Source organism: Dactylosporangium sp. NPDC049525 (assembly GCF_040676755.1).
Lineage (GTDB): Bacteria > Actinomycetota > Actinomycetes > Mycobacteriales > Micromonosporaceae > Dactylosporangium.
Window position 1 is genome coordinate 57,672 of sequence record NZ_JBFAPO010000020.1, and the last position, 57,671, is coordinate 115,342.

A 57,671-nucleotide genomic window follows, 5' to 3' on the forward strand; every position below is an offset into this window, starting at 1 on the left:
GATGTAGAGGACGCTGCCCACGATGGCGGCGCCCAGGTTCAGGATGGTGTTCGGCAGCGCGTCGTCGCTCTGGACGGGCATGGCCGTCTCGTCGAAACGCCATACGACCACGGCCGCAACCGCTACGGCGACGACGAGCCAGATCGCGCTAGTCACTATCCGGGAGCGGGCCGATCCGTCGGGGCCGGCGCCGATGATCCACGATCGGGACAGCGATCGCCTCCCCAGCAACGCGGAGCCCCAACGGGTTCGGGTGGCCAGGCCGAACACCGGGCCTGCCAGGAGGAGCGACATGACAAAGCCCCCTGACGAGGGCCCGGCCAGATCTTCGATGAGGCCGATCCCGACCAGGATCACTGTGAACACCGTGCATGCCAGCCAGACCGACGGGGCCGTCTTCTCCCGCGTCTGCCAGCGCTGCTGATCGATCTTCCGTAGTGCTGCTGCGGCTTCGTCCGCCGACGGCTCCACGTTAGCCTCCCCAGAACTACTTCCTGCCAGGAAAGTATATGCGCGAAGCAAACCTGTCAACGACCTCGTCCGCGCTGGCGTGTGATGTGCGGCGGGCGAGGAGTGCGTGCGTGCTTTCATGTCGGAATGGACGACGCGGAGCAGTGGTTCCGGCGAGGCGACCGGCTTGCCGATGAGGGTGGACCGGCCGAAGCCGAAGCGCTGGCGCTGCTGAGCGCGGCGGTGGCAGCAGGCCACGGGCCGGCCCAACTGCGGCTGGCCACATTTCTGCTCCATCAGTACTCCGATGCCGACGCCGCGTCCCACGCGGAGGCATTGCGGCTGCTGGACGAGGCGGTGGCGGCCCAGGTGCCGGGTGCCCGGAACATGCTCGGCGTCACGCTCTGGGATGACGGCGCGCTGGACGACGCCGAGGACTGCCTGCGCGCCGCGGTCGCGGACGCGGATCCGGACGCCCCCGTGAACCTGGCTGGGTTGTTGCACCAGAAGGGTGCCGACGCTGCGGCGTTTGCACTGCTGAGGCAGGCGGCGGAGCGTGGCGACGGGCCGGCCTACTGGATCGTGATGAGGCTGCTGCCGCCACACAGCCGGGCCGCGCGGGAGGTGACCGTGGCCTACGAGTCGGCGACGTCCCCGGAGGACCGGCCGGTGTGCGTCCTTATCCCCGCCGACCAGTGGCAGCTCGACGCCTCGGTGCTACCGACCGACTAACTGCCGTTCCGACGCGGCCACCCGTGGGCCAAGCAGCACGGTGCAGAGGCGTGACGCGGACATCGACCCACGATTCTTCGACGTAGCGGTTGTAACGCCGGCTCATCTCTGCTCTGGGACGCACGCTGATGCCGCGGGCCCGGCGCGGCCGATCGGTAAGTGTGTGGCGCGTTGTTGCGGGGGTCGGGACACTGCGTCGGTGACCGGTTCTGCATTGCCTCAGCTGCTTCGACCTCGCGCCCTGGCACCCGGAGATCTCGTCGTTATCGCGTCGCTGTCTGGGCCGCTGCCTGCCGCTTACGAGCCCAACGTCGAGCAGACGGTGGTCGTGCTCGAGCGGATGGGATTCCGCGTGCGTCGGGCGCCGCTCCTCGAAGTGGGCCGGAGCCATTGGTGGAGTGCGGCTACGCCGGCGGAGATCGCCGGGGAACTCAACGGTCTGCTGCGTGATCCTGAGGTCCGCGCGATCATCGCGAATGACGGCGGCCAGACGGCGCTCGGCTACCTCGACCTGATCGACGTCGAGGCGATCAGGGCCGACCCCAAGCCGATCCTCGGCTACAGCGACATCTCGCTGCTGCATCTGGTGCTCTATCAACGCACGGGCCTGATCGGATTCCATGCCGACATGGCGACCCCTGGCTTCGGCGGACACTGGCAGGCTGCGCCGGCGACGCGCCAGGCGGAACTCGAGCAGCTCTACTCCAGGTTGCTGACCGGCACCGAGGCGATCGGTGCGCTGCCGGCCAGCGCGTCGTGGGAATGCTGGCGTGCCGGGCGTGCCGAAGGCCGGCTGATCGGTGGGGTGATCAATCGCATCACGCTGCTCCAGGCGACGCGCTACGCGCTGCCGCTCGAATGGTTCGACGGCGCGGTGCTGTTCTGGGAGGAGATGGGCGGCCTGGCCTCGTACGTCTGGAGCTATCTGCACGTGCTGCGACACGCCGGCATCCTCGATCGGATCTCCGGCATGGTCGTGGGCATTCCGCGCGAGATCGGCGGACTCGATGCGCCCGACGCCTCCCCGACCCTGCCCGAGATCGTTCTCGACGTCCTCGGCGACCGTGACATCCCGGTCCTGGGCAACGTCGAGTTCGGACACGCCGGCCCGAATCTGCCGATGCCGGTCGGCATCCGCGTCGCCCTCGATGCGCAGCAGCGGACGTTGTCGCTGCTCGAACCGGCGGTACGGCCACACGCGACGGCGGGGACCGGCCGGCTGAGCACCGCGGATCAGTGAGCCGACGGCCTCGGCGGCCACGTCACAACGCTGTTCGCCGGCGCCACCAAGGCAGGTACGCGGGTGTGAAGGGATCGTGGACCGTCGCGGCGCGGTAGCGGGCGTCCAGGGTCGCCAGTATTGACCAGAGCTGGCGGCGCGCCGGCCTGTGCAGTCCTGCAAGCAGGCCCTCCAGCAGTGCGCGGTCGTCGGCGAAGGGTGGACTGAACGACCATCCGTAACGCCAGCGGTCCGCTCGCCGGCATCGGGACCAGCCTGCCCACCGGCGCAGCGCTACGGCGACGTGGCCGGGGTCAAGGCCGTGGCGGCGTTCGAAGCTGCGTATCTGGTGGTTGGTCGAGGCGGACAGTTTGGCGGGCAACGGTGTGCGTGGTGCAGGGACCAGGCACCAGCGTGGGCGGCGCGCCGAGCTCGCCCTGACCTGTCTCGCTGATCGGCGAGGCATGAACACTTCCAACGTCCGTGTCGCCCTCGATCATGCCACGACGGTCACCAACCGCTCTCCCCTATCGCCGAGATGGACCTTTGCGCAGGTCGTGACACATGCGTTCGTCGCACCAGGTCTCGCGAACTCCTATCTAGCCGATAAGTTTTACAGGATTCGAACACGCCGTTCAACCAATCACCTGGTCCATCGGTCATCGTGGATGGCATGCGTAGATCCTTGGCCGTTCTGGCCACCGCCGCTCTCGCCGCCGCAGCCGGTCTCGTCGCCTCCGCCGGCGCGATGCCAGCCTCCGCCGGCGCGGCGCCGGCCTCCGCCGTGGCCGCCGCCACCCCGCCGAACATCGTGTTCGTCCTGGTCGACGATCTGGCGTGGAACCTGGTGCAGCACATGCCGAACGTGCAGCGTCTGCAGGCCGACGGCACGACGTTCACCAACTACACCGTCACCGACTCGCTGTGCTGCCCGTCCCGCTCGTCGATCTTCACCGGGAAGTTCCCGCACGACACTGGGGTCTTCACCAACGAGGGGCCCGACGGCGGCTTCGCGGTGTTCCGCAACCGTGGCAACGAGTCGCGTACCTTCGCCACGGCACTGCAGGCACAGGGGTACACCACGGCATTCATGGGCAAGTATCTCAACGGGTACCTTCCCAAGGATCTGTACACCCCGCCGGGCTGGAGCGAGTGGTACGGCGCCGGCAACGCCTACGGCGAGTACAACTACAACCTGAACGAGAACGGCACCCTCGTGCACTACGGCAACACCGACGCCGACTATCTCACCGACGTCGTGGGCGCCAAGGGCACGTCGTTCATTCAGCGCGCGGCCGCGGCGCACAAGCCGTTCCTGCTGGAGATCTCCACGTTCGCGCCGCATGGCCCGTTCACCCCGGCCCGCCAGGACCTCGACAAGTTCCCCGGCCTGACCGCCCCGCACACGCCCGCCTGGAACACGTTGCCGACGAACGCGCCGGCATGGCTGGCCGGCAACGGCCCGCTCACCGCCGCCGAGATCGAGAAGATCAACACCGACTACCGGAAGCGGGCCCAGGCCGTCCAGGCCGTCGACCGCATGATCGCCGGGCTGCGCCGGCAGCTCACCGACTCGGGGGTCGCCGGCAACACCTACGTCGTGTTCAGCTCCGACAACGGCTTCCACATGGGCGACCACCGCCTGGTCGTAGGCAAGCAGACGGCGTTCGACCATGACGTGGTGGTGCCGCTGGTGATCGCCGGCCCTGACGTGCCCAGCGGCGTCAACCGCCCACAGGTCGTGCAGAACATCGACCTGGCACCCACGTTCCAGCGCATCGGCGGCGCTCCGGTCGCCGGCGACGTCGACGGCCGCTCCCTGGTCACGCTGCTCACCGGCGGGCAGACCGCCCCGTGGCGCACCGGCTCACTCATTGAGCACCACGGCCCGGGCGCCAGTGCCGACGACCCAGACGTCCAGGACGCCCGCAACGGCATGCCGACCACCTACGAGGCGCTGCGCACGGCGACATACACCTACGTGGAGTACGACAGCGGCGAATTCGAGTACTACGACCGCGCCACCGACCAGTACCAGCTGCACAACACCTACGTGAGCCTCTCCGCCGCCCGTAAGGCGACCCTGCACGCGGACCTGGACGCGCTGAAGAACTGCCACACGAACGCGTCCTGCTGGACCGCGGGGCACGTCAGCTGATCCAACCGGCCTCAGGTTTGCCGGCTGGGTGCTGCCGAGCGGGTCATGACGGCAAGACCGATCACGGCGAGCAGCGCGGCCGCGGCGGGGATGAAGAACACCGCGGGCAGCCCGATGGCGGCGGCGCCGAGACCTCCGGCGGCGCCGCCCAGGGCGGAGCTGACCGCGGTGGAACTGAGGAAGATGGCCGATGCGGTGGCCACGGCGGTCGGGAGCAGGCCTTGGGCGACGATGATGCCGAGGGCGGCGAAGATGCCCCACACGCCGCCCATGAGGACCTGCCCGGCGAACAGCCCGACCGGCGAGCCCGTCGTGGCGAAGCAGATGTTGGCGGCGACGCCGAAGGCCGCGCCGAGCACCATCAGGCGCATCATGCCGATTCTGCGGGCCGCGAGCACGGCAAGTGGCATCAGGACCAGTTCGACCAGCGGCTGGATGCCGATGACGGCGCCGCTGAGCGCGGCGGGGTAGTGGAGCTGGTCGTTCATGTAGATCGGCAGGTACGCATACTTGATCGACTCGCCGGCGTAGACGAGCACGTACAGGGCCGTGAAAGCCAGCAACGGCAGCATGACCCGCAGGCCGGGACGGCCGCGTACACCCGGTTCCGAGGATGCGCCCGCCGCCGGGGATGTCCTGAGTGTGCCGAGCGGGATGATCTGGGCGGCGGTGGCGATCGCCGTCGCGAGCAGCATGGTGCGCAGCGAGGTGTGCGCGGCCAGGAAGGCTCCGGTGACCGGGCCGACGACCCAGCCGGCGGTCAGGGCCATCCGCACGATGGAAACCACACCGTCGTTGTTCGGGTTCGGGTGCGCGCTCGTCTCGTCGTGGATCGCGGCGAACAGCTGCGAGGTCGCGGCGCCGCCGAACGCGCCGATGACGGCGCTGAGCACGAAGGGCATCCACAGCTGGGTCGAGAACGCGATGGCGGCCCAGCTCGCGAACCCGGCGGCGGCGCAGATGCGGAACAGGCCCAGGCGTCCGCCGGTACGGTCCGACCGCGCACCGACCAGGTAGCCGGCCACCGGTGCCGTCAGGTTGGTGAGGTAGAACAGCCCCGCGGCGGTCAGCGAGCCGCCGAGGTCATTGACCAGGAAGCGGGCGATCTGCGGGGCCGCCGCCGAGAATCCGAGCCCGGACAGGAACATCGCGATGGTTGCCCCGCGGTAGACCGGTGAGGCGAGCGTCAGCCGGATCGCCGACCTGTGCGCCGCAGGCTCGGCGAACGGCACATCCACAGGGGGTGCCGCTTCGGGGAGTGTCATGGCTGTGCCCTTCCGGATGGCCGCCGGTGCCGTGACGGCGTTCCGGCACGATGCGTACCGGCTCGCACGGTAGGGGCGAGAGCGCTCTCATGACCAGCGCCGGACGAACCATGCGGTCAGGGCCGTGACGGTCAAGGCCGTGACGGTCAGGGTCGTGCGGCGGCCGTGCTCTCCCGCACGATCAGCTCGACCGGGAATCGTTGCCGATAGCCAGCTGGCACCGGGCCGTCCAGCAGCAGCCGCGCCGCGGCGGAGGCCATGTCCTCGACCGGCATCCGCATCGTGCTCAACGGTGGGTTCGAGCACACCGCGGCGATGCTGTCGTCGAACCCCACGACGCTGACGTCCTGCGGGATTCGCCGGCCCGTCGCGGTGATCGCCTGGACGGCGCCGGCGGCCGTCAGATCGCACGCCACGAACATCGCGTCGATGTCCGGGTGCCGCTCGAGCAGCTCCCGCGCGGCGCTGAGGCCGACCTCGCGCTGGAACGCACCGCCGGTGCTCAGGTCCTCCAGCCCGAGCTCGGCGACGGCCCGCAGGTAGCCGGACCGGCGGCTGATCCCGCAGGTGTCGTCGGCCCCGTGGATCGCGGCGATACGCCGCCTGCCGAGCTGGTGAAGGTACCGCACGGCGGCATACGCACCGTCGGCGTTGTCCGCCTCGACGGCCGGCACGGACCGGGCGGTCGCCACCAGCGACACCACCCGCCTGCACTGCTGGTGCAGGCGGGCCGCGACGGCAGGCGAACCGTCGGCCAGCACCACACCGACCGACACCCGCCGCGCGATCGCGTCGACGACCTCGACATCGTCCGGATCCGTCACGGCGTGGATGCGCAGCTGCACCTCCCGGCCGTCGAGCACCGTCATGATCCCGGCCAGCACCCGGCTGTAGTACGGGTGCGAGCTGATCCATCCCACCGCGGACACGGGGGCGGCCACCACGACGTCGACGGCCGGTTGCTGCCGGGAGGCGAGGGCCCGCGCCGTCTGGTCAGGCACGTAACCCAGCTCGGCGATGACGTTCTTGACGTGCCGCCGGACCGACTCGGTGGCACCGGGCACGTTGTTCATGACCCGCGACACGGTCGAACGCGACACGCCGGCCGCGCGCGCGACGTCTTCGATCGTCAGCTTGGACCCAACCATGTTCCGTACCTTTCACGGACAAATCCCGACCAGCCCTCGACCGGCGTCAGGCGTCTGCACCACCGTACGCGCCTTGTGTACGCCTGTACATATCGCTTGCGCCGGCGGTCACATCCCGACGGCTGACGACATCACCCTGCGTACATCGTCGGGAGCCGCAGGCCGGGTGTGGCGGCGTCGGTCCCGGTCGACGTGCGGTCGATAGCGGCCCTGATCGTGCGCAGGAGGGTGGCCGCCTCGGCGGGTTTGGTGACGATCGGGATGTCGTCGGGCAGGTTGCGGCTGTTGTGGTGCTCGGCGGGATAGCCGGACATGAAGACGATCGGGGTGGCCGGGCGCTGCGCGCGGAGCTGCTCGATGAACTCGGGGGCGGGCATGCCGGGCATGACGATGTCGGAGAGGCAGAGGTCGACCTGCTGGTGCTCGTCGCGGATGACCTCGAGCGCGTCGTCGCGGGTCGGTACGTCGGTGACCTGGTAGCGGTGGCCCTGCAGGAGACGCCGGGTGGTCTCGCGGACCCGCGGGTCGTCCTCGATGAGCAGGATGTGTTCGTCCTCGCCGTCGCTGGTGGCGGTGGCGACGGGAACATAGGGCAGCACGGTGACGGGCTGGTCCGTGGCGGGCAGGTCGATGGTGAAGCGGGTGCCTCGTCCCGGTTCGGAGAACAGGGTGATGGTGCCGGCCGCCTCGCGGACGACGCCGTAGACGGTGGCGAGGCCCAGGCCGCTGCCGTTGCCGGCGCCCTTGGTGGTGAAGAAGGGTTCGAAGGCGCGGCGTTGCACCTCGGGGGTCATGCCGCAGCCGGTGTCGGTGACGGTCACCCGGACGAAGCGGCCGTCCACCGCGGCGGTGCTGATGGTGAGCTCGCCGCCGCTGGGCATGGCTGCGCGGGCGTTGACGACGAGGTTCATGATGAGCTGCTCGAGCCGGCTGGGGTCGATGGTGACGCAGCTGATCGTCGGGTCGGGTCTGATGACGAAGTCGATGTCCTCGCCGATGGTCCGGCGAAGCAGCCGTTCGACGTCGGCGATCACCGCGTTGATGTTGACCAGCTGCGGGTGGGACGGTTGCAGCCGGGTGAAGATGAGCAGTTGCCGGGTCAGTGCGGCGCCGCGGCGGGCGGCGTCGGCGATGGCATCGGCGTCGCGGGAGCACGGGTGCTCCGGGCCGAGTTCGTCGAGGATGAAGTCGGCGTATCCGCTGATGACGTGGAGCAGGTTGTTGAAGTCGTGGGCGATGCCGCCGGCGAGCTGGCCGAGGGAGTCGAGCCGTTCAGCCTGATGGAGCTGGCGGGCCAGTTCCTCGCGTTCGTGTGCGGCCTCGATCTGGGTGGTGACGTCGCGGAGGATCCCTTCGACCGCGACGGGCGCGCCGTCGCCGGGGTGCACCGCGACGAGCCGGTGCTCGATCCACGCCTCGGTGCCGTTGGGTCGCCGCCAGCGGGTGAGGAACGGCTGCGGTGGTGGCGCCAGCCAGGCCCGGCGCTCCTGCTCGAGGTCGTCTGGGTGCACCGCGTCGAAGATGAGCTCCGGCCGGGCGTAGAGGACACCCGGGTGGTGGCCGTTGAGCTCGACGATGCCGGGGCTGACGTACTCCACCCTCGGGACGGGCGTGAGCCGGTATTTGACGACGACGTCGCTGAGGTGTTCGGCGATGAGCCGGAACCGTTCCTCGGCGGTGTGCAGGGCCGCCTGCGCTTGGCGGCGTTCGTGCCGTTCCCGGGCGTCGCGCAGCTCGCGGTGCGCGGCGGGCGCGAGGCGGGACAGGCTGTCCTTGAGGACGAAGTCCTGGGCGCCGGCGCGCATGAGCGCCGCCGCCGACTCCTCGCCGATCTGGCCGGACACCACAATGAACGGGATGTCCAGGCCGGTCTGCCGCAGCAGCGCCAGCGCGGCCTCGGCGTTGAACCGGGGCATGCTGTTGTCGGAGATCACCAGGTCGGGCGGGCTGCGGTCGAGCTCGGCGGCCATCGCCTCCGGGGTCTCCACCCGGCGGTAGTCGATGGTCAGGCCGGCGCGGCGCAGCCGCTTGACGACCAGGATCGCGTCATCCTCGCTGTCCTCGACGAGCAGCAGCTGCATGGCGTCCATGACGGTCAGGTGTTGTTGCGGGTCAGCGCCGGCTGGTTCACCAGCAGCCAGTACAGGCCGAGCACCCGGACCGCTTCCAGAAACTCGGCGAAGACGACGGGCTTGCGCACGAAGCTGTTCGCGCCGAGGTCGTAGGTCTGGACGATGTCGAGCTCCTCGGTGGAGGTGGTGAGCACGATGATCGGCAGGTACCGGGTGCGCGGGTTGGCGCGGACGGCGCGCAGCACGTCCAGCCCGCTGACCTTGGGCAGGTTGAGGTCGAGCAGGACGATGGCCGGCAGCGGGTTCTCCGCGCCGCCGTCCTCGGGCACCAGGTAGCGCAGGGCCTCCTCCCCGTCCGCGGCGATGTCGACGCGGTTGGTCATGTTGTTCTTCTTCAGCGCCCGCAGCGTCAACGCCACGTCGTCGGGGCTGTCGTCGACCAGGAGGATGGTGTTGGTGTTGTTCATGCGATCGTCCCCTCGAGGGCGGCCGGCGCCGGGTGGGGTGTGTCGTCCCGCGCGGTGCTGGTCAGGTTGAAGGTGAAGGTCGCGCCGTTGCCGATCTCGGCGTGGGCGGAGATGGTGCCGCCGTGCCGGCGGATCACCCTGGCGACGATGGCCAGGCCGATGCCCGTGCCTTCGAACTCGGCGACCGGGTGCAGCCGCTGGAAGGCGTTGAACAGCTTGCCGGCGTACTGCATGTCGAATCCGGCGCCGTTGTCGCGGACGAAGTACAGCTCCTCCGTGCCGTGGGTGACGCGGCCGACCTCGATGACGGGGTCGGCGCGTTTGCTGCTGAACTTCCAGGCGTTGGCGAGCAGGTTGTGCAGGGCCATGCGGATCAGCTGCGGGTCGCCGTAGGCCCGCAGATCGTCGGCGATGCGGGTGGTGACGGTGCGTCCCGGGTCGGCGGCGGCGAGTTCGGCGAGGACCTCGCCGGCGATGCCGCTCAGGTCGACGGTCTCGCGGACGATCTCCGCGCGGGTGGCCCGGGACAGGTTGAGCAGGTCGTCGATCATGCGTCCCATCCGCTGCACGTTGTGCTGGATTCGCCGCAGGTAGTCCCGGCCCTCCTCGTCCAGGACGTCGATGTAGTCCTCCAGCAGCGCGTCGCTGAAGCCGTGCAACGAGCGCAGCGGGGCGCGCAGGTCGTGGGAGACCGAGTAGGCGAACGCGTCGAGCTCCCGGGTGGACGCCTCCAGCTCCGCGGTGCGTTCCCGGACGCGGGTCTCCAGGTGGGCGTTGAGCTGGCGCACCTCCTCTTCGGCCTGCTTGCGTTCGGTGATGTCCGTCGAAATGCCGCACACCGCGTACGGCTGCCCGGCGCTGTCCTTGACCGGGAACTTGACCGAGATGTAGGTGCGGATCTCCGCGTCGACTTCGGCGGTCTCCTCGTACTGCACGGTCCCGCCGGCCTTCGCCACGCCGAGGTCGTTCGCACGCAGCTGCTCGGCGAGGGCGGGTGGGAACACCTCCTGGTCGGTGAGGCTGATCACCCGGCCGCGGTCGACCCCGAAGAGCCGTTCCCATTCGCCGTTCACCAACACGTACTGGCCGTTGTCGATGCGCTTCATGTAGATGACGGCGGACGTGTTGTCGATCAGGTCCTGCAACTGGTTGTGGCTCGCCGCAGCCTCCTGCTCGGCGTCGCGGCGCGCGCCGGCCTGCCGGACCGCGACCCGGTGGGCCAGCACGGCCAGGCCGGCGAGGATCGGCAGGAATGCGCTGGCGGTGACGGCCACCGCCCGATGGCCGGCCGGAACCGATACCGCCGGCACCGCCAGCGTGGCCAGCAGCGCCGCCGCGAACGCGCGGTGCAGCACCGTCAGGCCGTCGACGCGGGCCGACCAGCGCGTCAACCACCGGCCACCGGGCCGCGGCGACGCGGCGGTGCCGTGCGTTTCGCCAAGGGGCGCGGCGCCCGGCGGTGACGCGCCGGCGGGCGGCGCGGATTCCTGGCCCGTGCCCGCGGTCGGCACCGTCGACATCGCGACCCCCAGCGCCCCGCAGTCGGTCGACTACTCTGTGTAGTTGACCGTAGCATCTACGATGCCGGTGCGCTGCCGGACCGGGGCGGCGCCGGCGGCGACGTATTCGATGCGCAGCGTCCGGTTGACGCGGTCGACAAGGTCGAGCACGTCGCGGTGGTCGCGGCCCGACCCGTGGACGATGCCGAGGTAGGTGAGCGTCCCGTCCCGCCAGTCCAGCGCGTCACCGACCTGCTTGAACGTCTCAACGGTGACGCCGTGGTGCCGGTCGAGCTCCTCGACGCCATCGAACCGGCGCACCGCGGCCGCCTCCATCGGGGGCGTGAGGAAGTACTGGAACGTGTGCCGGCGATACGCGCCCGCCGGTTGGTCGTCGTCGCGGTCGAGCGCCACGAGGAGCGCGGCGCGGATCAGGTCGAAGCCGCGGGCGCGGCGGATCAGGTCGGCGACGTAACCCCCGACGCGGCCGTTGACCTCGATCACCCGCGGTCCGGCCGGGGTCAGCTTGACCTCGACGTGGGTGGCGCCGTCGCGCACGCCGAGGGCGGCCAGCGCCGCGGAGGTCAGGTCCAGCACGCGCCGGCGATCCGATTCCGACAGGGTGCTCGGCACGACGTACCCGGTCTCGCGGAAGGGGGCGGCGAGGGGAAACTTGCCGGTGATCTCGACGTGCCGGGTCACGCCGCGGTGCGTGATCGACTCGACCGAGACGTAGTCGCCCCAGCCGGGTCCGGCGGCCGACGGGTCGCCGGCGAGGATCTCCTCGACGACGAACTCGCGACCGGACATGCCGGGGCCGGACAGGAAGTCACGCAGGCGTGCGGCCGCGTCCGCGTGGCTGGTGACCCGGCAGGTCCGTGCGCCGGCGGCGCCGCTGCGCGGCTTGAGCACCGCGGGCAGGCCGACCTCGGCCAGCGCGGCGGCGAGGTCGGCGACCTGCCGGACGGCGCGGCAGCGGGTAGCCTGCACGCCCGCCTCGGCGAGCAGCCGACGTTGCAGGTACTTGTCGGTGGCCGCGCGCGCCGCCTCCGGGGTCAGGAACGCCCAGCCGCGGCCGTGGGCCAGCGCCGCGGTCCGGTTGAGCTGGCTCTCGCTGAACGTCGTGATCCCGGCCAGGCCGGCCCGGTCCACGACGTCCTCGAGCTCCTGCGCCGTGCGGCCGGTGATGTCGTAGGTCGCCGCGAGGACGCTGAGCTCGTCGAACCGCGACGCGACGTAGCTCAGACTCCGGTCGCACAGGAACACCACGTCGGCGAGGCCACGAGCGGCGGCCAGAATGCTCAGCGGGCTCGCCGCGCCGAAGTCCAGCAGGACCGCCAGTCGCGGCAGTTCCGCGCCGCCCCCACGGCCCGCCGTGGCCACGGTCATCGCAGCGGCCGAGGCCGCGGTGCCGGTACTGCCGGTACCGCTGCCGCCGTGGTCTGGCCGGGAGGGGGCGGGAAGAACGCCACCCGCTGGAAGAACCGGATGTAGCGGTCGAGGAGGTCGGCGTCCACCGGGGGCATGCGCCGGTCCAGGTCGGCCAGGGCGCGATCCGCGTGCTCGGAGCCGAACCGGGGAAAGCGGGAGGTGAGGTACATCTGCTTGACCACCAGGCCGCTCAGCGGACTGCGATCGACCCACAGCGGCACGAACGGCGTGAACGGGTGCTCCGGATGGTCGCAGGCGTGGCGGACGGCGCGGCGGACCCAGTCCGGGTACGCCGCCGTCCGGATCGGGTAGCCGTGCTCGCGCAGCCGTTCGACCATGTCGGCGAGGCGTGCCGGCCGCGGGTTGGTCAGATGGTAGGTGCGCGTGTCCGCGGTCCTGGTCAGCGCGATGTGGACGATCTGCGCGGCCAGCACGTCGACCGGCACCAGATCGAGCGGAAGGTCGATGTCGGGCGCCACCCCCACGTCCACGATGAGCCGCAGCAGGGCGCAGGTGGCGTTCTCCAGGTTCCACGCCCCGTCGGTGAGGTCACCGGACACCTCGTACGGCCGGTAGATCGACACCGGCAGCCCGGCCGCGGCGGCGCCGCGCAGCAGTTCCTCCGCCACCCACTTGGTCTCCGTGTAGCCCATGTACAGGTGCTCCGGGAAGTCCAACGGGGTGTCCTCCGTGACCGCGGGCACGCCGGCCGCGCCGAACCCGGCAAGCACCGCGAGGCTGGACACCGCGTGCACCGGTATCCCCCGCCGGTGCCCGGCGAGCCGGATCAGCTCCTTCACCCCGTGCACCGTCACCTTGGCCAGGTCCGCGTACGGATACGTGAAGTTGACGTACGCGGCCGAGTGGATGATCAGCCCGAGCGTCCCGGCGTAGTGTTCGAAGTCCTCCGGCGGCAGCCCGAGCAGCGGCTGGGCGAGGTCACCGACGACCGGAACGACCCGCGCGGGCGGCACCTCGCCGAGCCCGTACCGGGTCTGTGCCGCCTGGATGCGGTGCGCGGCCTGCCCGGGGTCCAGCGCCCGGACCAGGCAGTGGATCCGGGCATCGGTCAGCCGCAACAGCTCCCGCAGCAGGTAGCTGCCGACGAAGCCGCTCGCACCGGTGAGCAGGATGTCCTGGCCCGCCTCTCCGGCCGCCCGCGCGGGTCCCGTGACGGGGATCGGCACGTCCAGCGTGGCCTCCCGCCGGAAGTCGATGGCCGGACCCTCCGGGGCCCGGCCGAGGGTGCCCGAGCGCGCCTCGGCCACCGCCGCCGCGCACGCCTCCAGCGACGGGTCCGCCAGCAGCCGCGCGGTCAGGAACCGGCTCTGCGCGGCGTCGATCCCGAAGGTGGTCTGCAGCCGGGTGAACACCCGGGCGGCGGTCAGCGAGTTGCCGCCCAGCGCGAAGAAGTCGTCGTCCAGGCCGATGTCGTCGACGTCGAGCGCTTCGGACCACAGCCGCGCCAGCCCGACCTGTAGCGCCGTCTGCGGCGTGCGCCCGCGCGGTTGCGCGGAGCTGTCCTGCTGGAGTGCCACCCGCGCCAGCGTCGCGGCGAGCGCCGCCCCGTCGACCTTGCCCGTGCCGGTCAGCGGCAACCGCTCCACTGCCACCAGCGTGGCCGGGACCATGAACTGCGGCAGCCAGTCGGCGAGGAACTCCCGGACCCGCGCCGCGGTCGCGGCGTCGCCGGCATCAGCGTCGAGCACATAGAACGCCGCGATCGAGCGCACCCGGGCGCCGTCACCGACCGGCACCACCGCGGCCTCACCGACACCGGGGCACCGCGACAGCACGCCCTGGATCTCGTCGAGGTCGACCCGGAAGTCCCGGAATTTCACCATCCGGTCGAGCCGGCCGATGAACTCGATCGTGCCGTCCGGCAACCACCGGGCCAGGTCCCCGGTCCGGAACAGCCGCGCGTCCGGCCGCCGCCCGGCCGGATCGGCGACGAAGCGACGCGCGGTGAGGTCCGGGCTGTTGAGGTACCCGACCGCCACACCGTCACCGCCGACCCAGAGCTCCCCCGGCTCGCCGACCGGCGCGGGCTCTCCCTCGGCGGTCACGATCCGGCACGTCGAGTTGGCGACCGGCCGGCCGATCGGGATGCCGGCCAGACCGGGCGGCACCGCCTCGATCCGGTAGGTGGTCGAGAACGTCGTGTTCTCCGTCGGTCCGTAGGCGTTGAGCAGGGACTCCGGCGGACCCGCGGCCAGCACCCGCCGCACCAGCTCCGGATTGAGCACGTCACCGCCGGAGATCAGGCACCGCAGGCCACGGAACATCGCCGGCCTGGACCGCGCGCAGTGATGGAACACCCCCGCCGACAGCCACGCGACCGTGACCCTGGCCGAGTCGAACACCGCCTGCAGCCGCGCCGGATCGACCAGGCTCTCCGCGTCGACCACGACGACCCGCGCGCCGTTGAGCAACGCCCCCCAGATCTCGAACACCGACGCGTCGAACGCGAGGTGCCCGGTGTTGGCGACCCGATCCTGCCGCCCGAGCTCGATGTAGTTGGTGTTGATCACCAGCCGCGCCACCGCCCGGTGCGGCACCGCGACCGCCTTCGGCGGGCCCGTCGACCCGGACGTGAACATCACGTACGCGACGTCGCCGCCGCCGCGGTGGACCGGCGACCAGGCCACGTCAGCGCCGTCGCGGAACGCGGCGACCTCCAGCCCGGGAATCCGGTCCAGCAGCCCGACCGCACCCGGCAGCCACACCATCCGCCGGATCGACAGCTCGTCGGCCAGCGCCCGGAGCCGACCCACCGGATCGGAGCGATCCAGCGGCACGTACACGGCCCCGGCCTTGAGCACGGCCAGGATCGCCGCCGGCGCCTCCAGGCTCCGCTCGCCGAGCACGCCGACCGGCTCACCCGCCCGCACCCCGAAGTCCACCAGCCGCGCCGCCAGCCGGTCGGACCACCGGTCCAGCTCGCCGTAGGAGACGCTCCGCCGGCCGTCCACCACGGCCACCGCGTCCGGCGCACGCGTGACGGCGTCGGCGAACAGCGCCGCGATCGACCGGTCGTCCGGGTAGGCACCGTGCGGCCCCTGGCCCATCGCACCGGCGTGGGCACCCGCCACCGTCTCAGACATGGTCCGCACCTCCGTCCACGCCGACGCAGCGGCGCACAACGGATCTCAGACCGATGCCGGCCACCTCATGTACACACACGAAGGTCACGACTGTCGATAGACGAGACCTTGATCGTCCCGCAATCGGCGCCGATTCACCCGATCGAGCAACCAGGGTCAGGCGTACGCCTCCTCCTCGGTCAGCCTGCCGAGCGCCCGTGCCCGCTCCACCGACATGGCCCTTGCCGCCATGATGGCGTTCAGGTCGCGGTGTTCCCCGCCGACCACACCCAGGCCGGATCGTTCGAACTCTTCATACTGCGCCTTGATCGCATCGACGACGCGGCGGCGGTCGAGGGTCGCGAGATCGGATGAGACCATCGCGGCGGCGACGGCCGCCATCAGGAACGTCCGTGCCTTCTTACGGTTGGCGGGCACCTCGCTGAGTGCCGTGAACGCGGCATCCAGCGGCTCCTGGATGTCCCTGAGCCGCCAGTCGTCGCGGTCCCGCCGTCCTTCGACCCGCAACAGCATGTAGTCGTAGCCGAGCAGGTGCTCGGGTGTGGTGCCGCCCGGTTTCTGGTGGTACAGCTGGCCGTTCTGCACGGACAGTCGCTCCACGGCGATCTTCTCCGCCGAGGCGAGGATGACCGCGAAGTACCCCGGCCGCAGGGTGGCGGCGGTCTGGCCGCCCGCCGCGCTGATCCATTCCTGGTGGAACCCGAGGTGGACGTCGCCGCCGGTCGCCTCGAGCAGGTCGCGGGTGCCTGCGGTGAGGGTCGAGGCCAGCCCGATCACCTGGCCGAGCGGCGGAGCGACCAGGCCGGAGAACTGTTTGAGCACACCGATCGCGGTGCCGAGGTAGTCCTTGCCCTTCAACGCCAGCAGCGCGGCGTCGACCTCGACCACGCCGCCGTTGTACGGCAGGAGCTCGGTGAGGCGGTAGTTGAGGCGGACGCCCTGGGACAGCCGGTCCGTCGGCGGCTGGGCGACCTTGCTGAACGAGACCTGCTGATTGCCGAACTGCAGCCGCACCTCGGCGTGCACGGCTGGGTGGACCTCACGGACCCAGTTGACGCGGTCGGTGAGGAACATCTCGCTCAACCAGAGCCGGAAGTAGCTGGCGTACGGTTCGAGATCCACCTGGTCCGGGCCGAGATCTGTCCGCTCGACCGGGATCGGCGCGTACACGCAGTGGGTCGCGGCGCGCTGGAGCCACTTCATGACGGCATCCCGCAAGGCTTCTCCTAGGTGTTGTCGAGTGGTCGATGGAAGATGCACACTTCGCCGGCGATCTCCGGGCTGTTCTCCGGCCAGTTGGGTGCGGTGCCGTTGCGGATCTGCCCGGCCGCCTCGAGCAGCGCCCTGAGTTCGACGCCGTGCCGTCGTTCGATGTCGGTGACTCCTCGCAGTCCGGCGACGAGCCGGTCGGCGGCGGCGTTGGCCCCGCGCGGCGGCAGCGACGGCACCACCACGACTGTGCTCACCCGGTCGGCACAGGTCTCCACCGCGAACGTCCGCAGATCCGCGGTCGCCTGGCGGGCGGCCTCGGGTGACACCTCCGCGCTCGTGGGCAGGTCCTGGATGATCACGATGGGGGCGCCGACCGCGCAGATGTCGCGGGGCTCGATCAGGTCGAGCATGGCGCTCTGGCTGATCTGCAGGCCGATCGTCCCGCCGGTCCGCACGGCACGGCCGATGACGTGCAGCACGGTTGGCGCGGCGACCGGTCCGCCGGCAGCCGCGGCGTCCGGGGCGGCCAGGATGGGAAACTTGCCGTCCCAGGCGAGCTCAGCGAAGAGCTGCACGCCGGAGTCGGCGAGGATGCGCACGCCCCGTTTGGCCCGAGGCGCCGGTTCCGCGCCCTCGTGCTCCGCGACCGGAAACGAAGGGTGGCACTGCCGCCAGAACCTGACCTGGGCGGCCGACGACGACCCTGCGAGCAGCAGGTTCTCCCACGGCAAGTGGTGCAGGTCGGGCGCGATGTCCAGGCGTACCGTCGGCGTCGCCATCTCGGCGGTTTCCTCGAACATCGCCCTGATCTGGGCCGGGATGCCGGTCGCGGCCTCCGCGTACGGTCCGAGGTGCGGGAGCGGCACGGTGTACTCGCTCGGCCGGGACCACCCGTAGCCCAGAAAGTGCAGGAAGCCGTTCGAGCGTTGCAGGACCTCCAGGTGCAGCCGCTTCTGTCCGCCGACGGTCGCGCTGTCGTGCTGCACGTGTACCACGGTGTCGCCGCCCGACCAGCGCCACCGCTCCAGGTCGCGGCGAAACGCCGTGTTCTGGTACCAGTGTCCGGTGACGACTCCGATCAGCACCGCCACGCAGGCAAGTACCACGGCGCCGGCGGCGACGGTGAGGAACAGCGCCAGGTAGACACCGAAGACGGGCTCGAGTGTTCGGTCGGCGCGATACAGCGCCCAGAAGAGGAGCGCGGCGGCCACCAAGCCGGAGACGGTGAACACGGTGACGCGCTGTTCTGCGGTCAGGACCCGTTCACCGCGCAGGGTCCACGGGCTGCCGACCGGCATGGGCAGTTTCAGCTCCGCCGGCGTGCGGGCGGTCAGGCGGAACGCACCCCCGGAGGCCACGGTGGCCAGCCACTGCCGGGCGGTGTCCAGCCGCGACCGCCAGCCGGTGCCCGCCAGCACGTCGAGGTCGCCGGCGTGCTCGCGCTGCCGGGCGTCCGGACCCGGCACCACGGCTGCGACGGACCTCTCGCGGTCGGCCAGTTCACCGAGCAGCCTCGCGGCAACGTCAGGCTTGACGCGTCCACCGCGCACGGCGGTCAGGGCGAACCGGGTGCAGGCGAACAGCCCGCCGATCGGATCGCCGGCCGCGTCGTACCAGGCGATCGCAAGCTGCAGCAGGATCGTGGCCTCGGTCGGAAGCCGGAGGCCGAGCAATTCACCTTCGTCGGCTGCCAGGTCGGCCATTCGGCGCCGGCCGAGGCGGGGTGCCCACCGCTCCAGAAACTCACCGGCCGGCCCGGGACTGCTGACGTCGTCGGCGTCCGGTGGCAGCACCGACCACCCGGGGCCGAGGGCGGCGATCCGCAACAGCAGCCGGAACTGCTCCGATGCCGTGGCATGCGGATCGTGCGCCAGCCGCCGCAGGTCAAGGACACGATCATCGGCGGATGGCGGGCTGCCCACCAACCGGTTGCGCTCCAACCGGTCGAGTGCCAGGTGCAGGTCGTCGAGGCGGAGCGGCGACAGTGCCAGGACGTCCTGTTCCTGTCGCAGCAGCTCGAGCACGGTCGCCGGCACCACCGAACGGGTCCAGCGACGGTGGCAACGCCACCATGCGTGGACGTCCGCGCGTTGCATGCCTTCCGCGGGCATCGGCAACGGCACGGCGGCCGGTTCACACAGTGCGGTCAGCGCCCAGCCGGCAAGGCGGCCGGCCGGCAGCGCGAGGACGGCAGACTGTCCGAGCGAACCTGCCGGCCGGCGCAGCCGACGACGGATCACCAGTTCGGCGATGGCGGCGGCCCGGGCCGTGTGCTGGTCGCCGTGTGTCAGCGCGACCCGGCGTCCCGCCGCGAGCAGTGTCAGCGCCCCGGCGAAATCACCGATGTCGGCCGTCACGTGCGCAAGGGTGACGAACAGCGGCGGCACGGTGCGGTGGCAGTGGCGCTGCGGCATCGGCGGCCGGGTCGGCGCGTTGGCGTGCCAGGCGGCGACCAGATCCCGCACCTGGTCGCGCAGGTCCGACCGGCCGTGCAGGAAGGCGACTACGGCGGATGCGAGCCGGTCGGCGTCGACGTCCGGCAGGTTCCCCATCGCGTCGAGGAACCACTCGTCCAGCGCGTCCGGGTCGAGGACCTGCGGTGTTGCCAGGGTCCGTTCCTCCACCGCCCAGCGCACCAGTTCGAGGCGGATGCGGGGGCGCAGGTGCACGGGCGCGGGCCAGTCCGCCCAGTGTGAGCCGGCCGGCAGCGGGCCGTCCAGCACCCCGGTCGAACACAGCGCCGTGGCCACGCGTGCGGCCTCGTCATGCCTGCCCAGGACCACCAGAGCGCGCAGGTGCAGGCTGTCCGCGAACGCCGCCAGCTCGGCCATGTTCGCCGTTCGCAGGCATTCGATCCAGCCGGCAACGGCATCGGCATACTGCGCCGGCAGCGGATCGCCGCGTTCCTCGGCCGACTCGACCGTCGCCTCGACGGCGGCGCAGTACGAGCCTGCCAACTGGTCGACGAGATCCCGCGCCATCCGGCCCAACCGGGCCGGGAAGGTGCTCAGCAGATCCCGCAGTGCCCGCCATGCGTCGTCCGGCGCCATGCCGCCGCCGGCGATCTGTCCGGCGGTCGCGCGGTCGGCGAGCCAGGCCCGCATCACCGGATCGGGATGCTGTCCGGCGCGCTCGGCGACTTCCTGCCACTCGGCGCTCAGATCGAGGCCGCTGCGGGTGTGACAAACGGCGGCGATCCATGCGGCGCGGACCGCCGCACGAGCCGGATGGTCCAGGCCGGCGACGGCGCCGTCCTCGCCGAGCAGGCGGGCGGTGCGCTGCTCGGCCCACGTCCAGTTCGACGCGAGGCGGGTACGCCGGGCGACGTCGTCCCACAACGCGGATGCCTCGGCGGGCGGCAGCAGCCTGAGCGCGGCGTCGAGCAGGTCGACGCCGATGTCGTCGGGGTCCCGGCGGCGGACGAGGTCGGCCAGCCCCGCGGCCAGCAGCGACTGGGACGCATCGCGCTCGGCGCGGTGCTCCGGTGCCGCGCAGTACTCCCGCAACCGTGCCAGCAGGTTGCGGTTGACCTGAAGGAAGGCGCTCTCGCCGCGCTGGAACTCGATCCACTCCTGCTGTGCGAGCTCCAGGAACGCCTCACCGAACGACTCGTCGTCACCGACGTGCGCGGGACGCAGCATGGCCCGATCGAACCGGCCGAGCAGCGCGACCGCCGGGAGCAGCCGCTGCACGTCGTGGCGGCGCAGCCGCCGCACGATCCGGACCGTCACGTACGGGTCGGAGGTCTCGGCGTCCAGCGCGGCGGCGGTCAGCCCCGGTTCGTCGCGCAGCCAGGTCCGGTACAGGTTGAGGTCGAACGGGTTGTACCTGGCGGACCGGTCGCCGGGCCGGGGCGGCGTCCACGTCACCCGTTCCTCGACCGCGGCCTCGGTGCTGCGGCGCAGGATCGCCGCGGTCAGGTCCTCGTCCAGGGTGCGCCCGGGCATCGCCGCCGGGCTCAGGAAGCGGCGGGCTTCGTCGTCGTCGAAGCCGCGGACCTCGTACAGCCGCAGGTAGTCCTTGTGCGGCGCGAGCCGGTCCGACGGTTCCGGTGCCTGCCATCCGGCGCCGGAGCGGGCCAGGAACCGCCGTCCGGCGAAGACGACCCGCAACGTCGGCAGCACCGCGTGGAGCTGTTCGATGATCGCGAACGTGGCGTCGACCGGGGCTACCCGCGCGCCGGCGCTGTGGACCTTCGCGAGTTCCTCGCACGTGTCGAGGATCAGCACCACCGGTTGGTGCAGCGAGCCGAGGAAGCTGGCGAACGCACGCAGCGCCTCCTGGAACGTCTCCTCCCGCCGGCCGGCGAGCGGGTCGGCCGGCGTGGGCTCGCCACCGAACTCGTGCAGCCGCGCGACCGCGGCACGCAGCCGGCTCGCCTGCAACGCGTACCGGTCGCTGACCGCGAACGGCTGCAGCTCGTCCATGAGATCCAGGAACAGCTGGCCCGGTTTGCGGATCGGGTAGTCGGGGTTGATGTGGTCGAAGTCGATCCGGGCCGTCGGCACGGACAGGTCTGAGGCCACCACCGCGGTCAGGTGCCGCAGCAGCATGGTCTTGCCGGCACCGCCGACGCCCAGGTAGTGCAGCGCCCAGTGCGCGCTGTCGTCCAGCAGCGCGTGGAACTGCTCGACCTGCCCGTCCCGGCGCAGGAACGTGCGCAGCTGACGACGGTCGAGCGTCTGGCGGTGGAGCAGCTCGACCCTGCGGGTGCCGAGGGTGACGACGGACTCGAGTTGCGCGCCGAACACCGGCACGAGCAGGCGGGCCGTGTCGAGCCAGGCGAGGGCCTGCTCGCTGGCTCGCCGACCGACCAGCGTATGGATGTAGATGTCGAGCGAAACGGCGGTCGCGTTCGCCTCGGCCGTTGCGCTGGTGCCGGTGGCGGCCAGCTTGCGCCACCGCTCCAACGCCTGGTTGAGCGGTGTTGCGGCACTGACGTCGGTGAGCCGCTGGGCGATGGCTGCGGTGACCTCGTACAGGAACCGCTGGCCGGGCCCGCCGGCGATGCGTTGCAGGATGTCGAGCCGGGTGGCTTCGGGAACCCAGAAGGAGACGTCTTGCGCGCCGTGGGCGACCTGGGCGCGCGCCTCAGCGACCACCCGGTCACGCAAGGAGTCCGGAAGGTATTCCACGAGGTCCACCAGCGCATCGATCCGGTCCCCCAGATCGGCGATCGACCGTGCGGAGTGCACGGCGACGTCCGCCGTGATCTGGCGCATGTCGGCGCTCAACGGTGCCGCCAGCAGCTTGCGGCACAGGGCGACCCGTTCGGCCGGGTCCTCGACGTCGGCGAGGTGCTTCAGGGCCTCAGTGGCAAGCTCGTCGGCCTTCGGACCGCTGGTCATGGCGGCCGCTACGACCGTCCCGGCGGACCGGACCGGGCCGGCTCCGGCCGTCGTGTCGCGTGCCACGGGCGCCCGCGCGGCGAGGAAGACCGCGAGCTCGGGCTGGCGCCGCGCCGCGTGGTCGATCGCAACCAGCAGGCGCTCGCTCGCCGTCGCGCCGGCCGGCTCCAGCACGGCGAGCGTGCGCACCAGGGTCCGCAACGCCGCATCGGTGTCCTCGTCCCACGCCTGCGCGGCGGCGGCCGCGAGTTCCCGGTCGAGGACCGCCAGCGCGGCGTCGAGCGGCAGGCGGCCGGCGAGGGCGGCCAGTGGCCGGGCCCGGCAATCCGGTGCGCTGATCGCGGTGGCGGTGACGACCGCCTCGGGCACCAGACTGTCGGGCAGGTACGGCGCGACCCGGGTCAACACCCGGCTCCGCTCGGCCTCGTGCGTCAGCATCGCGGCCAGGCGGAGGATCGCGTGGGCGGCCGCCGTCATCTCCAGGTGCGCCATCAGCGGCGCCACCAGCAGCAGCGCCTCGACCTGGCCGCCTGGGTCCTCGACCTCGGCAGCGGCGTCGTGTGCCTGCTGCAACGCGGCGGTGGCCGCCCCTGCCGGCAGATGGGGTACGAGCGCCGTCAAGGCCCGCGCCCGGTCCGATGGGTCGGGCACCGCCGCCGCCAGGTCGCGGAGGTTGGTCAACAGCGCCGGGGAGACGTACGGGACGAGCAGGGTCAGGAGCCGGACCCGGGTCGGCACGTCGTCAACCGCGGCGACCCTTGTCGCGATCTGGTGGTGTTCGGCCGGCGGCAGGAACGCTGCGAGCCGCACGTCGATCTCCACGGCATACCACTCGGGCCGGTGCAGTTTCGGCGCTGCGGCCCGTTGGCAGATGCGCAGTTCCTCGAGCTCACTGAGCAGTGCGTCATGCCAGCCGGGAAGGCCCGCGGCGGCGGCCAGCCGGACGGTCCACAGTGGAGGGAGCGCGAGCCAGGCGAGCGTCGCGTCGTCGAACCGGTTCAGCCGGGCCGCCCGGTCCGCGGCCTGGAAGGCCTGCAACTGCGTGTACAGCTCCTCGGCGGTCGGCATCAGCGCTCGACCCGGTCCAGCCGGACCAGGGCGAGCGCTTGCTCCTCGGCCTCGATCGTGGTCAACGCGCGCACGAATCCGGTCTTGCGGAGCAAGGCGGTCATGCTTTCCAGGTCGAAGGCGTCCGCGAACCGGCCCGGGACGCCGCCGAACGTCATTGCCAGGAACTCGCGGTTCGTGTCGCTCTGCTCAGGCCGCACCCGGTCGTCGAGGATGTGGCGTACCTGCCGGTGGCCGTGCGGGTTCAGCACGATCTGGTTGTACGCGTACAGGTCCTCGTCGGCGGCGACGTTGAACGGCCGCAAGGTCAGCGCATGGGCCCACTTCCATCTCGCCACCTGCTCCACCAGGTCGTGGACCATCTGTTTGGCGTCCGGGTTCTTGGCGACCGTGAGCACGACCGGCACCGGTTCGTCGGCGTCGCCGAACCCGAACGAGTTGAGCATCTTCTTGGAGAACACGCTGTTGAACAGGTCCGGGGCGTACTGGTCGACGGAGTCGAGGAGGACGACCACGTGTCCGCCGCCCGCCCGCACCGACTCGTGGGCGCTGCGGGCGTCCTTCGCCAATCGGGCGAGGTCGTGCCGCAAGGCCAGCAGCAGCGCCCTCGGCGTCGTGGTCCGGTAGTCCTGCAGTTCGAAGCGGATGGCGGGGTCGAGCTCCCGCAGCCGGGCATCGTCGGGATCGTCGGCCGCGAACGCGGCACCGGCGCCGGGCGCGTCGGCCATCCGCAGCAGCCGCAACTGGTCGACCTGCGGATGGCTGAGTCCGAGGATCGAACGGACCTGGACGATCTCCTTCTGGAACTCGATGCCGAGCAGCCTCGGTGACTGGGGCGCCGCTTGGTCGCCGTCGTCGAAGTTCAGCAGCACCGGGATGTTGCCGTCCCGAAACGCCTGCGCGGCCAGCTCCTGCAGCAGACGGGTCTTGCCCACCTGCCAGAACCCGCGGGCGCGCGCCGTGGCCGGGTTTCTGCCGCTGGGCGCGTCGGGTTCGCCAAACACCACCATGACCCGCTTGCCGCCGGGGCGGAAGGCATCGCGATGCGCTTCCAGAAACTCGCTGCGGCCGCAGAAGGCCGGCGACACGTTCAGACCATAGCCGTCGATCCATTCCTCGGCGGGGTGACGCTCAAGCTCCGAAGGCTTGACCGGGTGGTAGTCCGACGGCACGGTCCCGGCCAGGAACAGCGCCGGAAACGCCCAGTCGACGCTCTCCACCGCCGACTGGCCGTCCGCCACGACGGCCTGCCGGGCCTCCGCGGCCGCGGTCAGCAGGTTCTCCCCGTTGACGAGTGCGGCGTTGAACCGGCGCGTGAACATGCGGCAGGCGGTGTCCGACACCCGGCCGGCCATGCCGAGCACCATCGGAATCCCCCGCGCGACGAGCTCCGCGGCCAGCGGCACCAGCGGGTGCGCCGCCGGCTGACCGCCGGCGGTGTCCGCGGTCGAGCCGCTGCGGCAGGCGCTGAGCACCACGATCGGCGGCAGCCCGTGATCCAGCGTGCCCAGCGCGCCCACGAGCTGATCGGCGTAGCGCCGCCGGTCCTCCCCCGGCCGCTCGGGGGTGAGTTCGAGGTAGCCGCGACCGGTGTCCCGGTCCCAGTCGCCGTGGCAGGCGAAGTGCACGAGGTCGGGTCGAAACTCCCGTACCGCGGAACGCAACGAGGTCGTCGTCGCCTGGTCCACCGTCCGGGTCAGCACCCGGCGGCCGCTGTCGCGCAGTTCGCGGGCGAACCCGACGAACTCCGCCGCCGGGCGGATGCTCGGGTCGGTGAGCGACGTGCCGACGACGAACAACACCCGTGGCGGCGCCTCGATCAAACGTGGCTGCCACGCGTCGCCGTCCGTGTCCGGTACCAGGCGGGTGATGACCACGGCGATGCCCGGCAGGCCGGCGGCCAGGAAGCCCGTGCCGTCGTGCATCATCTCCCAGCTGAGCCGTTCCAGGCCGGCGACCCTGTCCCGTCCGTCCTGGGCCGGGAAGGACAGGGCGAGCTCGATGCACCGTGCCTGCAGTTCCTCGGCGGTCTCCTTGATCCAGGTCCACAGTGCCCTGCCGAGCAGCGCGTGGAACAGGTAGGCGCCGAAGCGGTGCGCCCCGCTGGTCCCGTCGACGCGCCGCTCCTCGACCCGCAGCCGCTCGCGGGCCAACGCATCGCCGGTCGCGCTCAGACACAGCCGCCCACACACCGGCTCGCCGAGGCCCGGCGGCTGGCACGGCTCGTTGTCCGGCGGGAGCGGGAACGTGCCATGGGTCGGGTCTGCCAGCCAGCGCAGCGTCCGTTCGGGGGCGCTCTTGCCGGACCGGGGACAGGTGACGCTGACCCTTCCGTCGGCGTCGACGGCAACCACGAACCGCAGGAACGCCGTCACGCCGCCACCTGCCGATCGACGGTGGCACCGGACCCGGCGCGCAGCAGCAGGTCGGTGAGCTCGGTCTGTACGACCGCCGGCGCCGACGCCCCTGCCATGCGGGCGGACCGGGTGCCCTCCTCGCGGCTGCGTGGCACCTCGGCCAGGTAGCGTCCCGCCAGGTCCCGGCGCAGTGCCTCCCGCCGACCCGGGTCGGCGATCGAGGCGACCTGCCGCCACGCGGTCGCCGCCGCGGCGGTCAGCAGGCGCGCGGACCGAAGCCGTGGCCGGACCGCCAGCGGCGCCTTCCCGAGCAGTCCCTCGCTCATGTTCCAGAGCAGGCCGCGATCGGCGTACACCGCGGGCTCCCAGTCGTAGTACCTGCTCAACGGTCCGTGTCCACCGAGTGGTGCGGCCAGCGCAGCGGCGGCCACCGCGCGGGCGACGTCGACTTCGGCGGTGACGGCCGGGACGCGGCCCGGATCGACCGGTCCGGCGGCGGCGCCCGCGTCGACGCCGAGCTGCCGTGCCACCTCGATCAGCAGACCCGTCCGCACCAGCGGCGGCGGATGGTGCGCCCGCTGGCTGTCGAGCATGCGCTGCTCGTCGTCCAGCTCCAGTTGCGCCACGGCATGGACGGCCGCCGGCCCCATGCTCAGCACCGAGCAGACATCGGCGAAGATCTCCCGGCTCCAGCTGCGCCACCGGTCCGGTCTGGCCGCGCCCGCACGCAGCGACGCCGCCTCGACCTCCTCGGCGAACGCGGCCAGCACCGTCAGGTCGCCGGTGAGGTCGTATTCAAGGTGATGGCCGACCTCATGACCGACGCACACGAGCCACCAGGGGTCGTCCAGGCACAGCGCCGGCAGGGCCAGCAGCGGCAGCGGCAGCAGCGCCAGCGACCGTTGCAACACGTCATCGTCGGCCGGTGTCTCCAGATCGGACGACGGGGCCAGCCGTGGGATGGCGGCGGCCGCGTATCCGGGTTCGAGGTAGGGCAGCGGCGCCGCCGCGATCGGGAGGTCCGGCCGATCCCGGCCGGCGTTGCGGAACGGTTCCGCCCAGCAGCTCCACACGATCTCGTCCGCCGCTCGCAGCACGTCGCCGGCGGCCGGCGTGTCCCGCTGGTCGAAGCGGGTCCGGTAGTGCTCGAACAGCTTGCGGACCAGCTCCACCCGCTGGTCGTTGTCCCGGCAGAGCCCGAACACGCCCGGCGCGGGTTGGCCGCCCGGCACGGCATCCACGACGGCGCGCAGGTCGGCCAGGCAACCGCCGAGCACCGCACCGAGCGTGGCGAGCTGGGTCTGATACTGCTGGAGCGCGTCGGCGGCCTGACGCCGGGCCACCCAGTCCGCGATGGTCTCCCGGAGGCGGTCGATGCGACGGCAGGATTGTTCGACCCGCACCCGACCCGACCACGAGCCGTCCAGACCAGCCACCCCCAGCCATCACCGCAGCACTGTGAACACATCACGCTCAGCGACGAGTCTGTGATAGACGGTGATGCCATGCCATCGACTAACGGCCAGAGACGGCGACCGAATCGTCCGTCCCAACGGAAGATCGGCGACTGTCGACCATCCCCCAGGCATGCGTTCGACGCGTGCGGCGACCGGCAGTTTGGCACGCCCGGGCTTGGGCATTCGCTGCCGGTTGGACGTGACGAGGCCAAGGCGGGTGCGATGCGTGGTGTGGCGGTGGTCGGCTCGGGTGGCGACCGCGTTGGTGACGGTCCTGGTGGTCTGCGGTATTGGCTGGGTCAACCGCGCTGAGCTGCCCGTTGCGGCCGCCGCGTTGCGTGGCGCGGACGCGCGGTGGCTGCTGGCAGGCTCCGGGATGCTGGGGCTGTGGTGGGCGTCGTGGGTGTTGCTGTACGCGTCCTGCCGGCGCCTGCTCGGGGTGGACGGCTACCGGCAGTGCGGGCAGTTGGTGGCGGTGGTGCTGGGGTCGGTTGCGGTGAACCTGGTGGTGAAGTCGTCCGGGCTGGCCGGCCTGACGCTGTTCCTGCGCGACGCGCGGCAGCGGAACCTGCCGGTCGCGCGGGTGAGCGTCGGCTACGTGCTGGCGGCATGCATGGCCGAGGGGGCGTTCGCGGTGACGTTGGCGGCCGGCACCGGGTTGGTACTGGCCTCCGGGGCAATGGACCGGGTCGAGCTCGTGGCGGTCGCGGCCTTCGTGGGGTTGCTCGGCGTCCGCGCCGGTCTGGCGGGGGCGTTGCTGCGCAGTCGCGCGGCGTTCGTCGGCGTGTGCAGCGCGCCGGCGCGGTGGCGGGACCGGCTGCTGCGCCGACCGGCCAGGGCGTACGGCGTGGGCGCCGGCGAGCTGTATGACGCGGTGCTGCTGCTGCGCCGGCAGCCGGCCGGGGCGCTGGCACCGTTCGGGTTTGCGCTGTGTGTCGACGTGTTCGGTGTGGCGTTGTTGTGTGCGGCGTTGGCGGCGGTCGGCGGCGGCGTGCGGCCCGGGGTGGCGCTGGTGGCGTACGCGATCTCCGCGGTGTTCGGCACGGTCGGGTTCATGCCGGGCGGGCTGGGGTTCGTGGAGGTGAGTTCCGCCGCGCTGCTGGCCTCGTCCGGGGTTCCGCTGGGGGTCGCCGCCGCCGCGGTCGTCGTCTTCCGGGCCTGGGACTTCTGGCTTCCTCTAGCGGTCGGCGCCGCGGCGGTCTGGTGGCTGCACCAGGACCTCCCGGTCGGTCAGGCGGCGGTCCGTCGGATGCCGGGTGAATGACCCACTGGGTCGCTCCGGCCGGTGGGCGCGGGCGGTGTGCGCGCTCGCCGGGCTGGCCCTGGCCATCATCAACCTTTCATCGGCGACGGTGTTCGTGTCGCACCCGCACACCGCCCCGTCCGGCGTCGGGTCTGCGGTCGCGGCACTGGTCGGCGCGCACTACCTCCTGCTGACCGCCGGGGTGTGCCTGGCCGTGACCGTCCCCGCGCTGCGGCGCGGGAAACGCGCCGCGTGGTGGGCGGCGGTCGCCGGCGCGGTGGCGTCGCTGACCGCCGAGCACGTGCGATCTGGGCAGTGGCCGCGGCTGTTGGCGCCGGCCGGCGTCCTGCTGTTGTTGCTGGCCTGCCGGGCCGCCTTCGTGACCCGCTCCGATCCGGTGCTGCTGCGTCGAGGGCTGGCGGTGCTGTGCATCGGCGAGGCCGCGGTGTTCGCCTACGCGGTCCTGGGCCTGTGGCGGATGGACCCGGACTTCACCCGGACGATGACGATCGGGCCCGCGGTACGTGCCGCCCTGGGCCTGTTGTTCCTGCTGCCGGTCGGCGTCGAGCCGATCACCCGGCACGGGCAATGGTTCGTCGAGTCGGTGCGCACCGGCGCGCTCAGTGTGGCGGTGCTGGGGCTGTGCTGGCTGGTGGCCGGCGTGGTCGGCCGCCCCGGTCACCTCCGGGACCGCCGGCGGGTCCGGGAGTTGCTGTCCCGGTACGCGACCACCGGCGTGGCCCACTTCCACCTCCTCGACGACAAGAGCTGGATGATCACCGCCGACGGCCGCGCGTTCGTCGGGTACAAGGTCGTCGGTGCCACCGCGGTGGCACTCGGTGAGCCGATCGGTCACCCCGGCTCGATCCGCGCCGCGGCCGACGAGTTCGCCCGGTTGTGCGCGCTCAACGGCTGGGACCCGGTCTTCTACCAGGTCACCGAGCAGGGCCGGGCCGACCTCGTCGCCGCCGGCTGGAAGACCCTGAGGATCGGCGAGGAGGCGATCATCGACCTGGCGGCGTTCGACCTGGCCCGCCCCGAGTGCAAGGCGGTCCGATCCGCGGTACGCCGCTGCGAACGTGCCGGGTACCGCGTCGTCGAGCTGGCCCATCCGGTCCACGGCGCCAGACTCGCCGAGCTGCGGGAGGTCTCCGATGTGTGGCTGGCGGCCGGGAACCACCGCGAACGCACGTTCACGCTCGGACGTTTCGACCCCGCGTACCTGCGCACCACCCCGATCGTGGCGGTCCTCGACGCACGCAGCCGGGTGCAGGCGTTCGTCAACCTGCTGCCGTCCTATCAGTCCTGTGACGCCACCTTCGACCTCATGCGCCGCCGGCCGGACGCGGTCAACGGCGTCATCGACCAGTTGTTCGTGGCGCTCATCGAACGGTTCTCCGCCGACGGCTACACGGGCCTCAACCTCGGGCTGGCACCGCTGACCGGCGCCGGCCAGAGCCGCTCGGACCGGATCATCCGGCTGCTGTACGCCCACGCCGGCGCCGTGTTCAACTTCAGCGGTCTGCGGGCCTTCAAAGACAAGTGGCATCCCCGCTGGGAACCTCGCTACCTGGCCTACCGGTTCGACACCCGGCTGCTGGGCAGCGCGGCCGCGGTCGCCCGCGCCGGCGAGCTCCCCGACCCCCGTTCACCCCTCGGCCGGCTCACCGCCCTGCTGCGCCGCTTCCCGGTCACCGTCGCCTTCTTCCTGTTGCAGGCATGGATCATGACAGCGACGGCGGCCGGCCCGGTGCTGCACGCGCAGCTGATCCGCCACTTCGGCCTCGCCTGGCCGGACCTGGTCCACGGCCAGTTCTGGCGGCTGGTGTCGGCGCCGCTGATCCAGACCGGCCCTGGCTGGGTGTGGTCGAACATCATGCTGATCATCGCGTTCGTGCCGGCGGCCGAATGGCGACTCGGCTCCCGCCGCGCCCTGATCACCTTCTTCTGCGGCGACCTCGCCGCCACGGTGAGTGTCCTGCTGACCCTCCGCCTGACCGCGGCGGCCGGCTCCACGGCGGCGGCGCAGGCCATCCTCGCTCGTGACGCGGGGTCCTCCGCCGGCTGCTGGGCGCTGGCCGCCGCGCTGGCCTGGAGCCTGCCCGGCCAGGCCCGAACTGTTGCCGTCACCGCCGTCCTCGTCGTGCTCGGCGCCGAAACCGTCGCCCATCAGCGGCTGTTCGACTTCCAGCACCTGGCCGCCGCCGTGTTCACGGTGCTCGCATACGCCGCGGCGGCGCGGTGGGGTGCCCGCTGGCGAGGCTGACCGCGCCATGCGCGCCGGGGCTTCGCTATCCGACGTGCACGTGCGGCCGGTGGCTCCGGTCGGGCTCCTGGCGGCGCAGTACCTCGCGGGTGACCGGCGCGACCTCACCCTGGCCGAAGATCAGGAACCGCAGGAAGTTGGCGGCCGGGTTGCCTTCGGTCCACTCGAAGTAGATGTGCGGGCGCCGGCCGGTGCGGTCCCGGATGCCGAGCAGCAGCGCCGCGATGGCGCCCGCGACGGCCGGGTTCTGCAGGACCAGGACCCGGTAGCGGCCGTGCACGACCTCGCCGCGGACGACGACGGCGGACGCGAAGTCGGAGGCGTCGGTGATGGCCACCTCGACGAAGATCACGTCGGCCTCGTCGGGGATGTCGTTGTCCGCCCGGATCTGCCGCAACTTGTGCTGGTAGTCCTCGACGGTGCGGTGCGCGGGCTCCTTGGCGACGAGCCGGATCGTGCGCCGGGCACAGTCATGGATGAAGGTGCTGGCGGTCGGATCGAACTGCAGATCGGTGACCCGCAGCTCGAACGACCGGTTGATCCGGGACAGCACCGACACCAGCACGATGCCGGCGATGAAGCACCCGGCGATCTTCACGCCGTCCGGACGTTCGGCGATGTTGGCGATCGTGGTGTACGTGAGGACGGCGGCGATGACCGCGAACGTGCCGCACGCGCGGTGCTGGCGGTGCCGGCGGGCGGACAGGGCGGCGGCGACGGCGGCGGAGGTGATCAGGACGAGGACGCCGGTGGCGTAGGCGCCGCCCTGAGCGGTGACGTCGGCGTCGAAGATGACGGTGATGACGACGGCGACGGCGAGGAACACCAGGACCAGCGGCCGGACCGCGCCGGCCCAGTCCGGTGCCATCCCGTAGCGGGGCAGGTACCGCGGGACCAGGTTCAGCAGGCCGGCCATCGCGGACGCGCCGGCGAACCAGAGGATCGCGATGGTGGACAGGTCGTACACGGTGCCGAAGACCGCGCCGAGGTGCTCGTGCGCCAGGTACGCCAACGCCCTGCCGTTGGCCGCTCCCCCGGCGTGGAAGGCGGCGGGCGGGATCAGGACCGTGGTGATGACGCTGGTGGTGAGCAGGAACCCGCACATGATCAGCGCCGCCGTGGTGAGCAGTTTCCTGGTGTCGCGGATCCGGCCGGTCGGATGTTCTTCGCTGTCGGCCGGGTCGCCGCGGACGTGTGGCATCACGGCCACGCCGGTCTCGAACCCGGACAGGCCCAGCGCCAGCTTCGGGAACACGATCAGGGCGATCGCCACGACCAGCAGCGGATTGCCGTGCCGCGCCGTCAACGCCGCCGACCAGCCGGTGACCATCGACGGGTGGGTCGCGATCTGCCACAGGCCGTCCAGGACGACGATCACGTTCAGCGTCAGGTAGACCCCGACGATCCCGACCGCGATCCCGACCGCCTCGGTGAACCCGACGAGGAACACCGCGCCGAGGAGCCCCAGCAGCACCAGCGTCACCACGACCTCGTGGTCGTGCAGCGCCGCCGGCCAGAACGGGTTCTCGTCCAGGTGCGCGGTCGCGTCGGCCGCGGACAGCGTCATCGTGATGATGAAGTCGGTGGCCGCGAACCCGAGCAGGACCAGCACGAACAGCTTGCCCTGCCAGAACGGCAGCAGCCGCACCAGCATCGCGATCGAGCCTTCCCCGTGCGGGCTCTCCTCGGCGACCCTCCGGTACACCGGCAGCGCGCCGAGCAGCGTGACCAGGACCAGGACCACGGTCGCCACCGGTGACAGCAGCCCGGCGGCGAGCGCGGCGATCCCCGGCTGGTAACCCAGCGTCGAGAAGTAGTCCACACCGGTCAGGCACATCACCTTCCACCACGGGTGGCGGCGGTCCGCGGCCGGTTTGGCGCCGGGTCCCGCGTGCTGCAGCGACCGGTCGTTGATGCCTGACAGCAGCCAGGCGCGGATGCCGGTCATCGCGGCTCCGCCCCGCCGGGGTCGCTGACGGTGGCGCGGACACCGCCGGGGCCGTTGATGCGCCGCCCACCCCACGGGGTGAGACGGCGGGCGTCGCGGTCGTCGGCCATGCCAACGGCGGCCTGCCGGACCGGCTCACCGCGCCGGCCATGCGAAGCGTCGGGTATGCCCTGCACCGCTGGCCTCTACCCGACGGACCGGCATGTAGCAACGGACGGCGGATGACCGCCCGGCGCACGACGTCAGCGCGTCGGCTTGCCGGCGGCGGCGTCCGGGGCGAGCGGGATGGTGAACCACAGGGTGGTGCCGTGTCCGGGTGGGCTGGCGAGCCGGCTGCTGCCGCCTAGGGCGGTCACCCGGTCGCCGATCCCGCGGATGCCGGAGCCGCCCGGGTCGGCGCCCCCGACGCCGTCGTCCTTGACGCGTAGCCGCAGAGCGCCGTCCTCGGCGGTGGCGTCGACGCGCACATTCGTGGCGTGCGCGTGCTTGGCGGCGTTTGTGAGCGCCTCGGAGATGACATGGTATGCACTTGTCTCGATGTTCGGCGGAAGCCGGAACGGCAGGTCGATGTGCAGTTCGGTCGGCACCGGTGAACGGCGGGTCAGGGTCTTCAGGGCCGATTCGAGGCCGCGCTCGGTCAGCATCACCGGGTGGATGCCGTGCGAGAATTCCCGCAGATCGTTGATGGCGTCGGCCAGGTCTTCGGTGATCGCGGCCAGGTCTTCGGTCAGCTCCGGTGACGCGCTCGGTGCCGGCGCCTGGATCCGGCGCAGGTCCAGCAGGAGGGCCAGGAGCCGTTGCTGGGTGCCGTCGTGCAGATCGCGTTCGAGCTTGCGGCGGGCCTGGTCGCTGGCCTCGACGATACGGACGCTCGCGGCGCTCAGATCGGCGCGGGCCTGCAGGTTCGCGACGGCCACGCCGACGAGGTCGGTGAAGTCGGCCGTGCGGGCGGCATCCTCCGGACGCAGTTGCTCCTCGCTCGCCCCCATCACGATCAACGCCCCCCACAGGTTGCCCTGCATCACGATGGGCGCACCCACAGACACCCTGATCCCGTATTGGATCAGGAACGGGTCGGGCACGGACGTACCGTCGCCGACGCGGGTCCACCAGGGCTCCTGCTCGGTGTAGACGTGCATGGCGGCACCGTCCGGCGGCAACGCCGTGCGGGTGCCGATCACGAGGGGAACGGCCCGTTCGCTCCACCCCGCGACGACGATCGCCTCCTTGTCCGGTTCGTACCGCAGCAGCAGGGTCAGGTCGGCGCGCAGGAGTTGCCCGACCTCCTCGGTGACCGCGCCGAACACCGCGCCCGGCGGCGACCCACGGGCCACGAGCGTCGCGATCCGCCGCAGTGCGCTCTGCTCGGCGACGAGGCGGTTGAGGTCGTCACGTTGCATCTGCAACGACGTGGCCATGGCGTTGAACGAACGCTGCAGAATGCCGATCTCGTGCGGCCCGTTCTCAGGCATCCGGGTGGACAGGGCACCGCCGGCCAGCTGATCAGCCATCCCGGCCGCCGCCGCGACCGGCCGGACGATCCCCCGGTTCACGAACGTCGCGAACACCAGCACGACCAGCACGGACCCGGCGAGCGCGACGCCCGCGGTGGCCCACGCCCAGGTGGTGCCGGCATCGGCGCTGGCCGCCTGCCTGGTCGCATCGCTCAACTCGGTCGTGGTGAACTGTGCGAACTCCGCGTCGATCGCATCGACACGCCGCTGGCTGTCGAGCAGTTGGGCGGCGTCGGGTGGCGCGACGCGACCACCGGTCGACGTCGACGTCGACACCTCGGCCATGTACGTCGCGATCTCGTCATTGAGATGCCGGACGCGTGCCTGCTGCTGCGCGTCCTCGGCGACGAGCCCTTCGAGCTGCACCGACTGCGGTGGTATCGCCGCACGGGCCTGCTGCCACGACACCAGGAACCGTGGGTCGTGGGTGATGACGAAACCGCGTTCGGCGCTCTCCATCGACAGCACGGAGGTCTGCAACTGCCCGGCACTGATCAGCGCGGCCTGCGAGCTGCGCGCCGACCGTACCTCCCGGTCCAGCGTTGCCACGGCTCCCAGCATCGTCACCAGCGCCCCGCCCAGGGCCACGGCGCACACCAGGCACAGCACCATCACCCGGCGAGTCAACCCGGCGCCGAAGAACACCGACAGCGACGGACAGTGCCCGAAGCTCGGAATGTGCGCCTTCACACTGATCTCCATTCAGCGCACTACCGCCAACGGGTAGCAGGACATACGCCTGCTGGAGAAGGCGGTAACACGCTGATTGCTTGCATCTATCGGCTCAAATCCAGCCTACTACCGCAAAGGCCGCAATGTTCCGCTCCGTATCGGGACGCGACATTGCGACGGGCCGGGTGCGAGACCTCGGCAGTGCCCTACTGAGCCGGTCGGGTGTGCAGCGTCGGCGCGTGCGTTTGCAGCAGGCCCTCGACGCCCTGCAGGAAGGTTTCGCAGACCAGCGTCGGGTCGAACAGGCAGCCGGCCGCCATCGCGCCGTCGCGCAGCATGACGTAGTGCCGGGCGGCGGACTCGGCCGGCGCTTGCGGGATGCGCCCCAGGACGCGGGTGACGGTGTCCAGGAACCACTGCCGGTGAGCGAGGACGGCCTGGTGGACGGGGTGCGCGGGGTCGGGGTACTCCGCCGCGGCGTTGATGAAGGCGCAGCCGCGGAACCCGTCGGACTGGATCGCGCCGGCGATGCCGCTGCTGATGGCCCGGAGCGTGTCGGCCGCCGGTAGGTCGGCGGCGACGGCCCGGTCGACCTGGTCGCGGATGGCCTGGTCGGCGGCGGCCAGGTGGGCGAGGACGAGGTCCTCCTTGCCGGGGAAGTGCCGGTACAACGTGGCGCGGGTCACCTGCGCCTCCGCGACGATCCGGTCGATGCCGACGGCGTGGATGCCTTCCGCGTAGAAGATCCGGCTCGCCGTGCTGAGCAGCCGGGCCCGCGCTTCGGACGGCCGGCCGTCGGTGTCGCTGCGCCTCATGCGGCCATCTTAGTGGGTAGAACGTTCGGTCTTGACAGACTCGGGCCCGCCTGTCAGGGTCAGGTCAAGACAGAACGTTCGTTCTACCTCGGGACGCCGACCGCCTCCCGCTCAACCGAAGGAACTCTCGTGACCACTGTTGCCGCCTCCCCCGCGACGAACATCGCCTCGGCCCTGCGCCGGCTCTACTTCGTACGCTTCGGATTCGCCGCCATCTGGGCCGTCCTGCTCTTCACGACGGCGTCGGACATCGGGCCGGTCAGCGCGACCCTGCTCGTGCTCTATCCACTGTTCGACGCGGCCGCCGCCATCATCGACGCCCGGTCGTCCCGGGCCACCCGGTCGACCGCCGGCCTGTATGCGAACGTCGTCATCAGCCTGCTCACCGCCGCCGGCCTGGCCGTCGCGTGCTCGTCCGGCATCCCGGCGGTGCTGCGCGTCTGGGGCGTCTGGGCCGTCGTCGCGGGACTCGCCCAGCTCATCGTCGGCCTGATCCGGCGCCCGATGGGCGGGCAGTGGCCGATGATCGTCAGCGGAGGCATCTCCGTGCTCGCCGGTACGTCGTTCTTCATCCAAGCCGGCGCGTCCGATGCCACGCTGAGCAACCTGGCCGGGTACGCCTTTCTCGGCGGCATCTTCTTCCTCGTCTCGGCCCTGCGCCTCGGCCGCGCAGCCAACGGACGCTGACAGCCCTCCCCGTCGGCAAGCGTGCGCGGCGGGCCCGGTCTGACCACCGCCCACTGCGGGAACTGCGCGGCGACCAGCCTGCTCACCAGTTCCGCATCGATGCTGCCGTTGTCGCGGCGCGGTTCCTGCGTGGACACTCAGCCGGCGTTGACCGACGTTCCGCCCCACTCCTCCGGGGCGACGTCAGCGAGGGTCTCGGAGAACGTCCACTGATGCCCCGCCAGGTCCTCGGCCTTGTACTGCCGTTCGCCGTACTCGAAGTCCGTGGGCTCCATGAGGATGCCTGCGCCGTGCGCCCGGGCCTGTTCGCAGTGCGCCCGCGCGTCGTCCACACGCACCATCACCGCGTGCGTGACCTCCCCAGGGCGGGGCAGGTGACGATCTCCCCGCATGTCCGCGATGATCACAGCGCCGTCGCCGAATCGCAGCTGAGCGCGGTGGTTCTCGCCGATCCGCACCTGCTCGACGAACCCGAAAGCCGCAGACAGCCAGGCGACCGCCGCCCGCACGTCGGGATAGGTCAGGACGGGGATCACCGTTGCGGCCGGGATGGAGCGGTTGGCCCTCATGCAATGCCATTGAACACCACACACGCGCGCGCCTCGGACGAATTGCAACCCTCGCTGCGGTTCCCGGCGAACGCTCGAGCCCGCGGCGGTCGGCGTCCGATCATGGACCTGGGACAGCGTGGGAACGTACCGTGCGAGCATGTTCGAAAAGATGCTGGTGGCCAACCGCGGCGAGATCGCGATCCGGGCGTTCCGTGCCGCGTACGAGCTGGGGATCTCCACCGTCGCGGTCTACCCGCACGAGGACCGCAACTCGTTGCACCGCGCCAAGGCCGACGAGGCGTACCGCATCGGTGAGCTCGGCCATCCGGTGCGGGCCTACCTCGACGTCGACGAGATCATCCGGGCGGCCAAGCAGGCCGGCGCGGACGCCGTCTACCCCGGCTACGGGTTCCTGTCGGAGAATCCTGACCTTGCCGCGGCCTGCGTCGAGCACGGGATCACGTTCGTCGGCCCGCCCGCGGCGGTGCTGCACCTGACGGGCAACAAGTCCCGCGCGGTCGCCGCGGCGCGGGAGGCCGGCGTACCGGTGCTCAGCTCCTCGGCGCCGTCCACCGACGTCGACGAGCTCGTCGCGGCCGCGGCGGCGATCGGGTTTCCGGTGTTCGTCAAGGCCGTCGCCGGTGGCGGTGGCCGGGGCATGCGGCGGGTCACCGAGCCGGCGGACCTGCGGGAGTCGATCGAGGCCGCGTCGCGGGAGGCGCAGTCCGCCTTCGGCGACGGCACCGTGTTCCTGGAGCGGGCGGTCGTCAACCCGCGCCACATCGAGGTGCAGATCCTCGCCGACGCCCACGGCAACGTCTCGCACCTGTACGAGCGGGACTGCTCGGTCCAGCGGCGCCACCAGAAGGTCGTGGAGATCGCGCCCGCGCCGAACCTGGACCCGCAGCTGCGCGACCGCATCTGCGCCGACGCGGTGGCGTTCGCCCGGCACATCGGCTACGTCAACGCGGGCACGGTCGAGTTCCTGCTCGACGAGCAGGGCCGGCACGTCTTCATCGAGATGAACCCGCGGATCCAGGTGGAGCACACAGTCACCGAGCAGGTCACCGACCGCGACCTGGTCATCGCGCAGCTGCGGATCGCGGCCGGGATGTCGCTGACCGAGCTGCGCCTCACCCAGGACCAGGTGAAGCTGTCCGGTGCGGCGTTGCAGTGCCGGATCACCACCGAGGATCCGGGCAACGGTTTCCGGCCCGACACGGGCACGATCTCGGCGTACCGCTCACCGGGCGGCCCCGGCGTCAGGCTGGACGGCGGCACCATCCACACCGGCGCGGAGGTCAGTGCCCACTTCGACTCGATGCTGGTCAAACTCACGTGCTACGGCCACGACTTCCCCAACGCGGTGCGCCGGGCACGGCGGGCGATCGCGGAGTTCCGCATCCGCGGCGTGGCGTCCAACCTGCCGTTCCTCGCCGCGGTCCTGGACGATCCCGACTTCCAGCAGGGCCGGATCACGACCGGGTTCATCGAGGAGCGGCCGCAGCTGCTGCGCACGCGCCCGTCCGCCGACCGCGGCACCCGCCTGATGACCTACCTGGCCGAGACCACGGTGAACAAGCCGCACGGCAACCGCCCGGCGGGCGCCGAGCCGGTCGAGAAGCTCCCGCCCGTCGACCTCGCCGCGCCGGTCGCCGCCGGCTCCCGGCAACTGCTGCAGCAGCTGGGCCCGGAGCGTTTCGCCGCGCGGCTGCGTGCCCAGACCGCGGTGGCCGTCACCGACACGACGTTCCGCGACGCGCACCAGTCGCTCCTCGCCACCCGGGTGCGGACCCTGGACCTGCTCACCATCGCACCGTACGTGGCGCGGACCGTGCCGCAGCTGCTGTCGCTGGAGTGCTGGGGCGGCGCCACCTACGACGTTGCACTGCGCTTCCTCGCCGAGGACCCGTGGGAACGGCTGGCGGCGCTGCGGGAAGCCGTGCCGAACGTGTGCACGCAGATGCTGCTGCGCGGGCGCAACACCGTCGGCTACACCCCGTACCCGGTCGAGGTCACGGACGCCTTCGTGCAGGAGGCCGCGGCGACCGGGATGGACGTCTTCCGCATCTTCGACGCCCTCAACGACGTCGCCCAGATGCGCCCGGCCATCGACGCGGTGCGCGCCACCGGCACAGCGGTCGCGGAGGTCGCGCTCTGCTACACCGGCGACCTGTCCGACCCGAAGGAGTCGCTCTACACCCTGGACTACTACCTGCGGCTGGCCGAGCAGATCGTCGCGGCCGGCGCCCACGTGCTGGCGATCAAGGACATGGCGGGGCTGCTGCGCCCGCCGGCGGCCCGTACCCTCGTCGCCGCGCTGCGACAGCGGTTCGACCTGCCGGTCCACCTGCACACGCACGACACCGCCGGCGGGCAGCTGGCCACCCTGATCGCCGCCATCGACGCCGGGGTCGACGCGGTCGACGCCGCGGTCGCCTCCATGGCCGGCACCACGTCGCAGCCCGCACTGTCGGCGCTCGTCGCGGCGACCGACCACACCGACCGGGCCACCGGACTGTCGCTGCGGGCGGTCAACGACCTGGAGCCGTACTGGGGCGCCGTCCGCAAGCTCTACGCCCCCTTCGAGTCCGGCCTCGGCTCCCCCACCGGGCGGGTCTATCACCACGAGATTCCCGGCGGGCAGCTGTCGAACCTGCGCCAGCAGGCCATCGCGCTCGGACTGGGCGACCGGTTCGAGCTGATCGAGGACTGCTACGCCGCCGCCGACCGCATGCTCGGCCGCCTGGTCAAGGTGACCCCGTCCTCGAAGGTCGTCGGTGACCTCGCCCTGCACCTCGTCGGTGCCGGGGTCCGGCCCGAGGACTTCGAGGCCGACCCGGCTCACTTCGACATCCCGGACTCGGTCGTGGGCTTCCTGCGCGGCGAGCTCGGCGAGCCTCCCGGCGGCTGGCCCGAACCGTTCCGTACGCGTGCGCTGGCCGGCCGGTCGCCGCAGAAGCCGGTCATGGCGCTGACCGACGAGGACAACGAAGGGCTGCGCACCGCCCGCCGGTCCACGCTGAACCGGCTGCTCTTCCCCGCGCCGACCCGTGAGTTCCTGGCCCACCGCGACTCCTACGGCGACACGTCCGTGCTGTCCAGCAGCGACTTCTTCTACGGCCTCGAAACCGGCGTCGAACACACCGCCACCCTCGATCCGGGTGTCACCCTGCTCATCCACCTCGAAGCAATCAGCGAACCCGACACCCGCGGTTACCGCACTGTTCTCGCCACCCTCAACGGCCAGCTGCGGACCTTCACCGTGCGGGACACCTCCATCCAGACGGACTTCAAGCCCGCGGAGAAGGCCGACCGCACCAACCCCGGGCACCTCGGCGCCCCGTTCGCCGGCGTGGTCACCCTGCAGGTCCGCGAAGGCGACACCGTGGCCGAAGGTCAGACCGTCGCCACCATCGAGGCGATGAAGATGGAGGCCGCCATCACCGCCCAGCACGCCGGCACCGTCCGGCGCGTCGCCATCGGCAAGGTCCAGCAGGTGGAAGGCGGCGACCTCATCCTCGACATCGGCTGAGCCACAACGCTGGCGCTGGCCGTTTCGAGTGGCCGTGAGCGCCGGTGGGTCAGCCGGCGCTCGGTTCGTGGCCGTCAGTCTCGCCATCAACTCCGCGATGACGCGGTAGCTGACCGCGGCCCGGAGCTCGACCCGCGCGAACCGCTGGGCACCGGGTGGTACCGGCTCCAGCCCTGATCGAGGATCCGAAATCCCGCGTCGAGCATCGGGTCGGATTCACTCGTCACGAGCAGCTGGATCTGGAGCGCGAAGCGGGCGTAGATGCGGATCTCGTCGCTCGGCTGCGGCAGGCCGAACTCCTCGGTAATGGTCGCAGCGAGTGCGTCCTCGTGGCGAAGCCACATCCGAGAGGCGTAGTCCTGGAGCGCGGGGGTCGCCTCCATGAGCGACATGACGCGGCGGCGGAGGGCTCCGTCTTCGCCGGACCACATGGAGACGAACTCAGCGCGGTAGTAGGTCTTCAGCGCTTCGGAGATCGAAAGGCCGTCCGGTCGCTGGCGCACGGCGGCGACGAGTCTCTGGCGCTGCGCGTCTTCCTCGTAGAAGAGCAGTGCCTCCTTCTGGGGGAAGTGCGCGAAGACGGTGGTCGGGGAGACGTCTTTCTCGTCGCCGAGTTCGTCGCTGCCGCAGCATGGACGGATCCCCCGTACAGCTACACCTATCACTACATCAGCGACCTCGGAGTCCATGGCCCACTGGAAGCGCTGGACCAGTACATGTACTCGCCACTCGCATGGGTCATGAACACCGGCTTCTTCCTCTTCGGGATCACGGTGTTCGTCGGTGTCGCCATGCTCAACGGCCTGCGAGGTTGGCGCCGCTGGGCAGTGCTCATCATCGGAACCCTGGTGGGTGTCGGCGGCGTCGTGCTGGCGTTCTTCCCCGGAGACGGCGAGGCCGACAGACAAGGCACCGTCGACTATCACGGTCTGGGCGCCATGGCAGCCATCGTCGGTGGCAACGTTCTGATCATCGTCTTGGGACGCATGCACCGGCACCTCGGCGTCGCTCGGAAAGCCGGGAAATCCATGGTCATGCTCGGCGCGTTCGGGCTCGTCTCGATGGTGGGCTTCCTCGCCGTCGCCGGCTCAGGTGCCAACGTCCTGGTCGGTCTCGTCGAACGCTGCGCCGTCTGTCCGGTCCTCTTCGGCCTCATCTGTGCGGGGGCGTCGATCTGGAACCGCAGCCCCTGGACACGCCGGCGACGCTCCCCGCTGACACCAGGTGAGGGCCATCACGCTGTTGGCGTGAGCGCGGTGAGGTCGACCGAACGGCGCAGTTTCTCCGGGCAGGAATCGAGCAACGGGCGCATCACTTCGAGCGCGACGAGGATCTCCCTGCCGACCTGCGCGGCGGTGCGCGTCACGTCGACGGTCAGCAGGATGCCGCGGAAGGCGTACCAGGCGAGGATCGGCTCCGTCACCCGGTGGTAGAGGTCCAGCCGGTGTTGGATGACTGGCTCGGTGTCGTCGGAGCGGTGTTCGACGGCGGATCGGGCCAGCATCCGCCGCCTGACTGTTTCGTCGTCGGCCTTCAAATGCAGCGCCACGTCCGTGGTCATGCCCAGTTCCGAAGCGACCTTGTATATCGCCCGGGCCTGGTTCATGGTGCGTGGCATTCCGTCGAGGACGTAACCGCCGCCGGTCGCTATGGCATCGGTGAACGCCTCACGGAGCGTGTCGCACACGATCTCATCCGGCACCAGTTCTCCGCGGTCGAGATAGCTCCGCACGGCACGACCGACATCGGTGCCTCGAGCGACGTGATCGCGCAGCATGTCACCCGTGCCGATGTACGGGACATCGAAATGGGCGGCGATCAGCGCGGCCTGCGTTCCCTTGCCGGCGCCTGGCGGCCCAATGATCCCAATTCGCATGATCTTCTTCCTGTTCCTCCTGTGCGGGGGTTGAGCGACGTCGCAAACGCTAGGAACGGCCCGAACCACCGGGCATCGGCATAACTGCCCGAGACGCCACGATCGGTGGTCCAGGCAATTCTGCCTACCCGCCATCCCGCTCAGGCAGGAATGCCGACCACGGCGGCTACTCTTGCTGGAGGCGCGTTGCACACCATGGACCGCATGTGCCGGATCGCCTTGTGCTGGATCGCCCTCGTGCTGGATCACCTCGTGCTGGATCACTCCGTGCCGAATCACCCCGTGCTGGATCGTGAGGCTCACCCGCCACGGTCCCCGGCGCCGCCTGACTTCGACGGCCTCCTGCGGACCAAACTGTTGCCTCCGCGGCTGTGGCCCGGATGCTTGGAACGTCCAGAGCTGACCAGGCTGTTGTCGGCCCGCGCCGGTCCGGGCCGGCTCACCTTCATCGAAGCGCCCGCCGGTTCGGGAAAGTCGACCACGCTCGCATTGTGGCTGCGCGCCACCGCACCCGGACCGTTCGCGTGGTACTCGGTCGACGAGTCCGACAACGACATCAGTCGGTTCTGGGCCTACGTGCTCGCGGGCCTGGCGCAAGACGCCGACCGGACGGACGCATACGACGGAACACCGGCAGTCGACGCGGTGGGCGGCCGGTCCGGCCGGCTCCTCGCCGCCCCCGGCACGAGCGTGCTGGAGGATGTCGTCCCGGCCCTGATCAACGAGCTCAGCCTGCTCAGTGCTCCGCTGACGCTGGTCCTCGACGACTACCACCTCATCACCGACCCACAGATCCATGCCACCCTCGGCTTCCTCATCGAACACCTGCCGCCGGCACTGAGCCTGATGATCAGCAGCCGCCGCGCACCACCGGCCGCATGGCCGGCCAGCCGGCTCCGCGGACAGAACATCCTCCTGGAGATCGGTGCCAAGGACCTTCGCCTGACCCGCGCCGAGGCCGCCCAGCTGCTCACCGAGGACATCGGCACCTCGCTGGCCGCCGCCGACATCGACCTGCTGTACGACCGGACCGAAGGCTGGTGCGCCGGACTCCACCTCGCCGCACTCTCCCTGCGCGGACGCCCCAACCCCCACGGCCGCATCACGGAGTTCTCCGGCACCGACCGGCACATCACCGACTACCTCATGGCCGAGGTCCTCGACCGCCAACCTCCACCGATGCGGACCTTCCTGCGGCGCACGTCGATCCTCGACCGGTTGTGCGCATCGCTCGGCGACCGCGTGACCGACAGCAACGACGCCGCGGAGCACCTGCACCAGGCGGAGCACGAGCAGCTGTTCCTGATCGCGCTGGACAACCAGCGGCTGTGGTACCGGTACCACCCTCTCCTCAGGGACGTGCTCATCCGTGGGCTGGAACAAACGGAGCCCGAGCTCATCCCGGTCCTGCATCGACGCGCAGCGGCCTGGCATCAGGATCACGGCCTGCCGATCGACGCCGTCCGGCACGCCCTTGCCGCCGGAGACGCCGGGACCATCAGCGACCTCATCACCGCCAATTACGGCCATGTGGCCAACCACGGCCAGTTGGCCACCGTGCTCGGCTGGTTCGACGCCGTCGGAGACTCGGCCGTGCGCGCTGACACCAGGCTCCTGGTGGCACGCGCCATGACCGCCATCCTTGCCGGTGATCCGAGCGACGCGGCAACCTGGATCGAGCAGGTCGACCGCACCGCAGGCGCCGACACCGACGCGCCATCGCACGCAGACCTCGACGCGAAAACTGCCCTGATCCGACAGGTCCACAGCTACTCCTGCGGCGATATCGGCCAGGCGCTGCACTGGTCGCGGCAGGCCCTCCACACGATCCGGCAGGACCAGGCCTTCTACGGCATGAGCCTCTCCACTGCGGCCGCCGTTGATTCGCGCCTCGACAACTTCGACGTAGCGATCGACGGCTATCGTCGAAGTCTCGCGCGGGCCGACGCGACCGGCCACCACCTGCTCGCCGTAAGAGCAATCGGCGGTCTGTGCAAGCTGTTCCTTCGCCGCGGCGAACCCGACGCGGCGCGCGACTGGCTCGACCGCGCGGACAACGACATCCGCTGGCGCATCCTGGACGAACACCACCTCACCCACGTCCGCCACTTCGCCCACGGCTGGCTCGATCTCGCCGAGGGCCGACCAGACATCGCCGAACCCGAACTCAGCCGCGCCTACCAACTGGTTCGCCGGGCATCGTTCCGACTCGAATACATCGAAGTGCTCACCGCGCTGGCCCGAGCCCGCGAACAGGTCGGCCGACGAAGCAACGCCGCCGAGCTACGCGCCGCCGCCAATCACATCCTGCGTACATGCCCAGATCCGGGACACCTGGTCGGCCCGCCCGCCCAGAACACGACGGTCGCCACGCAGCCAGACGTCGCCAACCCGCACCACCTCACCCAGCGAGAACTGACTGTGCTCACCAATCTGGCCGAAGGCCTCACCAACGCGCAGATCGCACAGCGGCTGCACCTCAGCGAACGCACCGTCGCAGGACACCTCCGCTCCATCTACCACAAGATCGGAGCACACAGCCGCAGCGCGGCGACCCGATACGCACTCGACAACGACCTCGCCTGACGCTCGACTCCGGCACGCGATCAACCACTGCCGCCGGACCTGCTCGCTGACATGTCCGGCCCGCTGACGGAATTCCTGCTGACGGCCAAGGACCTTGACGATTTCGTCCTCCGGTCCCAGGACATCTCAACGTGGCAGCCGCGCTCGGGAAGCCTGACCCAGCAAAACTCGGGCTCCCGGTGAGATGGGACGCTACGTTCGCGATGCTTCCTGACCCGTGCGCTCGGCGTGGATGAGCGCGTCACTGCGAATGGGCCAGGCGGTGATCCAGTCGATGAGGCCGGGATGTTCGAGGCTGGACAGCAGCCAGTCGCCGGGGAGGCCGGGCTGGCCGAGGGTCGGCACGCTGACGAGCCGCAGCCCGGCAGCGACGGCGGCGCGCATGCCGGTCAGCGAGTCCTCGAACGCCAGCCCGCGGGCCGGCGCGATCCCGAGCCGCGTGCAGGCTTGCAGGTAAAGGTCCGGCCGGGGCTTCGGGTGTTCGACCTCGTCAGCGGCGATGCTGACGCTGAACGTGTCGGCGAAGCCGCCCCGGTACAGGGCGAGGTCGAGCAGCCGGCGGGAGGAGTTGCTCGCAACGGCGACCGGCACTCTACCGGCGGCCAGCTCTACCACTGCGCGGGCGCCCGGCATGGGCTGTGCCTGGTCGGCGATCACCTCGGCGACGAGCGCTTCGAGCTCCGCACCGAGCGCCGCTGCCTGTCCGGGCTCACCGAACACCTCCTCCAGCACCGCGCCCGCCGCGGTGAGCGACTTGCCGATCAGGAGCCGTTTCTGTTCGACGCCGAACGGTAGGCCGCGGCGGGCGAACAGTGCGGTCTCCGCGACGCTCCAGCAGGGTTCGGTGTCGACGAGCAGTCCGTCGCAGTCGAACACCACCCCGTCCGGTGCCCAGGCGTCGAACACCGGGGCGTCGAGCGTGCGTGGCTCGGTCACGGGCGGCCGATCAGCAGGCGGAGCGAGCCGGCGAACTCCGGCTGGGTGCGCAGGTGGCCGTGGCGTTCGTCCCAGGCCCCGCTGTCGAGGTCGCGGCGCAGGTGTTCGACCGCGCGGGCCTCGTCGGCGTCGTCGACGAACGTCCACGCCGACTGCGACCGGCGCACCGCGGCGTCCAGGAACCGTTCGGGCCGGGCGTAGAACGCTTCGGTGAACCCGTCGACGCAGTCGATCGGCACCGCGACCTGCTGGATCTCGCAGGTCGCGCCGATGTGCGAGGCGATCAGGTCCAGCGCCGGATACCGGCGGCGTTCCGCCGCGATGAGCTCCGGTGCATACTCGGCGAGCCACAGCAGATCCAGGGCGTCGCCGTCGAAGGTGAGCACGACGACCGGCCCTCGGGCGACCCGCCGCAGCTCGCGCAGTCCGGCGACGGTGTCCGACCACTGGTGCACGGTCACGGAGGCGAGGGCGGCGTCGAAGCTGTCGTCGTCGAACGGCAGCTGTTCCGCGGTCGCGTTCAGCGCCGGTACCCGCCCGGCCGGGCGTTGCGCACGCATCGCCGCGGACGGCTCGACTGCGACGACGTACCGGCCGGAGGGTTCGTAGGAGCCGGCTCCGGCGCCGACGTTGATGATGGTGCGGGCGTCGCCGAGGGCCGCGTGGACCTGCGCCTCGATGCGCGGGTCGGTGCGGCGCTGGTTGGCGTATCCCTGGCCGTGGCGGTGGTAGTCGACGTCTCCGGCGAGCATGTGCGGGGCCTCCCGTGATAGGTCAGGGCTGCAGGCGCTGCGACCTCCAGCCGATGGGTTGGCGGTCGTACCGCAGGCGGCGGTGCAGACGGTCGACGCTGCCGTGCCAGAACTCGATGCCGGTCGGCGTGAGCCGGTATCCGGCCCAGCCGTCCGGCCGGGCGATCGGGCCGCCGGTGCTGAGCAGATCCGCTGCGCGTTGCCGCAGCGCCGCCTCATCATCGAGCGGTGCGCTCTGCCGGGACGCGGCGGTCGTGGCCTGAGCGGCGGCCGGCCGCTCGGCGAACAGCGCGTCGGACGCGGCGGCCGGCAGCTGCTGCACGGGGCCGGTGACGTGGATCTGCTGGAGCGTTTCGCGCCAGTAGAACGTCGCCGAGGCGTACGGCCGGGCAGCGAGCTCGGCGCCTTTGCGGCTACCCGTATGGGTGGTGAACACCAGGCCCTGCGGGTCGAAGTCCTTGAGCAGCACGACCCGGCTGGACGGCATGCCTGCGCTGTCGGCGGTGGCCAGCAGGATCGAATACGGCTCGCGAACCCCACGGTCGACGGCGGTGTCGAGCCAGGCGCCGAGCAGGGCGATCGGATCCGCGGGCGGGTCGTCGAACTCGGGCAGCACCAGCGAGGTGTCACCGGTCAGCGTCTCGATCGTCACACCGAACCCCCGTCCGATCATCGTCAGCCGCTCCGACCGTAACGACGACGACGGCACGGGCGCGACCCCGTTTCGCCGTACGCTCCGTCACATCGGCAACGAGCACAGCGCGGCGACGATGCCCGCGGTGGTGGTGTGCAGGGCGCCGAGCCGGCCCGCTTCCTGCAGGTGCCGGTCGTCGACGCCGGAGATGGCGTCGGCGGCGATGACGATGCGGAAGTCGCGTTCGCTGGCCTCGATGACCGCGGCGCGCGGGCAGTTGGGGAAGTTGCAGCCGGCGACCACGACGGTCGACACGTCCAGCTGCCGCAGGAAGCGCTCGAGGTCGGTGCGGTAGAACGCGCCCCACCGCGGTTTCCACATCGCCCACTCCCCCGGGCCGAGCTGCTGGAGCCCGCCGTCGAGCAGGGCGGCCGGGTCCAGGTCAGGCGCGGCCGGCGGCAGCAGCTGGGGCACGACCTGCGAGCCGGGGGTTCCCGGGCGCACGATCGGCGCGCCACCGTCGAGCAGGGTGCGCCGGGCGAGGTCGACGTCATCACCTTGGTACAGGCGCACGACGTGCACGATGGGACGGCCAGCCGCCCGGAATGCCGCCGCGATGCTTGCCACGGCGGGCACGACGGCGGCGGTACCGGGGATCGGGCTGGCGCCGCCTTCGACGAAGTCGACCTGGGTGTCGATGGTCAGCAGCGCCGCCTTGTCCCACTGCGGCCGTAGCCACGGGTCGGCGGCTGCGAGGTCCTCGCTCATGCGGCGGCGCTCACGTAGACCCAGGCCCGCACGCCGGACGCGAGGGACACCAGAATGCGGTGGTAGTCGTCGACCTCGTATCCGTCGGCGGCGACGAGCTCGTCGTCGGTCACGTCGAACACCACACCCGGGACCTGGTCGGTGTCCTCGCCGGTGGCGACGACGATCGGGTGGTGCGTCTCGCCGCTGACGGCGAGCACGTGCGGGTCGGTGATCTCCAGCAGCTGGGTCGCGTACCCGGGCAGGGCGTCGTCGCGGCCGTCGAGCTCACGGCCGAAGTTGGCCCGCTGCACCGCCGGGTCCCGCAGCGTGCCATACGAGAAGAGCAGAGGCATGACGGTGATCATCGCATCCGCCGGGACGCCACCGTGCCGAGGACGGCCGAGACGCCGCAGTCGTCAGACCTCAACGGGCCGCCGGGCGGGCGGTGCTGCGGCCGCCGCCGTTGTAGACGATGACGTCGTCGCGGGCGCCGTAGTCGCGGAACGTGGCGAGGGCCTCGGCGCGCAGGACGTCGGTGTGGACCTCGACGCCGCGGGCGTTGAGCTGTTCCTTCCAGTCGGGGCGCATCGGGCCCTCGTCGAAGCCGGTGAGGTGCTCCACCTCGTCGCCCTCGCCGGCGATGACGAGGCGGGCGACGCCGGACCACAGCACCGCGCCGTAGCACATGGCGCACGGGCGCCAGTTGACGGCGAGTTCGACGGGTCCGCGGTCGGCGCCGCCGAGGTTCCAGGTGCCGAGGTGCGCCTGGGCGAGGGACAGCGCGACGACTTCCGCGTGCATGCCGGACAGGTTGCTCGCCAGGACCAGGTTGACGCCGACGGCGATGATTTCGCCGGTACCGGCATCGGTGACCACTGCGGCGAACGGCCCGCCGGTGCCCTCACGATGATTGCGGCCGGCGAGGCGGTGCGCGACCCGCATCCGCTCCTCGACGCCCGGCAGCACCGCATCCACGGCGGCGAGTTCGTCGGCGACCCAGTCGGGCAGCTGCGCGCCGAACCTGGTGGTGGTGATCTGCATGGCAGGGCCCCGTTCTACGCGGTGAAGAAGTGGCTGAGGCCGAGGCCGCGCAGGCCGCGCCGAAACGCGACGGAGCTGCGGTCGGCGGGGATGTTGACCTCGATGCGCGGGTCGAGGGGCAGGTTCTCCGGCTGCTGCACCTCGACGATGCGCCGGTCCTCCTCGAAGATGCGCAGGTTGAAGTCGAAGATCTCCTGCGCGGGCTGGCCGGTGTTGAAGTCCTTCGCGATCGGCGCGAACATCCGCGTGCGGCGCGCCGAGACCGGCGACGCGGCGTTCATGATGCACAGCCGACCGCCGTCGGGGAAGTGCACGACCAGGGTCGCGGTGAACGGCAGGTGCAGCGCGAACCGGCGCAGCCACTGGAACCCGGGCGGCGCCGAGTTCGGCACGCCGTGCGGGACGTTGGGCACGGTGGACCAGTAGTCGACGGTGAACCCGTCGGCGGTGGTGACCGGGTTGTACGCGGGGACCTCGACGTTGTCCGGGTCGCCGAACGTGTCGAGGTGCACGAACCCGAAGTGCGCCACGTCCAGGAAGCCTTCGACCTGCCGGCCGGCGAACGCGGCCACGTCGAACGGCGGGCAGGTCACCCGCTGGAAGCCGGGCTCGTCCCAGCCGGGCATCGGCGGCACACCGTCGCCGGAGCCGGCCAGGCTCGTCCAGATCAGGCCATAGCGTTCGACGACCGGATACGTGCGCAGGGTCAGCCTGGCCGGGATCTTCGCCGCCGGGTGCGCCGGGACCGCGACGCACGCACCACCGGACCCGAAGCGAAGCCCGTGATAGGCGCAGGCGATGCCGGTACCGTCGCCGACGCCGAACGACAACGGCACCCCTCGGTGCGGGCAGAGATCATCGGCCACGACCACGGTGTCACCGGCGCGGTAGACGACAAGTTGCGCGTCGAGCAGCGTCGCCGCGACCGGAGCGTCGCCGACGTCGGCGCAGCGGGCGACGGGATACCAGCCACGGGCGAGGATGGCCCAGTCCGCGGGCTCGAAGGTGCAGTTGCGGGGCAGCACACCGGCGGCAGGGCGCGCCGGGACGGCGTCGACGACGGTCATGGCAAGAGCTCCAGCAGGGTACGGAGGGCAGGGTGGACCGCGGTTCAGTGCTGCGGTTGCCAGCCGTGCGCGACCCGGCCACGGGTCCACGCGCTCTGGTGGGTGCGGCGGCGCACATCGGTCACCCGCACGCACCTCCTCGACACCTCGTCCCAGCCCATGCTCCGCGCGCAGCGTTTCACCGACGTTTCCACGGTGTTGGATCCTGTACGCAGGCGCCGGCGCTCACAGCGGCCGCATCCGGTTCGGGAGGTCTTGGTTGCACAGGCGAACCCGGAACGGCACACCGCGGACACCCCGTTGCGGTGCGGTACACGCATGTCCGCCACAGGAGTGCAGGTGATCACGCCGATGGCGGACCCGCGCCGGCACGCGAGCATGCCCTGGGCGCAGGCGTACGCCACGGCGTGGCAGGTCGCGCTGCCGCTCGCGCCGGTGTCGCTGCCGGTCGGCGACGCGGTGCGGCACCTGCTCGCGGCCTCGGTCGAGGCGCGAACGGCGGCGCCGGCCTTCGACGCCGCAGCGATGGACGGCTACGCCGTCGCCGGGACCGGACCGTGGCGGGTCGTCGGCCGGACGCTCGCCGGTGATCCGGGGCCGGTGCCACCGCTCGGTCGCGAGGACGCGGTCGAGATCGCCACCGGCGCCCGGGTCCCGGCCGGCGCCGAGGCGGTCCTGCCGTACGAGGACTGTCACCGGTGCGGCGACACCGTCTCCGGAACGCGGACCACCCGAACCCACATCCGCCGAGCCGGTGAGGACACCGCACCCGGCGATCTCCTGGTGCGCGCCGGGCGGGTGTTCACGGCGACGGCTGCGGCAGCGGCCGCTCAGGTCGGCGTCGAGCGGGTCCTGGTGCATCCCCGGCCCGGCGTCGACGTGCTCGTCACCGGCGACGAGGTGGTCCTGCGCGGCGAGCCCGGACCGGGGCAGGTCCGGGACGTGTTCGCGCCGCTCGTCACGGCGATCACCGAACGTGCGGGCGGACGGCTGCGCACGTACCGCCGCATCGACGACGACCCGACCGCGTTGCGGACGGCGATCGACGCCGCGGAGGCTCCGGTACTGGTCGTCACCGGCTCGTCGTCCGTCGGCGTCGCCGACCACCTCCACGACGTCCTCGGCGAACGGTCGGCGACCTGGCACGTCGACGGGGTGGCGTGCCGGCCGGGCCATCCGCAGGCCCTTGCCCGCACGGCCGACGGGCGGTGGATCGTGGGCCTGCCCGGCAACCCGTTCGCCGGGCTGGTCGCCGCGCTCACTCTGCTCGAGCCGCTGTTGGACGCGCTCGCCGGCCACCGCCGCCGCCCGCTGCCGGTCACCCCGGTCACCGGCACGGCCAAGCTGTTCCCCGGCGGATGCCGGATAGTGCCGGTCGAAACGTTCGACGACGGTGCCCGCATCGTGCCCGGCGCCCGGTCGGGCAGCCTGCGCGCCGCCGCCTCAGCCGACGCGCTCGCCGTGCTCGACGCCGGCTGGACCACCGACACGGCGGCGCCGTTGCTGCGCCTCCCGTAGTCCGCCGACACGTTCGGACTGAGAGGACCCGGTCGAACTTCACCCCCTGAGCCGGTCTTCGCATCGTCTCTCTATCAGTGCTAGAGTCCCTCTATCACTGGTAGAGAGAGGGAGTCGACGATGACCAACAAGCACTCGTTCCGCGGCCTGCTGCACCGGGCGACACACCGTGTTCCCGGAGTCCCTGCACATGCCGAGCGGCCGGCCGGACACCAGGGCACGGCGGTCCACGGCCACGCGCAGCGGCGCCGCGGCGGCCCTCACCCTTCGCTGAACCACTCGTCGGCCCGCCCTCCCCGGTTCATGCCGGCCTGGCAGCGGCGGATCGCGGCGCTCTTCGGCCGGGAACAGTGATGCAGGCGGCGGTGCCGCACGGGCAGGTCGTGGTGCCGTGACCGCCGGCGCCGGCCGGGGCCCGGCTGTCTCGTTGCGCTCCGTGCGGAAGGTCTTCGGCAGCGGGTCCGGCGAGATCGAGGCGCTGCGCTCGGTGGACGCCGACTTCGGCCGTGGCACGTTCACCGCCGTGATGGGGCCGTCCGGCTCCGGCAAGTCGACGCTGCTGCAGGTCGCAGCCGGCCTCGACCGGCCCACCGCCGGGGAGGTACTGCTCGCCGGGCACGACCTGGCCAAGCTCAGCGAGACGAAGCTGACCCTGCTGCGCCGCGACCGCATCGGCTTCGTCTTCCAGTCCTTCAACCTGCTGCCGTCGCTGACCGCCGAGCTCAACGTCGGCCTGCCGCTGCGGCTTGCTGGGCGCAAGCCGCAGCGGGCGGCGGTCCTCGACGCGCTCGGCGCGGTCGGGCTGGCGGACCGCGCCGGGCACCGCCCCGCGCAGCTCTCCGGCGGCCAGCAGCAGCGGGTCGCCATCGCCCGGGCCCTCATCGCCCGGCCCGAGGTGGTCTTCGCCGACGAGCCCACCGGCGCGCTCGACTCGGCTGCGGGCCGGCAGGTGCTCGGCATCCTGCGCGACCTCGTCGACCGGGAGCGGCTCACCGTCGTCATGGTCACCCACGACCCGCTCGCCGCGTCCTTCTCCGACCGCGTGCTGTTCCTCGCCGACGGTCAGGTCACCGGCGACCTCACCGAGCCCACCGCCGAGGCGGTCGCCGCCCGCATGACCGGCCTGGAGCGCAGCGGAGGGACCGGGCATCAGGGGCTCAGCCCTATGGGCATGCGCCCGGAACGAAGTGAGGACGCATGACCGGTCTGGAGCGCAGCGGAGGGACCGGGCATCAAGGGGTCAGCCCTATGGGCATGCGCCCGGAACGAAGTGAGGACGCATGACCGGCCTGGAGCGCAGCGGAGGGACCGGGCATCAGGGGCTCAGCCCTAAGGTCATGCGCCCGGAACGAAGTGAGGACGCATGACCGGCCTGGAGGCGCCGTCGTGATCACCATTGCCTGGCAGACCGTCCGGGCGCGGACGGGCAGTTTCGTCGGCAGCTTCGTCACGCTCGCGTTCGGCGTCGCACTGCTGACCGCGTCGGCGCTGTCCGCGCTCAGCGCGCTCGGCACCGGCGACGGCCGTGCCGCCTGGCTCGCCCGGGCCGACGTGGTCGTCGCCGGCGCCGCCTCGGCCACCCTCACCGCCGACGACGCCGGCGAGCCGCACGGCGTCGGCACCGGGCCGCCCGGCGTCGCGGACACCGTCGAGTCCCGGGCGCTGCCGGCTGACCTGCCCCGGCGGCTGTCCACCGTGGACGGTGATCTCGTCGTCGACCACGCCGGCTACGCCACCGTCACGGGCGAGACCGGCGACCGGATCCACCCCTGGTCGATCGCGGCCCTGCACCGCTCCACCTGGGCCGCCGACGGACCCCCGGCCGGGCCGGACAGCATCGTGCTCACCTCACCCGCCGCCCACCGGGTCGGTGACCGGATCACCGCGCAGACCGCGGCCGGCCCCCGCGACTTCGTGGTCAGCGGCGTGCTCGACACGACCGCGCCGGCCGCCTTCTACACCACCGACGCCGTCGCCGCCGAGCTCGCCGGCGACCGGATCGCCGCGATCGCGCTCACCGCCCACCCGGGCACCACCGCGGCCGCGCTGGCCGCGCAGGTACGCGCCGCCGCCGGCGGGGACGTGCGCGTGCTCAGCGGCGCGGACCGGGTCGAGGCGGCCCCGGACCCCGACTATCAGCTGCGCGCGGCCGCGCTCATCGTGCTGGGCAACAGCGCCGGCATCGGCCTGGTCGTCGCCGCGTTCATCGTCGCGTCGACGTTCGCCTACGCCGTCGCCACCCGGCGGCGCGAGTTCGGGCTGCTGCGCTCGGCCGGGGCCACACCCCGCCAGGTCCGCCGGCTCGTGCTCGGCGAGGCGATGACCGTGGCCGTCGTCGCCTGCCTGGCCGGCGCCGCCCTCGGCTACGCCGTCGCCGCGCCGTTCGCCCGTTGGCTCGGCACCGTCGGCCTCGCCCCGCCCGGGTACACCGCCCGGTTCATCTGGTGGGCGGTGGCCGCGGCGATCGGCGTGGGCATGCTGGTCGCACTCGTCGCCGCGTGGCTGTCGGCCCGGCGGGCGGGGCGGATCAGGCCGATTGAGGCGCTGCGGGAGGCCGCCGTCGACCAGCGCGCGATGACGGCCGGCCGGTGGATCGCCGGCCTGCTCGCCGTCGGTGGCGCCGTGCCGCTGGCCGTCGCCTTCTCCACATCGGACACTGCCACCCTCACGGGGTACTTCTTCCTCGTGGTGCTGCTGCTCATCACCGGCTGCGCCATCCTCTCCCCGGTGCTGCTGCGGCCGCTCGTCTGGCTGCTGACTGCCCCCGCCGGCGGCGTGACCGGGACCCTGGTGCGGCACAGCACGCTGACCGCGATGCGGCGTACCGCGGCCACCGTCGCGCCGATCGTCGTCACCATCGGCCTGGCGGCCGGGGCCCTCGCGGGCGAGTCCACCATCATCGAGACCGGACGGGCCGCCGCGGAGCACCGCATCGTCGCCCCGGCCCTCGTCACCGGGCCGGTCTCCGAACGGACCGTGGCCGCGGTGGCTCGGGCGCCGGGGATCCGGGCCGGCGTCGCCGTCACCGACCGGCCCGTGTACGTGTACGGACCCAATCCCCCGTACGACTGGACCGGCCGCTACGTCGACGGCCCGGCCCTGTCCCGGGTCGTGCACCTGCCGGTCGTCGCCGGCAGCCTCGACGACCTCACCGGCACCGACACGGTCGCGGTGCCCGCCGGCCGCTGGCGGCTCGGCGACACGCTGCGCATCGCGCTGGCCGACTCCACCGCGGTGTCGCTCCGCGTGGTGGCGATCGTCGACGACCAGATCGACCTGGCCCGGATGCTGCTGCTGCCGGCCGCCCTGCTCACCGGCCACACCGGCGCGCCGCTCGCCGACCTCGTCTACCTCGACCTCGAGCCGGGTGCCGACACCGGCCCGGCGGCGGCCGCAGCCACGGCGGGCGGCGGGACGCTGGTGCCGACCGCGCAGTTCCACGCGGTCCTCGACGACGAGGGCGACCGGCTCAACACCCTGGCCACCGTCGCACTGCTCGGGATGGCCCTGCTGTACACCGCCATCGGCATCGCCAACACACTGCTCATGGCGACCAGCGGCCGGGCGCGTGACGTGGCGGTGTTGCGGCTGTCGGGGGCGACGCCCGGCCAGGTGCTGCGCATGATCTGCGCGGAGGCCGTGCTCGTCACCGCGCTCGGGGCGGTGTTGGCCGTGGTCGCGGTGGTGCCCGCGGTCGCCGGGCTGGTGCTCGCGCTGCGCGGCAGGAATCCGGAGGTGCTCATCGTGGTGCCGTGGTGGCCGGTGACCGCGATCGCCGGCACCTGCCTCGTCATCGCGCTGGCCGCAAGCCTGGTCCCGGCGGGCGTACTGGTACGCCGGCGCCCCGCCGACCTGGCGGGCACCTGGGAGTAGCGCCGCCCATGGCGGTATGACCCGGTCAGATGCCGTCGGCCAGCGTCCAGCGCTGGTCGGCGGGGTCGCTGATGACCACGGCCGGCGCGCCGTCCGCCGGCGGCACGACCCACACGCCCGCAGCCACGGCCCGGCGCAGCACGGCGACGGACTCCACACACTCCAGCAACAGCAACGGATCCGTCGCGGCGGCGCGACGCTCGGCGCCCCAGCCGGTCGCGGGCAGGTCGCTGTCCCACGCGCAGATCGTGCGCGCCGAGCCGGTGCCGCCCACGACCAGCTCGGCGCGCACGATCTGCCCGTCAACCAGGCACTCGTGCTGCAACTCGATCGCGTCGAACACATCGCGGTAGAACGTCATCGCCGACGCGGCGCCATTCACCGTCAGCCAGGCTTCTGACGCTGGACCAGTCCGCCCGGTAACCGAATCGGGCTGGGCGAGCTCGGCTGTTACGGTCCGATCGTGGATGAGGACGCGTTCTGGACGCTCATCGCGGAGTGCCGACAGGACGGCAAAGGCGACACCGAGCTTGTCTCGCGCATGCTTTTCCGCCGTCTCCGCGCACTCAAGGCAACCGAGGTCATCGGCTTCGTCCGGCGCTGGGAACAAGCACGGTCGCGCCTGTACTCGTGGCCGGTGACCGACGCGGCCTGCCTGCTGCTCGGCCCGGTGGACGAGGAGGACCTGGGCCATGTTCAAGATTGGGTCATCTCGCACGGCCGCGCCGTGGCTGAGCGGGTCGCCCGGGATCCGGACAGCCTCGCGGACCTCGGCGCGGATGCGCGCAACGCCCGCGCGTCGTGGTTCGCGGAGTTCATCACGGAGGCGCAGGTCGTGGTCAGCGGCACCTGGCCGACCGGCTATGACCCTGACGGGCCGGATGATCTGCTCGGTGAGCGCATCGACCTCGGCGACTCGGCTGCCGTCCGCCGGACGTATCCCAGGCTCGCCGCGTTCCGGCGTGATCACCCCGAACTCGGTCGCCCAGAGCTTCGTTGATTGACTTGTCGCAAGGCTTGACGCACCATGTTGAGACAAGCATTGAGACAAGACGTGCGACATCGGAGGCGTCATGCCGAAGGAAACGGTGCCGGATGGTGGCCTGTCGGTGCGTCCGGCGGACCTTGAGCACACCCGCGTATGGCTGGTCGAGCACGGCATGGCCGGCGTCGGGCCGACGCCGCTGCTGGCGACGCGGCTGGCGGTCCGGCGACGCACGCGGCTGGCCGCCTCCGTCCTGGTCACCGTGTTCATCTGCACCGCCGCACTTATCTACGTCAACGACCGGCCCGCCAGCGCTGCGGTTGACGGGCTCGGGTCGGCCCGGCGTTGGTCGCTGCTGGCGTTGACCGCGCTGGTGATCGGGTTGGTACTGGCTCAGTCCCTGCTGGACTGGTGGGTGCGACGGGCAGACCGGCGGGCCGCCGCGACGCTGCCGCGACGGGCCGCGCACCCGGTCCGGCTCGGCTGGCGCACCGTGCTCGGCTGGCCGCGTGCCGTGTTCGCGGCCACCACGTTCGCGGGTGCGACAGCGCTGGCGCTCGCCGCCTTCACCGTGCGGGACTCCAGCGCGAGGTACTCGGCGGTTGTCCTGCTCATCGGGCTGTGCGGGGTCGCGGCCGGCATGCTCGTCCAGCTGCACCACATCCTGACGCACCCGGTCGTGGCGGACGACGAGGTCTCGCTGAACGCCGACGCCATCATGCGGACCGACGACGCCCGCGACGTCGCCGTGCCGACCATGGTGTGGTTGCTGCCGGTCATTTCGGTGTTCGACACCCCGCTCGCCAGGTGGCACACCGCCTGGATGGCCTTCATCGCCCTCAGCGTCGTCGCGCTGATCCTGGTCAACGCATGGACCGCGCGGCGCGGTGGCAAGGCACGCCGCGAGCGTCCGGTGACCTGAATGCTCGTCATCGAGTCGGCCTCGCCGATCCCGCCGTTCGAACAGCTCCGGGCCCAGCTCGCCCGGCAGATCCAGGACCGCACGCTGGCCGTGGGCACCCGGCTGCCGACCATCCGCCGCCTGGCCGCGGACCTCGGCCTGGCCGTCAACACCGTCGGCCGGGCCTACCGGGAGCTGGAGGAGGCGGGGTTGATCGAGACCCGCGGATCGGCCGGTTCGTTCGTGTCCGCAGCGGGCGAGCAGGGACGCGAACGGGCCCGCCGCGCCGCCGCCGAGTACGCCGCCGTCATCGCCAGCATCGGCCTCGACACCAACGAGGCCATCCGCATCGTCCAAGCGGCGCTCACCACGGGCATCGCACCATCGCCTTCACCATGACGAATCGGTTCCAAGGCCACGATTTCTCTACCCGTTGTCAGGCGGCGGCGCTGCCTTGCGGGCGGCCCACAGGTCTTCCACGGGCCATCGTCTGGCCCAGTCGGCGGTCGCTACGTCGTAGTACTCGTGCGTCTG

At 71.5% G+C, this 57,671-nt stretch carries 42 protein-coding genes and 1 pseudogene (2 of these 43 cut by a window edge); 16 read left to right on the top strand and 27 right to left on the bottom strand.

The window, feature by feature from the left end:
* Window positions 1-471 carry the 5' portion of a hypothetical protein gene (locus AB0K00_RS27065; RefSeq protein ID WP_363525190.1) on the bottom strand. The gene continues 42 nt to the left of window position 1, outside the view, so 471 of the gene's 513 nt are visible here — the first part of the coding sequence; its start codon is at window positions 469-471; its stop codon lies off the left edge, out of view.
* A 126-nt stretch (window positions 472-597) separates the two neighbouring features.
* Between AB0K00_RS27065 and AB0K00_RS27070 the strand changes: the two genes are divergently transcribed.
* The 3 genes from AB0K00_RS27070 (at window position 598) to AB0K00_RS27080 (ending at window position 4,559) form a co-directional block, all read left to right on the top strand.
* Entirely contained in the window at window positions 598-1,182 is a 585-nt protein-coding gene (locus AB0K00_RS27070) for a hypothetical protein (RefSeq protein WP_363525193.1), read from the top strand.
* Window positions 1,183-1,381: 199 nt separating this feature from the next.
* Window positions 1,382-2,422 (top strand): S66 peptidase family protein, encoded by a 1,041-nt coding sequence (locus tag AB0K00_RS27075; protein WP_363525196.1) that lies wholly within the window; start codon window positions 1,382-1,384, stop codon window positions 2,420-2,422.
* A gap of 652 nt (window positions 2,423-3,074) precedes the next feature.
* Window positions 3,075-4,559: a sulfatase gene (locus AB0K00_RS27080; protein ID WP_363525199.1), complete on the top strand. Its 1,485-nt coding sequence runs from the start codon at window positions 3,075-3,077 to the stop codon at window positions 4,557-4,559.
* An 11-nt stretch (window positions 4,560-4,570) separates the two neighbouring features.
* Here the strand turns inward: AB0K00_RS27080 and AB0K00_RS27085 are convergent, their stop codons facing one another.
* The 11 genes from AB0K00_RS27085 to AB0K00_RS27135 all read right to left on the bottom strand — a co-directional run bounded on the left by AB0K00_RS27085 (window position 4,571) and on the right by AB0K00_RS27135 (window position 26,933).
* On the bottom strand, window positions 4,571-5,824 hold the full coding sequence (locus AB0K00_RS27085) for an MFS transporter (RefSeq protein WP_363525201.1): 1,254 nt from the start codon (window positions 5,822-5,824) through the stop codon (window positions 4,571-4,573).
* A gap of 146 nt (window positions 5,825-5,970) precedes the next feature.
* Window positions 5,971-6,972 (bottom strand): LacI family DNA-binding transcriptional regulator, encoded by a 1,002-nt coding sequence (locus AB0K00_RS27090; RefSeq protein ID WP_363525204.1) that lies wholly within the window; start codon window positions 6,970-6,972, stop codon window positions 5,971-5,973.
* A gap of 131 nt (window positions 6,973-7,103) precedes the next feature.
* A complete protein-coding gene (locus tag AB0K00_RS27095; protein ID WP_363525207.1) occupies window positions 7,104-9,062 on the bottom strand; it encodes a response regulator in 1,959 nt (652 codons plus the stop codon).
* Window positions 9,063-9,067: 5 nt separating this feature from the next.
* On the bottom strand, window positions 9,068-9,511 hold the full coding sequence (locus tag AB0K00_RS27100; protein WP_363525209.1) for a response regulator: 444 nt from the start codon (window positions 9,509-9,511) through the stop codon (window positions 9,068-9,070).
* A complete protein-coding gene (locus AB0K00_RS27105; RefSeq protein WP_363525212.1) occupies window positions 9,508-11,031 on the bottom strand; it encodes an ATP-binding protein in 1,524 nt (507 codons plus the stop codon). The genes AB0K00_RS27100 and AB0K00_RS27105 overlap by 4 nt, the downstream gene beginning before the upstream one ends.
* A gap of 30 nt (window positions 11,032-11,061) precedes the next feature.
* Window positions 11,062-12,399, bottom strand: coding sequence for an ATP-grasp domain-containing protein (locus AB0K00_RS27110; protein ID WP_363525215.1), 1,338 nt, complete (start codon window positions 12,397-12,399; stop codon window positions 11,062-11,064).
* Window positions 12,396-15,545: an amino acid adenylation domain-containing protein gene (locus AB0K00_RS27115; protein WP_363525218.1), complete on the bottom strand. Its 3,150-nt coding sequence runs from the start codon at window positions 15,543-15,545 to the stop codon at window positions 12,396-12,398. Before AB0K00_RS27115 ends, AB0K00_RS27110 begins: the two co-directional genes overlap by 4 nt.
* Before the next feature lie 156 nt (window positions 15,546-15,701).
* Window positions 15,702-16,748, bottom strand: coding sequence for a hypothetical protein (locus AB0K00_RS27120; protein ID WP_363525221.1), 1,047 nt, complete (start codon window positions 16,746-16,748; stop codon window positions 15,702-15,704).
* Window positions 16,749-16,771: 23 nt separating this feature from the next.
* Window positions 16,772-23,173 carry an ATP-binding protein gene (locus AB0K00_RS27125; RefSeq protein WP_363525224.1) on the bottom strand — a complete coding sequence of 2,134 codons (6,402 nt, stop codon included), beginning with the start codon at window positions 23,171-23,173 and terminating at the stop codon, window positions 16,772-16,774.
* Window positions 23,173-25,548 (bottom strand): CHAT domain-containing protein, encoded by a 2,376-nt coding sequence (locus AB0K00_RS27130; RefSeq protein WP_363525227.1) that lies wholly within the window; start codon window positions 25,546-25,548, stop codon window positions 23,173-23,175. Before AB0K00_RS27130 ends, AB0K00_RS27125 begins: the two co-directional genes overlap by 1 nt.
* Window positions 25,545-26,933: a hypothetical protein gene (locus AB0K00_RS27135; RefSeq protein ID WP_363525230.1), complete on the bottom strand. Its 1,389-nt coding sequence runs from the start codon at window positions 26,931-26,933 to the stop codon at window positions 25,545-25,547. Before AB0K00_RS27135 ends, AB0K00_RS27130 begins: the two co-directional genes overlap by 4 nt.
* A 304-nt stretch (window positions 26,934-27,237) precedes the next feature.
* Between AB0K00_RS27135 and AB0K00_RS27140 the strand changes: the two genes are divergently transcribed.
* Both AB0K00_RS27140 and AB0K00_RS27145 read left to right on the top strand, forming a co-directional pair.
* Window positions 27,238-28,251 carry a lysylphosphatidylglycerol synthase domain-containing protein gene (locus tag AB0K00_RS27140; protein ID WP_363525233.1) on the top strand — a complete coding sequence of 338 codons (1,014 nt, stop codon included), beginning with the start codon at window positions 27,238-27,240 and terminating at the stop codon, window positions 28,249-28,251.
* On the top strand, window positions 28,244-30,496 hold the full coding sequence (locus AB0K00_RS27145; RefSeq protein WP_363525236.1) for a phosphatidylglycerol lysyltransferase domain-containing protein: 2,253 nt from the start codon (window positions 28,244-28,246) through the stop codon (window positions 30,494-30,496). The genes AB0K00_RS27140 and AB0K00_RS27145 overlap by 8 nt, the downstream gene beginning before the upstream one ends.
* Before the next feature lie 25 nt (window positions 30,497-30,521).
* Here AB0K00_RS27145 and AB0K00_RS27150 read toward each other — a convergent pair whose 3' ends face one another.
* From AB0K00_RS27150 to AB0K00_RS27160, 3 genes are all read right to left on the bottom strand, one after another.
* The gene (locus AB0K00_RS27150; RefSeq protein WP_363525238.1) at window positions 30,522-32,444 is read right to left on the bottom strand and encodes an amino acid transporter; all 1,923 of its coding nucleotides are present in this window, start codon (window positions 32,442-32,444) and stop codon (window positions 30,522-30,524) included.
* A 242-nt stretch (window positions 32,445-32,686) separates the two neighbouring features.
* Window positions 32,687-34,648: a CHASE3 domain-containing protein gene (locus AB0K00_RS27155; RefSeq protein ID WP_363525241.1), complete on the bottom strand. Its 1,962-nt coding sequence runs from the start codon at window positions 34,646-34,648 to the stop codon at window positions 32,687-32,689.
* Window positions 34,649-34,836: 188 nt separating this feature from the next.
* Window positions 34,837-35,445, bottom strand: coding sequence for a helix-turn-helix domain-containing protein (locus AB0K00_RS27160; protein ID WP_363525244.1), 609 nt, complete (start codon window positions 35,443-35,445; stop codon window positions 34,837-34,839).
* A gap of 129 nt (window positions 35,446-35,574) precedes the next feature.
* On the opposite strand from AB0K00_RS27160, the gene AB0K00_RS27165 reads away from it, so the two are divergent.
* Complete coding sequence (locus tag AB0K00_RS27165) at window positions 35,575-36,132, top strand: hypothetical protein (protein ID WP_363525247.1); 558 nt, start codon at window positions 35,575-35,577, stop codon at window positions 36,130-36,132.
* Window positions 36,133-36,269: 137 nt separating this feature from the next.
* Here the strand turns inward: AB0K00_RS27165 and AB0K00_RS27170 are convergent, their stop codons facing one another.
* On the bottom strand, window positions 36,270-36,701 hold the full coding sequence (locus AB0K00_RS27170) for a VOC family protein (RefSeq protein WP_363525249.1): 432 nt from the start codon (window positions 36,699-36,701) through the stop codon (window positions 36,270-36,272).
* 139 nt (window positions 36,702-36,840) lie between these two features.
* Between AB0K00_RS27170 and AB0K00_RS27175 the strand changes: the two genes are divergently transcribed.
* Complete coding sequence (locus tag AB0K00_RS27175) at window positions 36,841-40,218, top strand: pyruvate carboxylase (RefSeq protein ID WP_363525251.1); 3,378 nt, start codon at window positions 36,841-36,843, stop codon at window positions 40,216-40,218.
* A gap of 86 nt (window positions 40,219-40,304) precedes the next feature.
* Here the strand turns inward: AB0K00_RS27175 and AB0K00_RS27180 are convergent, their stop codons facing one another.
* Window positions 40,305-40,907, bottom strand: a complete 603-nt coding sequence (locus tag AB0K00_RS27180; RefSeq protein ID WP_363525254.1) for a TetR family transcriptional regulator — start codon at window positions 40,905-40,907, stop codon at window positions 40,305-40,307.
* On the opposite strand from AB0K00_RS27180, the pseudogene AB0K00_RS27185 reads away from it, so the two are divergent.
* Window positions 40,788-41,327: pseudogene (locus tag AB0K00_RS27185) on the top strand (DUF998 domain-containing protein); the annotation flags it as partial. The gene AB0K00_RS27180 and the pseudogene AB0K00_RS27185 sit on opposite strands and share 120 nt — an antisense overlap.
* A 125-nt stretch (window positions 41,328-41,452) precedes the next feature.
* On the opposite strand, the gene AB0K00_RS27190 reads toward AB0K00_RS27185, so the two are convergent.
* Entirely contained in the window at window positions 41,453-42,094 is a 642-nt protein-coding gene (locus tag AB0K00_RS27190; protein ID WP_363525257.1) for an adenylate kinase, read from the bottom strand.
* A gap of 384 nt (window positions 42,095-42,478) precedes the next feature.
* On the opposite strand from AB0K00_RS27190, the gene AB0K00_RS27195 reads away from it, so the two are divergent.
* Entirely contained in the window at window positions 42,479-44,680 is a 2,202-nt protein-coding gene (locus AB0K00_RS27195) for a LuxR C-terminal-related transcriptional regulator (RefSeq protein ID WP_363525259.1), read from the top strand.
* A 192-nt stretch (window positions 44,681-44,872) separates the two neighbouring features.
* Here the strand turns inward: AB0K00_RS27195 and AB0K00_RS27200 are convergent, their stop codons facing one another.
* From AB0K00_RS27200 to AB0K00_RS27230, 7 genes are all read right to left on the bottom strand, one after another.
* Window positions 44,873-45,616, bottom strand: a complete 744-nt coding sequence (locus AB0K00_RS27200; RefSeq protein ID WP_363525262.1) for an HAD family phosphatase — start codon at window positions 45,614-45,616, stop codon at window positions 44,873-44,875.
* The gene (locus AB0K00_RS27205) at window positions 45,613-46,368 is read right to left on the bottom strand and encodes a class I SAM-dependent methyltransferase (protein WP_363525265.1); all 756 of its coding nucleotides are present in this window, start codon (window positions 46,366-46,368) and stop codon (window positions 45,613-45,615) included. Before AB0K00_RS27205 ends, AB0K00_RS27200 begins: the two co-directional genes overlap by 4 nt.
* A 22-nt stretch (window positions 46,369-46,390) precedes the next feature.
* Window positions 46,391-47,020, bottom strand: a complete 630-nt coding sequence (gene phzG, locus AB0K00_RS27210) for a phenazine biosynthesis FMN-dependent oxidase PhzG (protein WP_363525268.1) — start codon at window positions 47,018-47,020, stop codon at window positions 46,391-46,393.
* Between the two features lie 87 nt (window positions 47,021-47,107).
* Entirely contained in the window at window positions 47,108-47,770 is a 663-nt protein-coding gene (locus AB0K00_RS27215) for an isochorismatase family cysteine hydrolase (RefSeq protein ID WP_363525271.1), read from the bottom strand.
* A complete protein-coding gene (locus tag AB0K00_RS27220; protein ID WP_363525273.1) occupies window positions 47,767-48,105 on the bottom strand; it encodes a gamma-glutamylcyclotransferase family protein in 339 nt (112 codons plus the stop codon). The genes AB0K00_RS27215 and AB0K00_RS27220 overlap by 4 nt, the downstream gene beginning before the upstream one ends.
* Before the next feature lie 70 nt (window positions 48,106-48,175).
* Window positions 48,176-48,793, bottom strand: a complete 618-nt coding sequence (locus tag AB0K00_RS27225; protein ID WP_363525276.1) for a nucleoside deaminase — start codon at window positions 48,791-48,793, stop codon at window positions 48,176-48,178.
* A 14-nt stretch (window positions 48,794-48,807) separates the two neighbouring features.
* Entirely contained in the window at window positions 48,808-49,860 is a 1,053-nt protein-coding gene (locus AB0K00_RS27230) for an aromatic ring-hydroxylating dioxygenase subunit alpha (RefSeq protein ID WP_363525279.1), read from the bottom strand.
* A gap of 318 nt (window positions 49,861-50,178) precedes the next feature.
* On the opposite strand from AB0K00_RS27230, the gene AB0K00_RS27235 reads away from it, so the two are divergent.
* From AB0K00_RS27235 to AB0K00_RS27250, 4 genes are all read left to right on the top strand, one after another.
* A complete protein-coding gene (locus tag AB0K00_RS27235) occupies window positions 50,179-51,378 on the top strand; it encodes a molybdopterin-binding protein (protein WP_363525282.1) in 1,200 nt (399 codons plus the stop codon).
* Window positions 51,379-51,498: 120 nt separating this feature from the next.
* On the top strand, window positions 51,499-51,732 hold the full coding sequence (locus AB0K00_RS27240) for a hypothetical protein (RefSeq protein ID WP_363525284.1): 234 nt from the start codon (window positions 51,499-51,501) through the stop codon (window positions 51,730-51,732).
* An 82-nt stretch (window positions 51,733-51,814) separates the two neighbouring features.
* Window positions 51,815-52,579, top strand: a complete 765-nt coding sequence (locus AB0K00_RS27245) for an ABC transporter ATP-binding protein (protein WP_363525286.1) — start codon at window positions 51,815-51,817, stop codon at window positions 52,577-52,579.
* A 185-nt stretch (window positions 52,580-52,764) separates the two neighbouring features.
* Window positions 52,765-55,251, top strand: coding sequence for an ABC transporter permease (locus tag AB0K00_RS27250; RefSeq protein ID WP_363525289.1), 2,487 nt, complete (start codon window positions 52,765-52,767; stop codon window positions 55,249-55,251).
* Between the two features lie 25 nt (window positions 55,252-55,276).
* Here the strand turns inward: AB0K00_RS27250 and AB0K00_RS27255 are convergent, their stop codons facing one another.
* The gene (locus AB0K00_RS27255; protein ID WP_363525291.1) at window positions 55,277-55,633 is read right to left on the bottom strand and encodes a glyoxalase; all 357 of its coding nucleotides are present in this window, start codon (window positions 55,631-55,633) and stop codon (window positions 55,277-55,279) included.
* A gap of 81 nt (window positions 55,634-55,714) precedes the next feature.
* Between AB0K00_RS27255 and AB0K00_RS27260 the strand changes: the two genes are divergently transcribed.
* The 3 genes from AB0K00_RS27260 (at window position 55,715) to AB0K00_RS27270 (ending at window position 57,536) form a co-directional block, all read left to right on the top strand.
* Window positions 55,715-56,251 (top strand): DUF4240 domain-containing protein, encoded by a 537-nt coding sequence (locus AB0K00_RS27260; protein WP_363525294.1) that lies wholly within the window; start codon window positions 55,715-55,717, stop codon window positions 56,249-56,251.
* A 73-nt stretch (window positions 56,252-56,324) separates the two neighbouring features.
* Window positions 56,325-57,158: a hypothetical protein gene (locus AB0K00_RS27265; protein ID WP_363525297.1), complete on the top strand. Its 834-nt coding sequence runs from the start codon at window positions 56,325-56,327 to the stop codon at window positions 57,156-57,158.
* Complete coding sequence (locus AB0K00_RS27270) at window positions 57,159-57,536, top strand: GntR family transcriptional regulator (RefSeq protein WP_363525300.1); 378 nt, start codon at window positions 57,159-57,161, stop codon at window positions 57,534-57,536.
* A gap of 27 nt (window positions 57,537-57,563) precedes the next feature.
* Here the strand turns inward: AB0K00_RS27270 and AB0K00_RS27275 are convergent, their stop codons facing one another.
* Window positions 57,564-57,671: the 3' portion of a hypothetical protein gene (locus AB0K00_RS27275; protein WP_363525303.1), read on the bottom strand. Its footprint extends 306 nt past the window's final position; only the last 108 of its 414 coding nucleotides appear in the window; its start codon lies beyond the right edge, outside the window; the stop codon is at window positions 57,564-57,566.

Excerpts from the sequence above, each read along its gene's own strand:
- AB0K00_RS27070 (WP_363525193.1), top strand. The coding sequence starts at position 598 with ATGGACGACGCGGAGCAGTGGTTCCGGCGAGGCGACCGGCTTGCCGAT.
- AB0K00_RS27080 (WP_363525199.1), top strand. The coding sequence starts at position 3,075 with ATGCGTAGATCCTTGGCCGTTCTGGCCACCGCCGCTCTCGCCGCCGCA.
- AB0K00_RS27085 (WP_363525201.1), bottom strand. The coding sequence starts at position 5,824 with ATGACACTCCCCGAAGCGGCACCCCCTGTGGATGTGCCGTTCGCCGAG.
- AB0K00_RS27090 (WP_363525204.1), bottom strand. The coding sequence starts at position 6,972 with ATGGTTGGGTCCAAGCTGACGATCGAAGACGTCGCGCGCGCGGCCGGC.
- AB0K00_RS27095 (WP_363525207.1), bottom strand. The coding sequence starts at position 9,062 with ATGGACGCCATGCAGCTGCTGCTCGTCGAGGACAGCGAGGATGACGCG.
- AB0K00_RS27100 (WP_363525209.1), bottom strand. The coding sequence starts at position 9,511 with ATGAACAACACCAACACCATCCTCCTGGTCGACGACAGCCCCGACGAC.
- AB0K00_RS27105 (WP_363525212.1), bottom strand. The coding sequence starts at position 11,031 with ATGTCGACGGTGCCGACCGCGGGCACGGGCCAGGAATCCGCGCCGCCC.
- AB0K00_RS27110 (WP_363525215.1), bottom strand. The coding sequence starts at position 12,399 with ATGACCGTGGCCACGGCGGGCCGTGGGGGCGGCGCGGAACTGCCGCGA.
- AB0K00_RS27115 (WP_363525218.1), bottom strand. The coding sequence starts at position 15,545 with ATGTCTGAGACGGTGGCGGGTGCCCACGCCGGTGCGATGGGCCAGGGG.
- AB0K00_RS27120 (WP_363525221.1), bottom strand. The coding sequence starts at position 16,748 with ATGAAGTGGCTCCAGCGCGCCGCGACCCACTGCGTGTACGCGCCGATC.
- AB0K00_RS27125 (WP_363525224.1), bottom strand. The coding sequence starts at position 23,173 with ATGCCGACCGCCGAGGAGCTGTACACGCAGTTGCAGGCCTTCCAGGCC.
- AB0K00_RS27150 (WP_363525238.1), bottom strand. The coding sequence starts at position 32,444 with ATGACCGGCATCCGCGCCTGGCTGCTGTCAGGCATCAACGACCGGTCG.
- AB0K00_RS27160 (WP_363525244.1), bottom strand. The coding sequence starts at position 35,445 with ATGAGGCGCAGCGACACCGACGGCCGGCCGTCCGAAGCGCGGGCCCGG.
- AB0K00_RS27170 (WP_363525249.1), bottom strand. The coding sequence starts at position 36,701 with ATGAGGGCCAACCGCTCCATCCCGGCCGCAACGGTGATCCCCGTCCTG.
- AB0K00_RS27175 (WP_363525251.1), top strand. The coding sequence starts at position 36,841 with ATGTTCGAAAAGATGCTGGTGGCCAACCGCGGCGAGATCGCGATCCGG.
- AB0K00_RS27180 (WP_363525254.1), bottom strand. The coding sequence starts at position 40,907 with ATGGACTCCGAGGTCGCTGATGTAGTGATAGGTGTAGCTGTACGGGGG.
- AB0K00_RS27190 (WP_363525257.1), bottom strand. The coding sequence starts at position 42,094 with ATGCGAATTGGGATCATTGGGCCGCCAGGCGCCGGCAAGGGAACGCAG.
- AB0K00_RS27205 (WP_363525265.1), bottom strand. The coding sequence starts at position 46,368 with ATGCTCGCCGGAGACGTCGACTACCACCGCCACGGCCAGGGATACGCC.
- AB0K00_RS27215 (WP_363525271.1), bottom strand. The coding sequence starts at position 47,770 with ATGAGCGAGGACCTCGCAGCCGCCGACCCGTGGCTACGGCCGCAGTGG.
- AB0K00_RS27220 (WP_363525273.1), bottom strand. The coding sequence starts at position 48,105 with ATGCCTCTGCTCTTCTCGTATGGCACGCTGCGGGACCCGGCGGTGCAG.
- AB0K00_RS27225 (WP_363525276.1), bottom strand. The coding sequence starts at position 48,793 with ATGCAGATCACCACCACCAGGTTCGGCGCGCAGCTGCCCGACTGGGTC.
- AB0K00_RS27230 (WP_363525279.1), bottom strand. The coding sequence starts at position 49,860 with ATGACCGTCGTCGACGCCGTCCCGGCGCGCCCTGCCGCCGGTGTGCTG.
- AB0K00_RS27235 (WP_363525282.1), top strand. The coding sequence starts at position 50,179 with ATGTCCGCCACAGGAGTGCAGGTGATCACGCCGATGGCGGACCCGCGC.
- AB0K00_RS27240 (WP_363525284.1), top strand. The coding sequence starts at position 51,499 with ATGACCAACAAGCACTCGTTCCGCGGCCTGCTGCACCGGGCGACACAC.
- AB0K00_RS27265 (WP_363525297.1), top strand. The coding sequence starts at position 56,325 with ATGCCGAAGGAAACGGTGCCGGATGGTGGCCTGTCGGTGCGTCCGGCG.
- AB0K00_RS27270 (WP_363525300.1), top strand. The coding sequence starts at position 57,159 with ATGCTCGTCATCGAGTCGGCCTCGCCGATCCCGCCGTTCGAACAGCTC.